Origin of the sequence: Mesorhizobium sp. B3-1-8 (assembly GCF_006439495.1) — a bacterium.
Classification (GTDB): domain Bacteria; phylum Pseudomonadota; class Alphaproteobacteria; order Rhizobiales; family Rhizobiaceae; genus Mesorhizobium.
The window spans coordinates 109,319-165,593 of record NZ_VFTK01000011.1; the positions used below are offsets into that span (position 1 = coordinate 109,319).

52 protein-coding genes and 1 tRNA gene (2 of these 53 cut by a window edge) are annotated in these 56,275 nt (G+C 64.9%); 26 read left to right on the top strand and 27 right to left on the bottom strand.

Annotated elements, in window-relative coordinates; translation table 11 throughout:
- From FJ424_RS12725 to FJ424_RS12735, 3 genes are all read right to left on the bottom strand, one after another.
- Window positions 1-9, bottom strand: partial view of an LON peptidase substrate-binding domain-containing protein gene (locus tag FJ424_RS12725; RefSeq protein WP_140659057.1) — the start only. It extends 663 nt beyond the left edge of the window; the window shows 9 of its 672 coding nt (coding positions 1-9); the start codon lies at window positions 7-9; its stop codon lies beyond the left edge, outside the window.
- Window positions 10-285: 276 nt separating this feature from the next.
- Window positions 286-1,278, bottom strand: a complete 993-nt coding sequence (trxA, locus tag FJ424_RS12730) for a thioredoxin (RefSeq protein WP_140659085.1) — start codon at window positions 1,276-1,278, stop codon at window positions 286-288.
- Window positions 1,279-1,398: 120 nt separating this feature from the next.
- Window positions 1,399-1,893: a prolyl-tRNA synthetase associated domain-containing protein gene (locus FJ424_RS12735; RefSeq protein WP_140659058.1), complete on the bottom strand. Its 495-nt coding sequence runs from the start codon at window positions 1,891-1,893 to the stop codon at window positions 1,399-1,401.
- Window positions 1,894-2,155: 262 nt separating this feature from the next.
- Here FJ424_RS12735 and FJ424_RS12740 point away from each other — a divergent pair.
- The 5 genes from FJ424_RS12740 (at window position 2,156) to FJ424_RS12760 (ending at window position 6,170) form a co-directional block, all read left to right on the top strand.
- Window positions 2,156-2,230, top strand: a tRNA-Gly gene (locus FJ424_RS12740).
- Window positions 2,231-2,518: 288 nt separating this feature from the next.
- Window positions 2,519-3,541: a hypothetical protein gene (locus tag FJ424_RS12745; protein WP_140659059.1), complete on the top strand. Its 1,023-nt coding sequence runs from the start codon at window positions 2,519-2,521 to the stop codon at window positions 3,539-3,541.
- 59 nt (window positions 3,542-3,600) lie between these two features.
- Entirely contained in the window at window positions 3,601-4,683 is a 1,083-nt protein-coding gene (locus FJ424_RS12750; protein WP_181182192.1) for a glycosyltransferase family 4 protein, read from the top strand.
- 697 nt (window positions 4,684-5,380) lie between these two features.
- On the top strand, window positions 5,381-5,578 hold the full coding sequence (locus FJ424_RS12755; RefSeq protein WP_140786359.1) for a hypothetical protein: 198 nt from the start codon (window positions 5,381-5,383) through the stop codon (window positions 5,576-5,578).
- 214 nt (window positions 5,579-5,792) lie between these two features.
- Window positions 5,793-6,170 carry a hypothetical protein gene (locus FJ424_RS12760; protein ID WP_140659062.1) on the top strand — a complete coding sequence of 126 codons (378 nt, stop codon included), beginning with the start codon at window positions 5,793-5,795 and terminating at the stop codon, window positions 6,168-6,170.
- Window positions 6,171-6,424: 254 nt separating this feature from the next.
- On the opposite strand, the gene FJ424_RS12765 is transcribed toward FJ424_RS12760, so the two are convergent.
- Entirely contained in the window at window positions 6,425-6,865 is a 441-nt protein-coding gene (locus FJ424_RS12765; protein ID WP_095769871.1) for an Lrp/AsnC family transcriptional regulator, read from the bottom strand.
- Between the two features lie 128 nt (window positions 6,866-6,993).
- On the opposite strand from FJ424_RS12765, the gene rocF reads away from it, so the two are divergent.
- A complete protein-coding gene (gene rocF, locus FJ424_RS12770) occupies window positions 6,994-7,926 on the top strand; it encodes an arginase (RefSeq protein WP_140659063.1) in 933 nt (310 codons plus the stop codon).
- Between the two features lie 2 nt (window positions 7,927-7,928).
- Window positions 7,929-8,987: an ornithine cyclodeaminase gene (locus FJ424_RS12775; RefSeq protein WP_140659064.1), complete on the top strand. Its 1,059-nt coding sequence runs from the start codon at window positions 7,929-7,931 to the stop codon at window positions 8,985-8,987.
- Window positions 8,988-9,303: 316 nt separating this feature from the next.
- On the opposite strand, the gene FJ424_RS12785 is transcribed toward FJ424_RS12775, so the two are convergent.
- The 5 genes from FJ424_RS12785 to FJ424_RS12805 form a co-directional block, all read right to left on the bottom strand.
- Window positions 9,304-10,302, bottom strand: a complete 999-nt coding sequence (locus FJ424_RS12785; RefSeq protein ID WP_140647219.1) for a substrate-binding domain-containing protein — start codon at window positions 10,300-10,302, stop codon at window positions 9,304-9,306.
- A gap of 12 nt (window positions 10,303-10,314) precedes the next feature.
- On the bottom strand, window positions 10,315-11,331 hold the full coding sequence (locus FJ424_RS12790) for an ABC transporter permease (protein ID WP_140659065.1): 1,017 nt from the start codon (window positions 11,329-11,331) through the stop codon (window positions 10,315-10,317).
- On the bottom strand, window positions 11,328-12,830 hold the full coding sequence (locus FJ424_RS12795; protein ID WP_140659066.1) for a sugar ABC transporter ATP-binding protein: 1,503 nt from the start codon (window positions 12,828-12,830) through the stop codon (window positions 11,328-11,330). Before FJ424_RS12795 ends, FJ424_RS12790 begins: the two co-directional genes overlap by 4 nt.
- A 129-nt stretch (window positions 12,831-12,959) precedes the next feature.
- The gene (locus FJ424_RS12800; RefSeq protein WP_140659067.1) at window positions 12,960-13,925 is read right to left on the bottom strand and encodes a sugar ABC transporter substrate-binding protein; all 966 of its coding nucleotides are present in this window, start codon (window positions 13,923-13,925) and stop codon (window positions 12,960-12,962) included.
- Window positions 13,926-14,100: 175 nt separating this feature from the next.
- Window positions 14,101-15,120 carry an LLM class flavin-dependent oxidoreductase gene (locus tag FJ424_RS12805; protein WP_140659068.1) on the bottom strand — a complete coding sequence of 340 codons (1,020 nt, stop codon included), beginning with the start codon at window positions 15,118-15,120 and terminating at the stop codon, window positions 14,101-14,103.
- A 245-nt stretch (window positions 15,121-15,365) separates the two neighbouring features.
- Between FJ424_RS12805 and FJ424_RS12810 the strand changes: the two genes are divergently transcribed.
- From FJ424_RS12810 to FJ424_RS12835, 6 genes are all read left to right on the top strand, one after another.
- On the top strand, window positions 15,366-16,268 hold the full coding sequence (locus tag FJ424_RS12810; protein WP_140659069.1) for a MurR/RpiR family transcriptional regulator: 903 nt from the start codon (window positions 15,366-15,368) through the stop codon (window positions 16,266-16,268).
- Window positions 16,269-16,353: 85 nt separating this feature from the next.
- Window positions 16,354-17,358: an extracellular solute-binding protein gene (locus FJ424_RS12815; protein ID WP_140659070.1), complete on the top strand. Its 1,005-nt coding sequence runs from the start codon at window positions 16,354-16,356 to the stop codon at window positions 17,356-17,358.
- 22 nt (window positions 17,359-17,380) lie between these two features.
- Complete coding sequence (locus FJ424_RS12820; protein ID WP_181182193.1) at window positions 17,381-19,177, top strand: iron ABC transporter permease; 1,797 nt, start codon at window positions 17,381-17,383, stop codon at window positions 19,175-19,177.
- On the top strand, window positions 19,174-20,217 hold the full coding sequence (locus FJ424_RS12825) for an ABC transporter ATP-binding protein (protein WP_181182194.1): 1,044 nt from the start codon (window positions 19,174-19,176) through the stop codon (window positions 20,215-20,217). Before FJ424_RS12820 ends, FJ424_RS12825 begins: the two co-directional genes overlap by 4 nt.
- 25 nt (window positions 20,218-20,242) lie before the next feature.
- Window positions 20,243-20,998: a COG4280 domain-containing protein gene (locus tag FJ424_RS12830; RefSeq protein ID WP_140647227.1), complete on the top strand. Its 756-nt coding sequence runs from the start codon at window positions 20,243-20,245 to the stop codon at window positions 20,996-20,998.
- Window positions 20,995-21,210, top strand: a complete 216-nt coding sequence (locus tag FJ424_RS12835; protein ID WP_140659072.1) for a hypothetical protein — start codon at window positions 20,995-20,997, stop codon at window positions 21,208-21,210. Before FJ424_RS12830 ends, FJ424_RS12835 begins: the two co-directional genes overlap by 4 nt.
- Before the next feature lie 325 nt (window positions 21,211-21,535).
- Here the strand turns inward: FJ424_RS12835 and FJ424_RS12840 are convergent, their stop codons facing one another.
- Window positions 21,536-22,168 (bottom strand): isoprenylcysteine carboxylmethyltransferase family protein, encoded by a 633-nt coding sequence (locus FJ424_RS12840; protein ID WP_140659073.1) that lies wholly within the window; start codon window positions 22,166-22,168, stop codon window positions 21,536-21,538.
- A 208-nt stretch (window positions 22,169-22,376) separates the two neighbouring features.
- Here FJ424_RS12840 and FJ424_RS12845 point away from each other — a divergent pair, with 208 nt between their 5' ends.
- The 5 genes from FJ424_RS12845 (at window position 22,377) to FJ424_RS12865 (ending at window position 26,159) form a co-directional block, all read left to right on the top strand.
- Complete coding sequence (locus FJ424_RS12845) at window positions 22,377-22,634, top strand: hypothetical protein (protein WP_140659074.1); 258 nt, start codon at window positions 22,377-22,379, stop codon at window positions 22,632-22,634.
- An 18-nt stretch (window positions 22,635-22,652) separates the two neighbouring features.
- Entirely contained in the window at window positions 22,653-23,450 is a 798-nt protein-coding gene (locus tag FJ424_RS12850; RefSeq protein WP_246677228.1) for a hypothetical protein, read from the top strand.
- A gap of 200 nt (window positions 23,451-23,650) precedes the next feature.
- Window positions 23,651-24,328, top strand: a complete 678-nt coding sequence (locus FJ424_RS12855) for a winged helix-turn-helix domain-containing protein (RefSeq protein ID WP_042645381.1) — start codon at window positions 23,651-23,653, stop codon at window positions 24,326-24,328.
- A 39-nt stretch (window positions 24,329-24,367) separates the two neighbouring features.
- Complete coding sequence (locus FJ424_RS12860) at window positions 24,368-25,747, top strand: ATP-binding protein (RefSeq protein WP_140659075.1); 1,380 nt, start codon at window positions 24,368-24,370, stop codon at window positions 25,745-25,747.
- A gap of 157 nt (window positions 25,748-25,904) precedes the next feature.
- A complete protein-coding gene (locus FJ424_RS12865) occupies window positions 25,905-26,159 on the top strand; it encodes a DUF1344 domain-containing protein (RefSeq protein WP_140659076.1) in 255 nt (84 codons plus the stop codon).
- 58 nt (window positions 26,160-26,217) lie between these two features.
- Here FJ424_RS12865 and FJ424_RS12870 read toward each other — a convergent pair whose 3' ends face one another.
- Window positions 26,218-27,087 carry a helix-turn-helix domain-containing protein gene (locus FJ424_RS12870; RefSeq protein WP_140659077.1) on the bottom strand — a complete coding sequence of 290 codons (870 nt, stop codon included), beginning with the start codon at window positions 27,085-27,087 and terminating at the stop codon, window positions 26,218-26,220.
- A gap of 106 nt (window positions 27,088-27,193) precedes the next feature.
- Between FJ424_RS12870 and FJ424_RS12875 the strand changes: the two genes are divergently transcribed.
- From FJ424_RS12875 to FJ424_RS12895, 5 genes are all read left to right on the top strand, one after another.
- Entirely contained in the window at window positions 27,194-28,462 is a 1,269-nt protein-coding gene (locus FJ424_RS12875) for an ABC transporter substrate-binding protein (RefSeq protein ID WP_140659078.1), read from the top strand.
- A gap of 174 nt (window positions 28,463-28,636) precedes the next feature.
- The gene (locus FJ424_RS12880) at window positions 28,637-29,497 is read left to right on the top strand and encodes a sugar ABC transporter permease (RefSeq protein WP_140659079.1); all 861 of its coding nucleotides are present in this window, start codon (window positions 28,637-28,639) and stop codon (window positions 29,495-29,497) included.
- Window positions 29,494-30,330 carry a carbohydrate ABC transporter permease gene (locus tag FJ424_RS12885; protein ID WP_140659080.1) on the top strand — a complete coding sequence of 279 codons (837 nt, stop codon included), beginning with the start codon at window positions 29,494-29,496 and terminating at the stop codon, window positions 30,328-30,330. Before FJ424_RS12880 ends, FJ424_RS12885 begins: the two co-directional genes overlap by 4 nt.
- 11 nt (window positions 30,331-30,341) lie before the next feature.
- The gene (gene ugpC, locus FJ424_RS12890) at window positions 30,342-31,427 is read left to right on the top strand and encodes a sn-glycerol-3-phosphate ABC transporter ATP-binding protein UgpC (protein WP_140659081.1); all 1,086 of its coding nucleotides are present in this window, start codon (window positions 30,342-30,344) and stop codon (window positions 31,425-31,427) included.
- Between the two features lie 58 nt (window positions 31,428-31,485).
- Window positions 31,486-33,519 (top strand): aldo/keto reductase, encoded by a 2,034-nt coding sequence (locus tag FJ424_RS12895; RefSeq protein ID WP_140659082.1) that lies wholly within the window; start codon window positions 31,486-31,488, stop codon window positions 33,517-33,519.
- A 311-nt stretch (window positions 33,520-33,830) separates the two neighbouring features.
- Here the strand turns inward: FJ424_RS12895 and FJ424_RS12905 are convergent, their stop codons facing one another.
- The gene (locus FJ424_RS12905; protein WP_246677230.1) at window positions 33,831-34,073 is read right to left on the bottom strand and encodes a GIY-YIG nuclease family protein; all 243 of its coding nucleotides are present in this window, start codon (window positions 34,071-34,073) and stop codon (window positions 33,831-33,833) included.
- Between the two features lie 257 nt (window positions 34,074-34,330).
- Complete coding sequence (locus FJ424_RS12910; RefSeq protein ID WP_140659585.1) at window positions 34,331-34,759, bottom strand: Lrp/AsnC family transcriptional regulator; 429 nt, start codon at window positions 34,757-34,759, stop codon at window positions 34,331-34,333.
- A 152-nt stretch (window positions 34,760-34,911) separates the two neighbouring features.
- On the opposite strand from FJ424_RS12910, the gene FJ424_RS12915 reads away from it, so the two are divergent.
- The gene (locus FJ424_RS12915; protein WP_140659583.1) at window positions 34,912-36,015 is read left to right on the top strand and encodes a saccharopine dehydrogenase family protein; all 1,104 of its coding nucleotides are present in this window, start codon (window positions 34,912-34,914) and stop codon (window positions 36,013-36,015) included.
- Between the two features lie 316 nt (window positions 36,016-36,331).
- On the opposite strand, the gene lpdA is transcribed toward FJ424_RS12915, so the two are convergent.
- The 4 genes from lpdA to FJ424_RS12940 form a co-directional block, all read right to left on the bottom strand.
- Window positions 36,332-37,729: a dihydrolipoyl dehydrogenase gene (lpdA, locus tag FJ424_RS12920; protein ID WP_140659582.1), complete on the bottom strand. Its 1,398-nt coding sequence runs from the start codon at window positions 37,727-37,729 to the stop codon at window positions 36,332-36,334.
- 236 nt (window positions 37,730-37,965) lie between these two features.
- Window positions 37,966-39,276: a dihydrolipoamide acetyltransferase family protein gene (locus FJ424_RS12930; protein WP_140659581.1), complete on the bottom strand. Its 1,311-nt coding sequence runs from the start codon at window positions 39,274-39,276 to the stop codon at window positions 37,966-37,968.
- A gap of 15 nt (window positions 39,277-39,291) precedes the next feature.
- Window positions 39,292-40,305: an alpha-ketoacid dehydrogenase subunit beta gene (locus tag FJ424_RS12935; protein ID WP_140659580.1), complete on the bottom strand. Its 1,014-nt coding sequence runs from the start codon at window positions 40,303-40,305 to the stop codon at window positions 39,292-39,294.
- A 2-nt stretch (window positions 40,306-40,307) separates the two neighbouring features.
- Complete coding sequence (locus FJ424_RS12940) at window positions 40,308-41,540, bottom strand: 3-methyl-2-oxobutanoate dehydrogenase (2-methylpropanoyl-transferring) subunit alpha (RefSeq protein ID WP_140659579.1); 1,233 nt, start codon at window positions 41,538-41,540, stop codon at window positions 40,308-40,310.
- 540 nt (window positions 41,541-42,080) lie between these two features.
- Between FJ424_RS12940 and holA the strand changes: the two genes are divergently transcribed.
- Window positions 42,081-43,124 (top strand): DNA polymerase III subunit delta, encoded by a 1,044-nt coding sequence (gene holA, locus FJ424_RS12945; protein WP_140659578.1) that lies wholly within the window; start codon window positions 42,081-42,083, stop codon window positions 43,122-43,124.
- 229 nt (window positions 43,125-43,353) lie between these two features.
- Here holA and FJ424_RS12950 read toward each other — a convergent pair whose 3' ends face one another.
- The 7 genes from FJ424_RS12950 to mnmE form a co-directional block, all read right to left on the bottom strand.
- Window positions 43,354-44,142, bottom strand: coding sequence for a DUF2182 domain-containing protein (locus FJ424_RS12950; RefSeq protein ID WP_140659577.1), 789 nt, complete (start codon window positions 44,140-44,142; stop codon window positions 43,354-43,356).
- Window positions 44,143-44,173: 31 nt separating this feature from the next.
- Window positions 44,174-44,800, bottom strand: coding sequence for a DUF1326 domain-containing protein (locus tag FJ424_RS12955; protein WP_140659576.1), 627 nt, complete (start codon window positions 44,798-44,800; stop codon window positions 44,174-44,176).
- A 791-nt stretch (window positions 44,801-45,591) separates the two neighbouring features.
- Entirely contained in the window at window positions 45,592-46,485 is an 894-nt protein-coding gene (locus FJ424_RS12960; RefSeq protein WP_140659575.1) for a ParB/RepB/Spo0J family partition protein, read from the bottom strand.
- A gap of 66 nt (window positions 46,486-46,551) precedes the next feature.
- Entirely contained in the window at window positions 46,552-47,349 is a 798-nt protein-coding gene (locus FJ424_RS12965) for a ParA family protein (RefSeq protein ID WP_140659574.1), read from the bottom strand.
- Window positions 47,350-47,366: 17 nt separating this feature from the next.
- Complete coding sequence (gene rsmG, locus FJ424_RS12970; protein ID WP_140659573.1) at window positions 47,367-48,002, bottom strand: 16S rRNA (guanine(527)-N(7))-methyltransferase RsmG; 636 nt, start codon at window positions 48,000-48,002, stop codon at window positions 47,367-47,369.
- The gene (gene mnmG / locus FJ424_RS12975; RefSeq protein WP_140659572.1) at window positions 47,999-49,873 is read right to left on the bottom strand and encodes a tRNA uridine-5-carboxymethylaminomethyl(34) synthesis enzyme MnmG; all 1,875 of its coding nucleotides are present in this window, start codon (window positions 49,871-49,873) and stop codon (window positions 47,999-48,001) included. The genes rsmG and mnmG overlap by 4 nt, the downstream gene beginning before the upstream one ends.
- A gap of 162 nt (window positions 49,874-50,035) precedes the next feature.
- Window positions 50,036-51,343, bottom strand: a complete 1,308-nt coding sequence (mnmE, locus tag FJ424_RS12980; RefSeq protein ID WP_140659571.1) for a tRNA uridine-5-carboxymethylaminomethyl(34) synthesis GTPase MnmE — start codon at window positions 51,341-51,343, stop codon at window positions 50,036-50,038.
- 110 nt (window positions 51,344-51,453) lie between these two features.
- Here mnmE and FJ424_RS12985 point away from each other — a divergent pair, with 110 nt between their 5' ends.
- Window positions 51,454-53,490 (top strand): thioredoxin domain-containing protein, encoded by a 2,037-nt coding sequence (locus tag FJ424_RS12985; protein ID WP_246677229.1) that lies wholly within the window; start codon window positions 51,454-51,456, stop codon window positions 53,488-53,490.
- Window positions 53,491-53,708: 218 nt separating this feature from the next.
- On the opposite strand, the gene rho is transcribed toward FJ424_RS12985, so the two are convergent.
- The 3 genes from rho to hemE form a co-directional block, all read right to left on the bottom strand.
- A complete protein-coding gene (gene rho, locus FJ424_RS12990; RefSeq protein WP_140645981.1) occupies window positions 53,709-54,974 on the bottom strand; it encodes a transcription termination factor Rho in 1,266 nt (421 codons plus the stop codon).
- Window positions 54,975-55,208: 234 nt separating this feature from the next.
- Entirely contained in the window at window positions 55,209-55,754 is a 546-nt protein-coding gene (gene hemJ / locus FJ424_RS12995) for a protoporphyrinogen oxidase HemJ (protein WP_140659570.1), read from the bottom strand.
- Window positions 55,751-56,275 carry the 3' portion of a uroporphyrinogen decarboxylase gene (gene hemE / locus FJ424_RS13000; protein ID WP_140659569.1) on the bottom strand. 504 nt of this gene lie beyond the right edge of the window, so only the last 525 of its 1,029 coding nucleotides appear in the window; its start codon lies off the right edge, out of view — the gene reads right to left on this strand; it ends in the stop codon at window positions 55,751-55,753. The genes hemJ and hemE overlap by 4 nt, the downstream gene beginning before the upstream one ends.

Sequence of the window (56,275 nt, forward strand, 5' to 3'; positions counted from 1 at the left end):
GACGCGCACCGCGACCCTCCCAAAGCAACGGCGGCAAGAGCATCAAGCTGCAATCTCCTCTCGCACCGGCAAACTCGCCTCAATCGGCATCCGGCCCCGCCCTTATCTGGCGCTGACGTCCCGCTGCGCAAGCCTGCCGGCCACGACAGCCGGCAAAAAATTCACGGCAATTCCGCGAAAAGTGCCTGGCGGTCAGGTTCGGCGACTTCGCCGTAGCCTCCCGTCCGGAATTGCGCAAAACCAAACTTAAAGCGGTTCGGCGATTCTGTGAAACGCCGAACCGCTCTAGGAAAACAGCAGCGACGAGAGCTTGCGGCGTGCCGCGAGCGTCGCCTCGTCGGTCATTCCCCAGGCCTCGAACAGTTTCAACAGCTGCGCCCTGGCGCCGTCGTCGTTCCAGGTCCGGTCGGCCTTGACGATCGCCAGCAGGTTGTCGGCGGCCGCGTTGCGCTCGCCGCGCGCGTTCTGGATCATCGCCAGGTCGAAGCGCGCCTGATGGTCGGCCGGGTCGGCGGCGAGCCGGCGCTCGAACTCGACCGGATTGCCGAGCGCGGCCGCTTCCGCGGCAAGCGTCATCTTGGCGCGCAGCGCCGCCAGCGCCGGCGCGTCCTTCTTGTCCTCGGGCGCCCGCGCCAGCACGGCTTCGGCGCCTTCCGCATCCCCGGCATCGAACAGGATCTCGCCCAGGCCCGCGACCGCCTCGATCGTCTCCGGCGCCTGCTCGAGGATCGCATCGTAGATGTCGGCCGCGGTCTGGACGTCGCCGGCCGTACGCGCCTCCGCCGCCGCGGCAAGCGCGTCCGCGATCTGCGGCGCGCCGCCGCCCTTGCCGCCCACCTTCTGGATGAACTGGGCGATCTGGCTTTCCGGGACCGCGCCCATGAAGCCGTCGATGGGCTGGCCGTCCTTGAAGGCGATGACCGCGGGGATCGACTGGATGCCGAGCTGGCCGGCGATCGAGGGATGGTCGTCGATGTTCATCTTGACCAGCTTGACCTTGCCGCCGGCGTCCTTCACCGCCTTTTCGAGCTGCGGCGTCAGCTGCTTGCAGGGCCCGCACCATGGCGCCCAGAAGTCGACCAGCACCGGCTGGCGGCGCGATTCCTGGATGACGTCGGCGGCGAAGGTGGCGGTCGTGGTGTCCTTGATCAGGTCGACCGCCGCCGGCGCGTCGCCGAGCGAAACCTTGGCGCGGTCGCCGCCGCCATATTGCACCGTCTGGGCGTACTGGCCGCCATTGCCGCCGAACGCGCCGCTATACGGATTGTCGTCACTCATATTCTCGCCCTTTCGGTCACGCTCTCGGGCGTCGGCGCCCGGCGCGTCATTGTCGGATTTCAAAACCGCCTTCCATGTGGCGATCAGCCCCTGAGTTTCAAGGTAGTGGGACTTTCAAGGTCATGAGACCTTCAGGATAACAGGATCGTGGCCGGTTGCCTCGACGAATCTGATCAGGTCGGCGGCGGCGATCGAGGTCGTCGCCTCATTGGTCAGCGGGTGGCCGTTGATGACGTCGTGGCTCATCAACGCCTGGTCGAGCACGATCTTGACCTTCCCTTCCGTGTCGTTGATCAGGCCGAAAACGGTGACCGCGCCGGGGATGACGCCGAGCAGCTCCATCAGCATTTCCGGCTTGCCGAAGGACACCCGGCTGGTGGCGCCGATCAGGTGGTGGATCTGTTTCAGGTCGACCACGGCGTCCTCGCCGACGGTGACGAGGAAGTAATTGTCCTTCTTGTCCTTGAGGAACAGGTTCTTGGTGTGGCCGCCGGGGATTTCGCCGCGCAGGCCTTGCGAATCGGCGACCGTGAACAGCGGCGGGTGCCGCACCGTCGTCACGGCAATGCCGAGGTCGGCAAGAAAGGCGTTGAGCTCGGCTTCGGTCTTCGGCATCGGTCCTCGCGCAATCAGAAAGGGGTCATGCCGTTTACGGCCAACGGCGCCCTCGGGGCAAGGCTGCCGCAGCGATTCCAGGCAAGGCGAACGGCGGCTTTGCCCGGGGACTCGCGACCGGCCCGGTTTTGGACACGCTTCGATGCTTTCCAAGCAAACTTCGCCGCGGGAGGAATTCACTCCAAGAAGACCGTCATTTCCCTGTTGCAATCGCCGCGCTCTTCGGCCATATAGGCCCGGCTTGCGGCCCAAGGCCGCGCGAGCGGGTGTAGCTCAGGGGTAGAGCACAACCTTGCCAAGGTTGGGGTCGAGCGTTCGAATCGCTTCACCCGCTCCAATTTCCTCAAGGAAGTTAAGCGCTATGAAAAAGGGCCGGATCGATCCGGCCCTTTCATTTTTGCCGCTGACATACGCTGTTGGACACTCATGGCTGCCACTTGGCGGAGCCTTTCGCGGATCATTTCGCGATTGCCCCTCGCACCGGAGATACGCTAACAACGGCAAGGCAGGCTTTGGCGGGGCGCTTGTCGCGTAACGCAGGCACGCTTGCCGCAGTATCTGGCCTGAACAGGCTCCATACCCATGACCTTTCCTCTCTCATCAACGATTACTCGGCGCGCCGCGATTGTCGATCCGGTCACCACGGGGGCGTGCGCTGCGCGGGTGCCGCGTGTACCAGCCTGATTGCTCACAGGCCGATTTGGAGGCCCGCAACGGGCTGGCGGAGGCGCTCTCGCCTCTATTGCAGGGTTTTGTTCGGGCTCCCTCTGGATCCGGGCCTGCCGAAGCGATTCAGGGCTTGTTCACACGTTTCAAGCGCCGTTTCGCCGAGCCGGTGGGGCACTGGGCGCAGGATAACCTTGCGGCGCACCGGACCGTGGTCGAGACCATTTTCTATCCTTTCGGCGGCCCGGACCTGCTGTTCCCCCTTCACCTTTTCCCGCAAGCTCGGGAATATATCCTGGTTGGCGCCGAACCATGCGGTCCCTGGCCGCTCGCGGAAAGACCGGACGACTTCGCGTTGGCCGGCATAGTGGACATCTTGCGGCACTATCTCGACTGCTCCTATTTCGTCACCAAGGACCTGCGATCACAGCTGACGGGCAGCAGCATAGGGGGCGTCCTGCCGCTCCTGATCGCGCAGATCGCCCATGCCGGGCTGCCGCTGCACCGGATCGATCCCGTCGACGGCACGGGGATCCATATCCTGTTCGGTGACCGGGCGGCGCCAACCCGCCTCACCTATTTCCAGCAGGACCTTCGCGACGAACACTGGGCGCGCGAGAGTCCGCTCAGCCGTCATCTCGGGGCCACGCGCCGCTTGGCGACCTTTGTGAAGAGCGCGAGCTATCTCCTGCACGAACCGCCCTTCGAGCGGCTTCGCGGTCTTCTGCGGGAACGGACCGATGTCCTGGTGCAGGATCCAAGCGGCATCCCCTACCGCCTGTTGCGCGACTGGGGATGGCATATCGAGCTGCATGGACGCTTTGTCGCCGATATTCCGGTGTTCGCGAAGTATGATCAGTCGGAGCTGGCCGCGGCCTATGGCGACAGGGGCGACGGTCCGGTCCTGCCCTTCGGGATCGGCTATCTCAACGACGCCGCAAGGGCCGGCCTTATCGTCGCCGTGCCTCCGTGCCGCTTATAAGGGCCGGCATGCGGCTCCTGATGACCCAACGCGCGCTTGTCGACTTCCACGGGTCGGAGATGGTCACCGTCGAGGTCGCCCGCGAAATGGCCGAGCGCGACCACGAAATCACGGTTTTCAGCCCTCGTCTCGGCGGTGTCGCCAAACTGCTCTGGCCAAGCGGCGTGCGTGTGGTATCGCGCCTGGACGACGTGCCGTGGACCCCGGACCTGATCCACGCCCACCATCATCTGCCGGCCATGGCGGCCATGGCGCGCTTCGAAACAACGCCTGCCGTCTACTATTGTCACGGCGCCATACCATGGGTGGAGCAGCCGCCCATGCACCAGCGCATCCACTGCTACGTGATGATGTGCGAATGGATGGTGCGACGCGCCATCGCCGAGTTCGATCTCGATCCCGGGCGTGTTTCCTGCGTGCCGAACTTTGTCAACACGACGCGCTTCTCCGAGGTGCGCGCGCCGCCTCGGGAGATGCGCCGGGCGCTGCTCTTCCAGAGCAGTGGCCTGCCCGAGATCGAGCTTTCGCAACTGGAATCCGGTTGTGCCGCGCTCGGTCTCCAACTCGACAAGATCGGCGCGGCCTATGGCAACAGCCAACCCCGGCCGGAGATGCTGCTGCAGCAATATGATCTCGTCTTCGCAAGCGGCAAATCCGCGCTGGAAGCAATGGCGACCGGTTGCGCGGTGATGACGCTGGCGCCGACCCAGGCCGGTGGACTGGTGACCGTGGAGAACTTCGACCGCGGCTCCTTCTTGAATTTCGGACCCCGCTACTACAGCGGCGCGACGCCGATCAACGAGGCATGGCTGCGCCGGGAGCTTGCTCTCTATTCGCCGGAGGACGCGGCCCAGGTGACGGCAAAGGTGCGGCGCGAACGAACCCTCCAGATTGCGGTCGACGGGCTGGAAGGCCTTTATCGAAAGGCGCTGGAATCCGGTGCGCCGGAGCCGGCGGTGGGTCCGTTCGCGCCCTATCTCGAACGCCTGGCAAGCGAGGTTGACGCGATGTGGCTGGAGAGGGAAAGCTTACCGGCGCTGCGCGGGCGCATCGCTTATCTGGAAAGGAAGCTCGCGCGGAGATGGCCGTCTCGTCTCAAAAAAATCATCAAATCCATCTCGCGCAAACGTGGGCATGAATAGGGCAGCGCGTCTTGGCGCCGTGCATGGCCCGAAAAACGTCCCCGCCTGAACCGATCGCCTGTGCGCCTTCCGTCACGGACTTCCCGCAAAATGGATCAAGCAGATGTAATCACGCGATATTTCTCCCGGGTAGTAGCATTCGCCACCCCGAAAATATCGGCAACCCATCAGACTTGGGTCGCATGCCGAAGGGACTGTAGAACCTCTTTTGCCGGGCGCCCGACAATTATATGTTGAGCGAAAGTGCCGGAATTGATCCGGCCGGGCAGTCTCGCGGGGAACCATTCCCGCAAGTCGTTACGTTGGGGCATAGCTAAACAAAACGGCCATGAGGTTCACAGCCTTACAGGATCCGTGCGGCCAATGGATGGTGTACGATCTGCGGTCCGGTTGCCCGGCGCAGATGCCGGACATGGTGCTGCTCGGTCTCACGCGCGAGCAAGCGGAGGAGTTCGCCAGCCAGGCGAATGAACTCCTCTCGACGCCGCGGCCGGCGGTACTTTCCCGATATTCCAGCCTTTTGTCGATACTTTACTGGCCTGCGCCGGAACAATCGGACTCTGTCTCAACTGCCATGCGTGTCGTGGGAGCGCGCTACGGTTCCAGGGCAAACACGTGGGCCAAACAAAGACTTAGGCCGGTCAGCGATTCTGTGAACACCGAGCCCGCTTTAGCTACGCTGAAACAAGGAGCGTCAATGCGGTTCGCAGCGATGCGGGATCCGTGCGACGACTGGCTTGTGTGTGATCTGGCTTTCGACATCCCGGCGGAGATGGTCGGCCGGCCGCTGATCGGCCTGACGCGCGGCGAAGCCGAGCAGCTTGCCGACCTGGCCAATGCCGGGCTTGGCGGACAGACTGCCAGTTCGCCGATCCCGTTCGCCAGCGTCGCCTGAAGACCCCGGCCCGCGCATCGGCGATTCAACGCCCGTTCACATCGGATAACGTTTGCGTTCCACCCTCGTTTCAACGCCGGGGCGGCTTCTATATGTCTGCTTTGGGCCGAGAAACGCCGGCGGTGAATGGCCAGCACCGCGACACGACGCGACAGGACGGCCCGTTTCGGAAAAAGCGGTTTTGCCGCTTCTTCCATCGCAGGGAGATGTCATCATGCGTTCTTTCATCCCAAAACTCATTGCGGCCGCCTCGATCTTCGCGGCTATGCCGCTTTCCAGCGCCTATGCCGTGCACCGCCACCATAGAGCCGCGGTCGACACGACAACCACGGCGTCAGTGCCGATGGATCCGGAGGCGAGAGCCGCAACGGAGCAGCTGCTTGGCGTCAAGCAAGGTATCCGCAACGCCAGGGAGCTCGGCAAGATCTCTGAAGGCAAGGCCCGCGAGCTGATGCAGCAGGCCGACAGCATCCAGCGCGGCGGATCGGCGATCGGGCAGATCAATGAGCTGGATCAGCGGCTTCAGGACGCCACCGGCCAGGGAACCTATATGGGCGACGGCTCGGACGGCGGCTATTATCCGAACGGCTGACGAACCTGCCTTCCTCGCAAGGCGGCTGCCGGTGTGATCGGGCCTTTCCAGGCTTCACACCGGCGCTGCCGTACAATGCCGCGCGGCGACGGCGCCGGTTCCGTCATACCAGGCTACGCTCTTTGGCGGTCTTCGCTTTCTCCGCCATGCGCAATCCCGTCGCCTGACACGTCGCATAACGCTCTTTGGGCCGCCGGTCGTCCCGGCCCTCGCGAATCTGTGATGTGACGGAGGGGCCGGCCCGCCCCGCTCGACTACGCCAGCCGCGCCCGCGTCGTCCTCGGCGTCGCCAAGAGCAGGCTTGTCTCGCTTCCCGTTATGCCGGGGATCAGCCTTATGCGCCGCAGCACAGCGTCGAAATCGGTCAGTGTGGCGGTGCCGAGCTCCACCACCAGGTCCCAGCGGCCGTTGGTGGTATGAATGGTCGAGACCTCGGCGAGGCCGCCGAGCGCCTTGACGACGCGGTCGGCGGCATGGCCCTCGATCTCGATCGTCATCACACCGCGTATCTTCTGATCGACCGCGTCGGCGCGCAGCACCACCGTGTAGCCGATGATCTCGCCGGACTTTTCCAGCCGTTCCATGCGCGACCTGACCGTGGCGCGTGACACGCCGAGATCAATGGCGAGGTCGGATACGCTGCGCCGAGCATCATGCCTCAGCAGCGTCACCAGCTTCTCGTCTAGAGCGTCCATGGCTTCCCATTTCGATCAAATCATTTGACCAATATGATAGATTAGTCTTCTCGAAATGCCAATTTTCGCTATTCAAACCGCCAGCGGGTGATGGTTCACTCCTTCGATCAATCGCAAGGTGAGAAAAAATGCGCTGCAGGATCGTCGGCGCGCCGGTGCAGGACGGCGCGGGCAGGATGGGATGCGAAATGGGGCCGAGCGCGCTGCGCACGGCGGGGCTGGTCTCGGTGCTGGCCGAGCTCGGCCACGAGGTCGAGGACTGGGGCGCGGTCGAGAAGGCCGCGGCGCGGCCCGTGGTCCACGGCAACCTGGCGCTGAAGGCGCTGCCGGAGATCTCCGCCTGGACGGCGGCGATCGCCGAGACCGCCTACGCCGCTTCCAGGGATGCCATGCCGATCTTCCTCGGCGGCGACCATTCGATCTCCGCCGGCACCGTTTCCGGCGTGGCGCGCCGCGCTGCCGAGCGCGGCCGGCCGCTCTTCGTGCTGTGGCTCGACGCGCATCCCGATTTCCACACGCTCGACACCACCACCAGTGGCAATCTGCATGGGGTGCCGCTCGCCTATGCCAGCGGCCAGGCGGGTTTCAAGGGTTATTTCCCGGATCTGCCGCAAGCGGTCGACCCGGCCCGCATCTGCGCCATCGGCCTGCGCAGCGTCGACCCGGCCGAGCGCCGCGCGCTCACTGAAGCCGGCGTCACCGTGCATGACATGCGCGCCATAGACGAGCACGGCATCGCGCCCTTGCTGCGCGCCTTCCTGGCCCGCGTCGAGAAGGAGAACGGGCTCTTGCATGTCAGTCTCGACGTCGATTTCCTCGACCCCTCGATCGCGCCGGCCGTCGGCACCACGGTGCCGGGCGGCGCCACGTTCCGCGAGGCGCATCTGGTGATGGAGATGCTGTCCGACAGCGGCCTGGTTTCGAGCCTCGACCTGGTCGAATTGAACCCGTTCCTCGACGAGCGCGGCCGCACCGCGACCCTGATGGTCGACCTCACCGCCAGCCTGATGGGCCGCCGCATCATGGACCGCCCGACCCGCAGCCACTCCGGAAGCCTCTGACCATGACCCAGCCTTCGCGCCTTGCCATCGTCCCCTTCGTCAGCGTCGACCGCATGATGAAGCTTGTGCTCGCCATCGGCGTCGAGCGCTTCCTGACCGAGCTCGCCGCCTATATCGAGGAGGATTTCCGCCGCTGGGAGCTGTTCGACAAGACCCCGCGCATCGCCTCGCACAGCCATGACGGCGTCATCGAGCTGATGCCGACCAGCGACGGCAAGATGTACGGCTTCAAATATGTCAACGGCCATCCGAAGAACATGCGCGAGGGCCGCCAGACGGTCACCGCCTTCGGCGTGCTCGCCGATGTCGGTTCCGGCTATCCGATGCTGCTCACCGAGATGACCATCCTGACGGCGCTGCGCACCGCCGCCACCTCGGCCGTCGCGGCCAAATACCTGGCGCCGAAGGGCAGCCAAGCCATGGCCATCATCGGCAACGGCGCCCAGTCGGAGTTCCAGGCCATCGCCTTCAAGGCGCTGCTCGGTATCGATAGGCTGCGGCTCTATGACATCGACCGCCAGGCTTCCGAGAAATGCGCCCGCAACCTCGCCGGCAAGGGTTTCGACATCACCATCTGCGCGACAGGACAGGATGCCGTGGAAGGCGTCGACATCATCACCACGGTGACCGCCGACAAGCAGTACGCCACCATCCTAACCGACAACATGGTCGGCTCCGGCGTCCACATCAATGCCGTCGGCGGCGACTGCCCCGGCAAGACCGAGCTGCACCGCGACATTCTGCTGCGCTCCGACATCTTCGTCGAGTTCCCGCCGCAGACCCGCATCGAGGGCGAGATCCAGCAGCTCGACGCCGATCATCCGGTGACCGAGCTGTGGCAGGTGATGACCGGCCAGGCTGAGGGCCGCAAATCGGCCAAGCAGATCACGCTGTTCGATTCCGTCGGCTTCGCCACGGAAGATTTTTCCGCGCTGCGCTACGTCCGCGACCAGCTCCAGGCCACCGGCCTCTACGAGGAGCTCGACCTGCTCGCCGACCCCGACGAGCCGCGCGACCTGTTCGGGATGCTGTTGCGGGCCGCCATGCAGCCGGCGGCTTGAAGTCTTTCCCTTCTCCCCGTTTCACGGGGAGAAGGTGCCCGAAGGGCGGATGAGGGGCAGCGCAGCGGTCGAAGATGAGCACTTTGCGGCCTCCTTGGATGGTTTTGAAAGCAATCCTCGCAGCCTCGGCGCTGCCCCTCATTGCCCTGCCGGGCATTTCTCCCCGTATAGTGACGGGGAGAAAGACGCTGGCATCGGCGATTTCGCCAATGGCCAGCGTTGCGTGATGAGCGCCGAGCCCGCGGCCAGCCCCGTTGACGGGGAGAAGATGCCGGCAGACAGATGAGGGGCAGCGCCGGCGACGACAATTGCCAGACTACCGCCGCGCCGCGCAGCTTTCCCTTTCGACCAGCACCGGCGCCAGCACCTCGCGGCGCGAGGGCGCGGCCGGATCGCCGAGCCGTTCCAGCAGCAGGCTCACCGCCCGCGTGCCGATCTTTTCGACCGGCTGCGCGATCGTCGTCAGCGGCGGCCAGGTGGTGACGGCATAGGGGATGTCGTCGAAGCCGACCATCGACATGTCGTCGGGAACCCGCAATCCGCGCGAGCGCAGCACCGTCAGCGCGCCCATCGCCATCAAATCGTTGCAGGCAAACAACGCCGTGATGTCGGGCGCCTGCGCCATCAACTGCTCCATCGCCAGGCGGCCGCCGGCGAAATGATAGTCGGAATCGACGATCGAGGACGGCGGCAGCTCGAGGCCTGCCTCCTCGAGCGCGCGGACAAAGCCGCGCAGGCGGGCGGGGCTGGAGCTCGAATCGCGCGGCCCGCCGATGACGCCGATCTTCCGGTGCCCGAGCCCGGCCAGGTATCTGCCGGCGAGATAGCCGCCATGGTCGTGGTCGACCAGCACGGAATCGACATTGACCGACTGGATCTCGCGGTCGAGCAGCACCGCCGGCACGCTGGGCAGGAGGCGGGCGAAGACCCGCGCGTGGTCGGACGAACCGGCGAAGATCAGCCCGTCGATCTGCTTGGCCATCAGCACCGAGAGATAGCGCTCCTCCTTCTCGGCATTGCCGTCGGAGTTGCACAGGATCACCGTGTAGCCGGAGACGAAGCCGGCATCCTCGATCTGCCGCGCGACGCTGGCGAAGAACGGATTGGAATTGTCCGGAAGCAGCAGGCCGATGGTCTTGGTCTCGCCGCGCCGCAGGCTCCGCGCCACCGAGTTCGGGCTGTAGCGCAGCGCCGCGATCGCGGCGCGCACGCGCTCTGCCGTTTCCGGCTCGACATGACGGGTATGGTTCATCACATGCGAGACGGTAGCGACGGATACCCCCGCATGGCGCGCGACATCGGCGATCGTCGTCATGGCCCGTTCCCCTCAGCGGATCCTCCGCAACAGCCTCTCCCGGTACGCGTCTAGGATGACCGCGAGCACGATGACAAGGCCGATTACGATGGGTTTGAAATTGTCGCCGACGCCGAGCAGCTGCAATCCGGTGGAGAGCACCTGCAGGATGCAGGCGCCGACCAGCGTGCCGATGATCGAGCCCTTGCCGCCGCTGAGGCTGGTGCCGCCGATGATGACGGCGGCGATCGCATTGAGCTCGTAGCCGACGCCGGCGATCGGACTGCCGATGTTGAGGCGCAGAAGATAGACCATGGCCGCGATGCCGGCGGTGAGCCCGCTGATGGTGAAGGCGGCGACCTTGTAGAAATCCGGATTGTGGCCCGACAGCCGCACCGCCTCGTCATTGGTGCCGACGGCGAAGATCATGCGGCCGAAGACGGTGAAGCGCAGCACGAACCAGCCGGCCGCGATCACCAGCACCGCCACCAGGAAGATCGACGGCAGGAAGCCGCCGATGATCAGATTGCCGAAATCGACGAAACTCTGCGGCAGGCCGGTGATGGTGGAATTGTCGCTGACGACGCGGGCGGCGCCCGCCGCCATGTTGAGCATGCCGAGCGTGACGATGAAGGAAGGGATCTTCCAGCGCGTCGAGATCCAGCCATTGAGGAAGCCGCAGACGGCGCCCGTCGCCATGCAGGCGAGCAGCGCCAGCGTGATTGCGACGGCCGGCGACAGGTTCTCGTCGATCATCACGGTGGCGCCGACGACCGTGCACAGCGCCAGCACCGAGCCGACCGAAAGATCGATGCCGCCGGTCAGGATGACGAAGGTCATGCCGGCCGCCAGCACCGTGTTGATGGCGATCTGCACGAAGATCTTCAGCGCGTTGCCGGAGGTGGCGAAATAAGGCGCGGTCGCCGAGAAGAACAGTGTGATCAGCACCAGCGCCAGCAACACGCCGGCATCGCGCACGAGGAAGCGCAGGAATTTTGCCCTTGCGGGAGAAACCGGCGCCGCCACGGCTATCTCGGACGTCTCGCTCATGGTCGCACATACTCCTGATAGGCGAGCGACAGGATGCGCTCCTGGTCGAATTCGGATCGCGGCACTTCGCCGACGATCCTGTTCCTGGAAAAGACGACGATGCGGTGGCACATGCCCATCAGCTCGGGCAGGTCGGACGACACCATGATGATGCCCTTCTGCTGCGCCGCCAGCATCCAGAGCAGCTGGTAGATCTCGCGCCGCGCGCCGATATCGACGCCGCGCGTCGGCTCGTCGAGGATCAGCGTCGAGGTGCCGCGGAACAGCCATTTGGCCAGAACCACCTTCTGCTGGTTGCCGCCGGAAAGGTTGCGCACCGCCTGCTCGATCGAGCTTGCCTTGACGCGCAGCTGGCCGACGAGATCGCTGGCGGCCGCGCTCTCCGCCCGGCGGTTGAGCAGCCCGTTGCGCGAGACCTTGCCCAGATCGGTGATGGTGATGTTCCTGTCGACGGCCATGTCGAGCAGCAGGCCCTGGCCCTTGCGGTCCTCGGTGAGCAGGCTCAAGCCATGCCGCACCGCGTCCTTGGGCGCGGCGATCGCCACCGGCTTGCCGTCGATCTCGACGACGCCGTCAAGCTTGGGATCGGCGCCGAACAAGGCGCGCATGGCCTCGGTGCGGCCGCTGCCGACCAGGCCGGCGACGCCGAGGATCTCGCCGTGGCGCACGGCGAAGGAGATGTCCGGCGTCGCGGCGTCGCGCTTCAGATTGGCGACGCTGAGCGCGACCTTGCCGGGCACGATCGAAGCGTCGAAACCGTATTCGTCGGCGATGTCGCGGCCGATCATCATGCGCACAAGGTCGGGCACGGTGAGGCCCTCGAGATCGCGGGTCGCGACCAGCCTGCCATTGCGCAGCACCGTCACCCGGTTGCCGATCTCGAACACCTCGTGCAGCCGGTGCGAGATATAGATGATGGTGACGCCCTTGGCCTTCAGCCGCTTGATGATGGAAAACAGCCGTCCGATCTCCGGCGGCGTCAGCGTCGCCGTCGGCTCGTCCAGCACCAAGAGCTTCGAGTCGTAGCTCAGCGCCTTGGCGATCTCGACCAGCTGCATCTGCGCGACGCCGAGCGCCTCAACGCGTATGCGCGGATCGATGTCGAGGCCGACTTCCTTCAGCAGCGCCACCGCGCGGCTGTTGAGCGCCCTGCGGTCGACGATGCCGAAGGCGCGGCGCGGCAGGCTTTCCAGCATCAGGTTCTCGGCGATGCTGAGATAGGGCAGGAGGTTCAGCTCCTGATGCACGACGCGGATGCCGCTCTGTTGCGCGTCATGCGGTGTCTTCGGCTGGTAGGGCTGGCCATTGAAGGCGATCTTGCCCGAGTCCGGCTGGTAGATGCCGGCCAGGAGCTTGATCAGCGTCGACTTGCCGGCGCCGTTCTCGCCCAGGATGATATGGGTCTCGCCACGCGCGATCGACAGCGACACATCGCTCAGCGCGACGGCGCCGGGAAAGATCTTTCCGACCCCTTCAAGGGAAAGAATCACGTCGTTCATGCGGCAATCCTGAACAGCGCTCTTCTACCGCAACGGCGGTACGAGCGCGCGGTCATCGTCGCCGGCAGGTGGCCGGCGACGATGACGAGACAAGCAGAACACCGGAGGGAGTCCCGGCGGCGGCTCGCCTCAGGCGGTGATCAGCTTGATGTCGGTCTTGACCCAGCCGGAGAATTTCTCGCCGGCAAGCTCGCGCAGGCCGTAGTCGATGCCCATGGCCGCCATCTGCGCGCCATACTGCTCGACGGTGGCGAGCATCTTGCCGTCCTTCAGCAGCGGGCCGACGGCCGGGATGTTGTCGAAGCCGACGACCTTGATCTGGCCGGACTTGCCGGCCGCGTCGATCGCCTTGACGACGCCGAGCGCCATGGAGTCGTTGGCCGCCATCACGCCCTGGATATCCGGATGCTGGGTGAGGAAGTTGGTCATCAGCGTGTTGGCTTCCTCGGTCTCCCAATGCGCGGTCTTGGAATCGAGCAGGTCGAGGCCGTTTTCCTTCACCGCGTCGTCGAAGCCGAGCTTGCGTTCCTTGGCGTTGTCGGCCTCGGGATTGCCTTCGAGGATGACGACCTTGCCGCCCTTGCCCAGCGCTTTGCCGAGCGCGTCGCCGGCGAGTTTGGCGCCGGCGCGGTTGTCCGGCCCGAAGAAGGCGAGGTCGATGCCGGCCTTCTTCTTGGCCTCGGTGTCGAGCGAGACGTCGATGTTGATCACCTTGATGCCGGCCTTCAGCGCCTTGGCGATCGGCGTGACCATGGCCTTCGAATCGGCCGGCGCCACGACGATGATGTTGTAGTTCTGGGTGATGAAGTTCTCGATCGCGTCGACCTGCGCGGCGAAGTCGCGCTCGTCCTTCATGCCGACAGCGGCGAAATCGAACTTGTCCTTGTTCTTCGCCGCATACTCCTCGGCGCCGGCCTGCATCTGCTTGAAGAACTCGTTGGCGAGCGACTTCATGACCAGGCCGACCTTCGGCTTGTCGGCAGCAAGAGCCGGGCCGAGCGGCAGAGCGAGCGCGCCGGCAGCCAAGGCGCTGGTCTTCAGGAACTGGCGGCGCGAGAACGGGCCAAACCCGTGCGTGTTCGAAATCTTGCTCATTAGTCTCCTCCACTTGATTGAGCCGTAATCGGTTACGTAACCGATTACGCGACAAAGTAGATTGTTATTTTATCAGATGTCAACGTCGAGGGTAAGGACGGGAGGAGCGCCGGCGCCGAAGCTGCCGATCTCCCCACTTGCGGGGGAGATTACGCCTTTTGCGGTTTTCGCGACCTCACCGCCACCCCAGCGCCGGCGAGACGTGCTTCAGGATCGACTCGATGACATGGGCGTTGTAGTCGACGCCGAGCTGGTTGGGCACGGTGAGCAGCAGCGTGTCGGCCTCGGCGATCGCCTCGTCCGCCTTGAGCTGTTCCACCAGCTTGTCCGGCTCGTCGGCATAGGTGCGGCCGAACACGGCGCGCTTCTCCGGCTCGATATAGCCGAAATGGTCCTCGCCCTCGCTGCCGCCGAAATAGGCGCGGTCCATGTCGTTGACCAAGGCAAAAATGCTGCGGCTGACCGAGACGCGCGGCTCCCGCCTATGGCCGGCCTCCTTCCAGGCGGCGCGATAGGCTCTTATCTGCTTGGCCTGCTGGACATGCAGCGGCTCGCCGCTCTCGTCGAATTTCAGCGTCGAGCTTTGCAGGTTCATGCCGAGCTTGGCCGCCCATACCGCGGTGGCGTCGGTGGCGGCGCCCCACCAGATGCGGTCGCGCAGGCCGGCCGAGAAGGGTTCCAGCCTAAGCAGGCCGGGCGGGTTGGGGAACATCGGTCGCGGATTGGGCTGGGCAAAGCCTTCGCCGCGCAACAGGTCGAGGAAGATTTCCGAATGCCGGCGCGCCATGTCGGCGTCGCTCTTGCCCTCTTCCGGCACATAGCCGAAATGGCGCCAGCCATCGATCACCTGCTCGGGCGAGCCGCGGCTTATGCCCAACTGCAGACGCCCGCCGGCGATGAGGTCGGCCGCGCCCGCGTCCTCGGCCATGTAGAGCGGGTTCTCGTAGCGCATGTCGATGACGGCGGTGCCGAGCTCGATACGGCGGGTTTTGGCGCCCGCCGCGGCAAGCAACGGAAACGGCGAGGCGAGCTGCCGGGCAAAATGGTGGACGCGGTAATAGGCGCCGTCGGCGCCGAGCTCCTCGGCCGCGACCGCGAGGTCGATCGACTGCAGCAGCGCGTCGGCGCCCGAGCGCGTGCCCGATTGCGGCGAGGGCGACCAATGCCCGAACGACAGAAATCCGATCTTCTTCATGGTTCCATTCCTGCTGGAGCGGCACATCGACCGCTCGAACTCCCTGTTGCTCCAGCACATAGCCAGGGCAGTGGCGCGATACAACGGACACCGAACGGATACAGACCGTCAACGGGTAAGGCCCTCCAGCGCGCCGATCGGTCCCGTGATCCACGGCCGGCGTTGTCACACGGATGTAATGAACATTTCGGAGGGTCGGTGCCGTAGCGATTGCTACGAACCTTCCTGACGAATGGCCGACCATCATGACATCCGACGATTCCGCCGACCGGCAAAGCGCTTTCGACGATCGCGTCGAGGCAGCCTTCGAAACCCTGCCGCCGGCCGAGCAGCGCATGGCGCGTTTCTTCGTCGGCCAGAAGCAGGCGGTGCTGCTGGGATCGGCGGCCGAGATCGCCGCCCTTGCCGGCGCCAGCGACGCAACCGTGGTGCGCACCGCCCGCTCGCTCGGCTTCGACAGCCTGTCGGCGCTGCGCCAGATGCTGCTCGCGGACCTGACCGGCACGGCCTCACCCGGCAGGCGGCTGGCCCGCACCTTGCAAGAGACCGGCGGCGACAGCGCCGCGGCGCTGCGCCATGTCGTCGGCCTCCATGAAAGCGCGCTCGAGGCGCTGAAGCGGCCGGAGATGGAAGCGGCCTTCGCCAACGCCGTCGATCTCCTGGCCGCCGCCCGTCGCCGCCACATCTTCGGCATCGGCCCCTCGGGCGCCATGGCCGAATACGCGGCCCTGCAATTCAACAGGATCGGCCTGCCGAGCAGCGCGCTTTCCGTGTCGGGCGTAGCGCTTGCCGACCGCCTGCTGTGGCTGGAAAGCGGCGATGCCGTGTTGATGATGGCCTACGCACCGCTTTACCGCGAGGTCGAGATCGTCCTCGAGCAGGCCGGCCTGCATGACGTGCCGGTGGTGCTGATCAGCGACAATCTGGGGCCGCTCGTCTCCGACAAGGTGGCTGCCACGCTCCCGGTCCCGCGCGGCAAGGCCGACCACCTCGCCACCCATGGCGGCACCATGGTGCTCATCGAGGCAATGATCATCGCCCTGGCCGCCAAGGCCGGCGAGACCGCGTTCGACAGCCTGGACCGGTTGAGCGGCCTGCGCGGCGCGATCGACAAGGCATGGATAAAACGCGGGACGCGCAAGAAGTAAATGCCACTGACATAAAAATGTCAGCCAAAGAGGTATAATATACAATTGGCATTACTTTGCCTTCTCGAAACAACAGGAGAGCGAGATGACTATAAAGACAACGCTTGGACTTGCGTTGAGTTTGACGGTTCTATCCATCGCCGCGCCGGCCTGCGCCGCGGATCTGGTGCTCTATGACGCGCTCGACTTTGCCGGTCCAGTCGCCAAGGCCTTCCAGGCCAAGACCGGGCTGACCGTCGACATCGTCGAGCCCGGCAGCACCGGCGAGACGCTGGGCAAGATCGCCGCCGAGGGCAATAACCCGCAATTCGACATCGTCTGGCTCGACGGCTCCGCCGTGATGGAGCGCATGGCGGCCGACCACGTGCTGCAGCCGGTGCCGGCCGATGAATTCGACAAGATCGCCTGGACCGATCTCGGCAAGTCGCTGATCCCGCAGAGCCACGCCTTCCTGCCGACCGGCACCAGCACCACCGCGATCGAGGTCAACATCAAGAAGGTCAAGGCCGACAAGATGCCGAAATCCTGGGCCGACCTGCAGGGCTTCGCCGGCAGCGTCGCCGCCAAGGACCCGAACCTCTCCGGCCCGGCCTATCAGTGGCTTGCCGGCCTGTTCCAGACCAACGGCGTCGATGCCGGCAAGGAGCTGCTCGCCAAGACGCTGACCAACAAGTCGCTCTCGGGGCTCTCCAGCGGCGGCAAGGTCAACAAGGCGGTGCTGACCGGCGACGCCTCGGTCGGCATCAACCAGGACAGCGCCATCTTCTCCAAGATCGCCGCCGGCGAGCCTGTCGTCGCCGTCTATCCGAGCGAGGGTTCGGTCTCGCTGCCGCAGGGCCTCGGCATCAGCGCCAGGACGCAGCATATGGATGCTGCGCGCAAGTTCATCGAATTCGTCACCAGCGCCGATGGCCAGGCCGCGATGCAGAACGGCGACGACACCGACTTCTTCTACATTCCGATCATCAAGGGCGTGAACCCCAAGCCCGGCCGCGAGACCAGCATCGCCTACACTCATCTCGACGACGCGACGGCCTCGGCGCACGAGACGGAGTGGAAGCAGTGGTACAAGGAAAAGTTCGTCCAGTGACCGCGCTCGCCTGGCAATGACGATGGTGCAGAAATTCGATGCCGCCGGCGGCGGCATCGGCTCGAGCGGGTGGGCGCGCGGACGCCTGCCCGCGCTGGCGCGCCTTGGCGGGCCGCTGGCGGTCTATGCCGTCTTCGCTCTGTTGATCGGCCTGCCGCTGGCGCTCGTGCTGCTGCAGGCCGTGGTGCCTGGGCTGTTCGCGGTCGACGGCGCGCAAGGCCTCTTCAGCGCCGAGCCGCTCGCGCGCGTCTTCTCCTCACCCTATATCGCCGGCTCGATCCTGCATTCGCTGGAGCTCGGCCTGCTTGCGGCCCTGACGACAACCATGCTCGGCGGCGCCTTCGCCGTGCTGGTGCAGCGTTGCGATATCCCGCTGCGCGGCCCGCTTTCGCTGGTGCCCTGGCTGGTGTTCCTGACGCCGTCCTATCTGAAGGCGCTGGCCTGGGTGCTCTTGATGTCGTCCGGCGGCTACCTGGCGCAGCTTGGCCTTTTGCCGCCTTGGCTCGGCGCTTCCTTCTTCGGGCTGGCCGGCCTGGTCTTCGTGCACACGCTGAGCCTCTTCCCGCTCGCGGCTTTCATCATCGGCAGCGCGCTGGCGGGGCTAGGCAGCGAGCTGGAGGACGCCGCGCGCCTGTCGGGCGCCGGGCCGCTCAGGATCTGGCTGCGCGTCAACGGCCCATTGCTGGCGCCGGCGATTGTGCTCAGCTTCATCGCCACCTTCGCCGAAGTGCTCTCCGATTTCGGCCTGGCCTCGACGATTGCCAGGATGTCGAGCTTCGGCGTGCTGACCTATGGCATCTATGCCGCGGCGAGCGACTATCCCGTCGACTTCCCGGCCGCCGGCGCGCAGGCCCTGGTGCTGCTGGCGCTGGTTCTGCTCGTCGTCGTGGCCGACAGGCTGCTGCGCCGCCGCGCCGATCCGCGGTTGATTTCCGGACGAGCCAGGCCGGCCCGGCGCTATCGGCTCGGCGCCTGGCGCTGGCTCGCTTTTGCGATGGCACTGCTGGTCGCCTTCCTCGCGCTCATATTGCCGCTCGGCGCCATCGCGGTGCGGGCGCTCACCAGCACGCTCGGCCACGGTCTGGCGCCGGACAATTTCACCCTCGCCAATCTCGGCGCGGCGCTTAGCCCGCACACGGCGGCCAATGAAGGGCTGATGCGCAGCCTCTTTTATGCCGGCTTTGCGGCGGTCATCGCCAGCACGCTGGCCTTGCTGCTTTCGGCCCAGCTCGATCGTTCGAGCCCGGTCATGCGCACCGCGGTGCTTGGCCTGTCGCTCGGCGCGGTCGCGATCCCCGGCATCGTGCTCGGCTTCGGCTACATCCTGGTCTGGAACCGGCTGCCCGGTTTCCGCGACTGGCCGTTCCCGCATTACGGCGACGGCTCGCTGCTGGTCATGGGCTATGTCGCGGCGGCGCTGCCCTATTGCCTGGTCGTCATCCTCTCGGCCGTCGGCCAATTGGCGCCGAGCCTGACCGACGCCGCGCGGATCTCCGGCGTCGGCGCGGTCCGGCGTCTCATCTCGGTGACCTTGCCGCTGATCCTGCTCAGCGTCGTCACGGCCTTCCTGCTTACCTTCATCCGCACCGTGTTCGAATTGCCGATGTCGCAGATGCTGATCCCGCAAAGCGGTCCGCCGGCGCCGACGCTCATCCTGAAATTGTTCAGCCATGACCGCGACGGGCTGGCCTGCGCCATCGCGCTCGCCGCCATGGCCGCCGCCGGCGGCGCCGCGGCGTTGATCTGGTATCCGCTCAAGCGCTTCATTGCATTTGGCCGGCCGCAAGGCACTCCGGCCGCGTCGGGAGAGCCTGCATGACCGCTTCGCTCCATTGCGCCGGCATCTCGAAGTCGCTCGGCGGGCGCGCCGTGCTCAGCAACCTCGACCTCGCCATCAGGGCCGGTGAGGTGGTCTCGCTGCTCGGCCCGAGCGGTTCCGGCAAGACCACGCTGCTGCGCAGCATTGCCGGGCTGGTCGACCCCGACAGCGGCACGATCGCGCTCGGCGACCGTGTCGTCTGGAGCGAAACATCCGTCCTGCCCGCCGAAAAGCGCAGGATCGGCATGGTGTTCCAGGATTACGCGCTGTGGCCGCATATGACGGTGGCAGGCAACCTGTCGTTCGGGCTGCGCGCGCAACGGCTCGCCGAAGCGGAGATCGCCGTCCGTGTCGGCCATGCGCTGGAGGTCGCGCGGCTCGCACCCTATCGCGATCGCTACCCCTCGGAACTGTCGGGTGGACAGCAGCAGCGCGTCGCCATCGCCCGCTGCCTTGCCGCGCGGCCGGCGCTGATGCTGTTCGATGAGCCGCTCAGCAATCTCGACGCAGCGCTTCGCGAGGACATGCGCATCGAGATGATGGAGCTGGTGCGGCGCGAAGCGGCGACCGTCATCTATGTGACGCATGACCAGGCCGAAGCCATGGCCGTTTCGGATCGCATCGCGGTGATGCGCGACGGCCGCATCGCCCAGTTCGACACGCCGCGCGCGATCTACGAGCGGCCGGCCGATTCCTTCGTCGCCGGTTTCATCGGCGGCTTTTCGGTGGTGCCCGGCACCGTGCGCGATGGGCTGTTCAGCGTGCGGGGCGCCGCCGCCGACAGCCTGCGCACGCCCGGGGCGAAATCAGGCGACGGCATGCTTGTGGTCCGGCCGGAAGACGCGCGGCCGGCCGAGGCGCATCCCGGCAACCGGCTGCAGGGCAAAGTGCTGTCGAGCGCCTTCCAGGGGCGCTGCTGGCGGCTGGCGGTGGAACTCGGCCCGCAACGCGTCCGCCTCGACTGGCCGGAAGCGCCGCCGGTCGGCTCCTCACTGGCATTCTCGCTGCCGCCCGAACGCTGTATCGTTCTCGCCAACTGATGATTCCGAACTATAGGACGCCTGCATGCATGGCCTGACACCCATACTTTCCACCGTGACGGCCTCTTTCCTGGCCTCCTTCGTCGAGGTGGTCGAAGCCTTCACGATCGTGCTCGCCGTCGGCGTGACGCGCAGCTGGCGCCCGGCGCTGACCGGCGCGGCGCTGGCGCTTGCCGTGCTGGCGGCGCTGGTGCTGGCGTTCGGACCGCTGCTGGCGCTCGTTCCCATCACCGTCCTGCAATTCGTGGTCGGCGTGCTTTTGATCCTGTTCGGCATGCGCTGGCTGAGGAAAGCGATCCTGCGCAGCGTCGGTGTCATCGCGCTGCATGACGAGGAGCAGGCCTTTTCCAAGGAGACGGCGGCGCTGCAGCGGCAGGCCGACGACCGCCGCGCCGACTATCTGGCGGCCGTCGCGTCGTTCAAGGCGGTGCTGCTCGAAGGCGTCGAAGTGGTGTTCATCGTCATCGCCGTCGGCGCCGCGCATGGCCAGACGCTCTATGCCGGCCTCGGCGCGCTTGCCGCCTTCGTGCTGGTGATGCTGATCGGCCTCGCCGTGCACCGGCCTTTGGCGCGCGTGCCGGAAAACGCCCTGAAATTCGTCGTCGGGCTGATGCTGACCAGCTTCGGCGTGTTCTGGACCGGCGAAGGCCTCGGCGCCGAGTGGCCGGGCGCCGACCTCGCTCTGCTCGCCATCTTCGCCATTATTGCCGCCGCATCCTTCGCCATCGTGCGCTGGCTGCGCGGCGCCTATCCGACGCCCGCCGAAGGAGTCGCCCGATGACCATGATCCGTCTTGTCTTCAAGGAGCTCGTCGGCATGTTCGTCGACGACGGCAGCCTGGCGCTGCTGGCGCTGATCCTCATTGCACTGATCGCCGCCGCGGTGAAGTTTTTGGCGCTGCCGCCGCTCGCCGGCGGCTGGCTGCTTCTCGCCGGCTGCCTGGCAATTCTTCTGCAGAGCACGCGCCGCGCCGCGCGCGGCAAGGCGCGCTGATCGCCGTTCATTTCGGTGAAGCAGCGCGAACGCTGGAGGTTGGCGGAAGCCTCCCAACCTCGTCATTCCAGGGCGGAGCAGCCGCGAAGCGGCGTCGCGGAGACCCTGGAATCCATGCCGTGCCCTCAGCCGTGGAATGCAGCGAGGCAGAATTCTGCACCGTTGTGACGCTTCAAAGTAATGGCATGGATCCTATGGTCTGCGCGCGTCGCTTCGCTCCTTGCTCCGCCATAGGATGACGATCGCGATGGGCGCTTCAGACAATCTCAAAGCATGCCGCCTGCCAAGGCAAAGCATAGCCGCCGGCCAAATCCGCGCCGGAGACCTAATAAACGGTGAAAAGCGTCGGCAGGTCGCCGCTGAGGCGGAAATACTCGACCGCCTCGATGACCGGGAACAGCGCCAGGAAATAGAGCCCGTCGCGGAACGTGTTCCGCAGCGCGCGCGTCGAAAACAGCCACTGGGCCTCGTCGCGGTAAAGCAGCGGATTCGGCCAGAAGCGCGGCGTGCGGTCGGCATAGGCCGCGTAAGCCGCACCGAACTTGCCGGCGAGGTATTCGGCCTCCTTGCGCGCGGTGAAGCGGAAGACGAGGAAGCTCGCCAGCCCGAGCATCGCGGCGGCCAACACCGAGCCGAACATCAGGCCGATGCCGGCAGCGCCGACGGTCGAGAAGAAATAGAGCGGGTTGCGGGTCATCGAGAACGGACCGGACATAATCAGCTCGTCATTCTTCCTGCCGCCGACGAATAGGATGCTCCACAGCCGGCCAAGGAAACAGATCAGCACCATCGCGAACCCGATCGTCTCGACGATTTCGTGCCCGTCCGACCCTTCGGCCAGCGCCGGCTTGCTGAACAGGAGCAGGATGACGGCAAGCACGGCGGCCGCCTGCACGACGATCAGACGCTTGTGCTGGTCGAACGCCTTCGGCGCCGATTTGAGGGACGTATAGGCCATTCTTCTCACCGCTCCGGCGCCGACAGGGGCCCCGAGGCTTCTCTAGCTGTTCCGCCGCGGGAAGACGAGGCCCGATGGAGGTTTTCGGCCGACCTTACGAATTTGTAAGCGCGCGGACAGGCCGCGGTGAATTCGCCCGTCTAGCCTGACGATCGCCGCCAAACGCGATTTCGGGCGGCGAATGGATCATCAACCTCGGGATAATGTCATGAACAAATTTGCCGCTGCTTTCGCCTTTGCCGCTACCGCGATCATCGTTCCCTTGGCTTCGGCCGTTGCCGCTCCGACGCCTTGCGAGACCGCGTTGAAGGACCTGCGCGCCGCCGAGGCCAAGGCGACACCTAACGATGCCGACAAGAACAAGGTTTCCGAACTGGAGACGAAGGGCATCGAGCGTTGCAACGCCGACGACGACAAGCGCGCCGACGACTTCTTCGCCCAGGCCATTAAGATTCTTGGCAAGTAAGCGGCGGAGGAACCGGAAATGGATATCGCCATGACCGTGGCAAGCCACGCACACGAGTCCGAATTGAACCGCGTCCCGGACGTCGCCATCGATTTCTGGCTGATCAAGGTCATGGCGGTGACCATGGGCGAGACGGCGGCCGACTATCTCGCCGTCAATCTCGGCCTCGGCCTTACCGCGACATCCTTGATCATGAGCGGCATCCTGGTGGTCGCGCTTGTCCTGCAGTTCGCGCGGAAGCGCTACGTGCCCTGGGCCTATTGGCTCGCGGTCGTGCTGATCAGCGTCGTCGGCACCTTGGTCACCGACAACCTCGTCGACAATTTCGGCGTGCGGCTGGAGACGACGACGATCGTCTTCTCGGTCGCCCTCGCACTGACTTTCGCGGCCTGGTACGCCAGCGAAAAGACGCTCTCGATCCACACCATCTTCACCACCAGGCGCGAGATCTTCTACTGGCTGGCGATCCTGTTCACCTTCTCGCTCGGCACGGCCGCCGGCGATCTGGTGGCCGAGCGTTTCGACATGGGTTATCTCACCACCGGCGTGATCTTCGGCGGTGTCATCGCGGCGATCGCGCTCGCCTGGTTTTTCCTCGGCCTGAACTCTATCCTGGCCTTCTGGCTCGCCTATATCCTGACCCGGCCGTTCGGCGCCTCCTTCGGCGACCTGCTGTCGCAACCGGTCGAATATGGCGGCATGGGCTTCGGCACCACCGCCACCAGCCTGACCTTTCTCGGCTGCATCGTGGTCATCGTTCTCTATATGACGCTGAGGAACCTGATCGACGAAGACGAACAGGCCCTGCTCGACTAAAACGCTTCTCGCAAAAATGTGTTGCGGCCTTCGCTCCGGCAGCGCGTAAAAACAGATGGTTAGAGCAATTCCAGCAACGGGTGGCGCGGGATTTTCCGTCAGGAACCGCGTCAAACGAAGAGATAGAGACCGGCCAAGAAAAAGCCGCAGCCGGCGCTACCATGCCGGTGAGGTTGAGGCGGCAAGGACAGCACGGGGCGATGCGACTTCTGCTTGTTGAAGACGATCCGAGAACCGCCGATTACATCGTCAGGGGACTGACCGAGGCCGGCCATGTCTGCGATTTGCTGCGCGACGGCCATGACGGCCTCTTCGCCGCGACCCGCAACGCCTATGACGTGATCGTCGCCGACCGCATGGTTCCCGGCCTCGACGGCCTGTCGATGATCAAGGCGGTGCGCGCCGCCGGTATCCGCACGCCAGCCATTTTCCTGACCTCCATCGGCGGCGTCGACGACCGCGTCGAGGGCCTCGAAGCGGGTGGCGACGACTATCTGGTCAAGCCCTTCGCCTTTTCCGAGCTGCTCGCCCGCATTCATGCGCTCGGCCGCCGGCCGGCGGCGCAGGAGCAGAAGACGGCGCTGCGCGTCGCCGACCTCGAAATGGACCTGATCCTGCGCCGCGTGACCAGGCAGGGCCAGCCGATCGACCTGCAGCCGCGCGAGTTCAGCCTGCTCGAAGTGCTGATGCGCGGCGAGGGCCGCGTCATCACCCGCACCATGCTTCTGGAGCGCGTCTGGGATTTTCATTTCGACCCCAAGACCAGCGTCGTCGAGACGCATATCAGCCGGCTGCGGGCCAAGGTCGACAGGCCCTTCGACGTGCCGCTGATCCACACCGTGCGCAACACCGGCTACAGCCTGCATGTCCCGGCCTGATCTCACGGCCGCACGTGCGGGGCGACCCACCGCGATCGCATGAACGAGACACGCTCCAGCCTGCTGCGCAGCACGCCGTTCAGGCTGGCGCTGACCTTCGCCTTTCTGTTCCTGCTGGCCTTCATCCTGTCCGGCGCGATCGTCTATCAATTGATGAGCGCCTCGCTCGCCAGGCAGCTCGATCAATCGATCAAGGAGACCTATTCGCTGATCGCCGCGACCTATGCCGAGAGCGACGAGGAGGATCTCGTCTCCACGGTCAGGGACCATGCCCAGTTCAGCCAGGACAAGGACGAGATCTTTTCCCTCACCGACAAGGACGGCAACCGCCTTGCCGGGGATTTCACAGCCTCCGCGCTGCCGGACGGCTTTTCCATGTTCGCCGCCAATTTGCCGGGCGTGCCGCCCGACACCGAGTATCGCGCCTATTCGGGCGTGGTCGGCGACAACAATTTGACGGTCGCCTTCTCGCTTTCGGAAACCGAGGATCTGGAAAGGATCGTGCTGATGAGCTTCGGCTGGGCCACGCTCTTCATCACCGTCCTGGCGATCGTCGGCGGCGCCGTGCTTGCCTCGCGCGTCCAGCGGCGCCTCGACGGCATTGCCAGCACCATGGTCGACGTCTCGCATGGTCGCCTCGATGCGCGCATTCCGCTGATCGGCAGCGGCGACGACATCGACGCCGTCTCGGCCCAGGTGAATGCGGCGCTCGAGCGCCTGTCGGCGCTGGTCGACGGCATGCGCGAAGTGAGCGCCAACATCGCCCATGACCTCAAGACGCCGCTCAACCGGCTGCAGATGATCCTGGAATCGGCCGCCGACAAGACGGTGTCGGGCGAGGACGTCTCGACCGAGCTGACCGACGCCCGCGCTGAGAGCCAGCAGATCAACAGCACCTTCGACGCTTTGCTTCGCATCGCCCAAATCGAAGCCGGCGCCCGCAAGGCGCGCTTCGTCGATCTCGATGTCGGCCCGATCGTCGAGACCATCGGCGAAGTCTATGCCGACGTTGCCGAGGATGACGGCAAATCCTTATCCACTGGGATTATTCCGGGTACGAAATGGTATATTCACGGTGACCGCGACCTGCTGATGCAGATGCTCGCCAATCTGGTCGAGAACGCGCTCAGGCATTGCCCGCCGGGCACCGCGATCGAGCTCTCGGTGACCAGGGAAGGCAGCCACGTCCTCGTCCATGTCCGCGACAATGGTCCGGGCATCCCCGCCGAAGAGCGCGAAAAGGTGTTCCGCCGGCTCTACCGGCTGGATGCGAGCCGCACGACGCCGGGCAGCGGCCTGGGCTTGAGCCTGGTCAAGGCGGTGGCCGACCTGCATGGTGCGGCAATAACGCTCGAGGACCGCAACCCGGGTCTCGGCGTGACAATCAGCCTTCCGGCCGTGCGAGTTCCAGATGCCTGAGGCAGGCGGAGCCCGCGTCCCGGCCGCCTTACGCATTTGTATAGCCCCCGCCAGCCGCACGAAAACTCCGGTCTCTAGGCTTGTGCCGTTCCCGCCGGATCGGGAGCGCGGCCCGGCGAGGTTCGGGCCAGCAACCTCAGAGAAGAAAGGAAAGAAGATGAAAAAATCCGTCATCGCAGCCGCAGCGATCGTGGCTCTCGCCTCCGCGACCGGGGCCTATGCCAAGGCGGCCAGCGGCACCATCGCCAGCGTCGACAAGAAGGGCGATTCCTTCACGCTGAGCGACGGCAAGACCTTTGCCCTGCCCGAAAACATCGAGGTTGAGACCCTGAAGGTCGGCGAAAAGGTCACCGTCACTTATTCCGCCAAGGGCGGCAAGCTCTTGGTTTCGGCCGTCCAACCGGCCAACTGAGCCGACAAGCACGACACGCCGGCAGGGTTCTCCCTGCCGGCGACGCCATTCGGCGATGCTACCGCGCGGCGCCCGCCCGGCGGAAATCGGAAGGCGACATGCCGGCGAGCTTGCGGAAGGATTTGTTGAAGGCGCTGAGCGAGCCGAAGCCCGATTCCATGGCGACCCTCAGCACATTGGCGTCCTCATGCATCAACAGCGCCTGCGCGTAGCTCAGGCGCAGCAGATTGACATATTCGTTGAGCGTCATGCCGGTCGATTTCTTGAACAGGCTCATGGCGTATTTGGGATGGATGTCGGCGGCCGCCGCAATGGTCACGCAGTCGATGTCGTAGAGGAAATTCTCGGCGATGTAATCGCACATGCGCCCGACATTGCGCGAGGATTGCTGGTCGAAGGGATTGCCTGTGCCTTGCCCGGCGGCGCTTCCCGGCACCAGGCGGTAGGGCTCGAAGCGCACCCGCTCGAGCCTCAAGAGCAACTCGTTGACGGCGTGCTCGGCTCTGGCCGGATCGCCCGAGCGCGCATATTCGTTCCAGCGCCTGAAATTGTCGTTGTCCGACTGGTCGGTGGCGTTGGTCACCAGGGTCGCGCCGGTCATCAGCCGATGGCGTATGTCGGCCGGCAGATGCAGGCGGAAGAAATGCACCAGCGGCAGATGCGCGCCGGCATAGACGGCGTCGTCGGAGAGGTCGTCCATCTGGTGCGGCAGGCCGCCCCAGAACAGGCACATCTCGCCGGCCGACAGCGCAATCTCGTGCTCGGCCATGCGGTAATGCACGCTGCCTTGAACGATGAAATTCACCTCGACCTGGGCGTGCCAGTGCGGCTTCAGCATCACCAACGGGTGGTTGTGGAACATCTGCAAAACAAGCGGCAGTCCTTCGACGCTGCTCGCGCCAGGCTGGTAGAATGGACGCCCCGGCATCTTACTTTCCGCCAACTTCTTATTCCCTTCGTCGGGGACAAGCCTTCCGCGCCGCATAGTCTAGCCACGCTCACAGTGAGAGAGCAAATGAAATGGGAGGATTTCAATGCGCACTACACTGACCTGCGCCGCGCTTATGCTTGCCCTGGGCTCCGGCCCGGCCCTGGCGCAGTCCGGCGAGATCACCATCTGGAGCTGGAATATCGCCGCCTCGTCGTTGAAGGCGACGGTCGAGGGCTTCAACAAGAAATACCCCGACATCAAGGTCACGGTTCAGGACCTCGGCAACCAGCCCACCTATGACAAATCGATCGCCGGCTGCGCCGCCGGCGGCGTCGGCCTGCCCGATATCGTCTCGATCGAGAACGGCGAGGCGGAGAATTACTGGAGCCAGTTCCCGGACTGCTTCGTCGACCTGCACACGCTGGGTTACAGCGCCGAGGACCAGAAGAAATTCCCCGACTTCAAGCGCACCGAGCTCGAAGTCGGCGACAAGGCCTATGCGATGCCTTGGGATTCCGGCCCGGTGGCCGTCTTCTACCGCCGCGACTTCTACGAGAAGGGGGGCGTCGACCCGGCCTCGATCAAGACCTGGGACGATTTCATCGCCGCCGGCAAGAAGATCCAGGCCGCCAATCCGGGCGTGTCGATGACCAATGCCGATTTCAACGGCGACACCGAATTCTTCCGCATGATCTCCAACGAGCAGGGCTGCGGTTACTTTGCCGAGGACGGCCAGTCGATCACCGTGGCCGAGCCGAAATGCGTCGACGCCCTGACCAAGGTCAAGGAGATGAAGGACGCCGGCATCGTGTCGTCGGCCGACTGGTCGACCAAGATCACCAACAACGCCGCCGGCACCGTCGCCAGCCAGGTCTATGGCGGCTGGTATGAAGGCACGATCCGCACCGAATCACCGAAGGAGAGCGGCAAATGGGGCGTCTATCTGATGCCGAGCCTGACCGCCGACGGCCCGCGCGCCGCCAATCTTGGCGGCTCGTCGCTGGCCATCACCTCGGCCTCCAAGAACAAGGAGGCGGCTTACGCCTACCTGAAATATACGCTGGAGACCAATGAGGGCCAGATCACCATGCTGAAGGATTTCGGCCTGGTGCCCTCGCTGATCTCGGCGCTCGACGACCCTTATGTCGCGCAAGGGCAGCCCTATTGGGGCGACCAGGCGGTCTGGAAGGATATCCTGGCGACGCTGCCCAAGGTGGTGCCGAGCCGCGGCACGCAGTTCCAGAGCGACGCCGAGATCATCATGCGCGCCGTGCAGACCAAATATCTGGCCAGCGGCTACCCCGACGCCAAGGCCGCGCTCGACGACGCCGCCAAGCAGATCGCCGCCGCGACTGGTTTGCCGGTGAAGTAGGCGATTAGCACCTTCTCCCCTTGGGGGAGAAGGTGGATTGGCGCGCACCGCCAAGACGGGGTGCTCCAGCGGAGTGAGACGTCGGCTTTCCCTGGAACACCCCTCATCCGGCCGCTGCGCGGCCACGTTCTCCCACAAGGGGAGAAGGAAAAGACAAGAGAAAGGAGGAAGACGATGCGCACGCAGAACGCCACCGCGTACCGCTTCCTCACGCCTTACCTCTTGATCTTCGCCATCTTCTGGATCTGGCCGATCATCTCTTCCTTCATCATCTCCTTCCAGGCGACGCGCACCGTGCCGTGGCGCTTCGCGCCCGCCTTCAACTGGGGCCGCCTGATCGGCGACCCCGCCTTCTACAATGCGCTGAAGAACACGCTACTGATCCTGGTCATCCAGGTGCCGGTGATGATTGCGCTGGCGATCGTCATGGCGGTGCTGCTGAACTCGCCGCTGCTCAAGGCGCGCGGCCTCTACCGCTTCGCCTTCTTCGCCCCGGTGGTGGTCGGCGAGGTCGCCTATTCGGCCGTCTTCCGGCTGATGTTCAGCCTCGATTTCGGCATCGTCAACAAGCTCTTGAACAGCGTCGGCCTGCCCAAGATCGACTGGTTCTCCAACGTCACGCCGGCCATGGCGCTGATCATGATCGCCGTGACCTGGCGCTGGGCCGGCTACAACGCCATCATCATCCTGGCCGGCCTGCAGTCTATCCCCGAGGACGTCTACGAGGCGGCGACACTCGACCGCGTCAGCCGGCTGAAGCAATTCTTCTACATCACCTTGCCATTGCTGAAGCCGGTCATCGTCTTTTGCGCCGTGCTGTCGATCATCGGCACCATGCAGCTCTTCACCGAGCCGTTCCTGATCACCGAGCGCGGCGGACCGGGCGGCGGCACCGAGACGCTCGGCCTGCTGCTTTATCGCCAGGGCTTCCGCTCGCTCAATTTCGGCTACGCTTCCGCCGTCGCCTACACCATGGCCGGACTCGCCATCGCCATCACCCTGGTGCAGCTCTGGCTGATGAGGGAGCCGAAATGACCTCGCGCTCGCAGGCAAGGCTCGGGCGCGTCATTGCGCTGCATCTTTTCCTGACGCCGCTGGCGCTGGTCTGGCTGTTTCCGCTGTGGATGATGGTGGTGTTTTCCACCATGCCCGACAACGGCATCTTCAGCCCCGGCATCGAGCTTCTGCCGCACGACAATTTCCTCGACAATGTCGCCAACCTGCAGCGCGACACCAATTTCATCGGCGCCATCGGCATCTCGGTCTCGGTCGCGGTGACCTACACGATCCTGTCGGTGCTGCTCACCTCGATGGCCGGCTGGGCGCTGGCGCGCTACGAATTCCACGGCAAGGGCGCGGTCGTGGCGATCATCTTCGGCACCATCACGCTGCCCTACGCGGTGGTGCTCATCCCGCAATTCATCATGGTGGCGCGCGACTTCGCTCTGGCCAACACCTGGATCGCGCTGATCGTGCCGCCGCTGTTCAATTCGCTGGGCGTCCTCTTCATGCGCCAGGCCTTCTCGATGATGCCGGCGGAGCTGTTCGACGCGGCGCGCGTCGAGGGCGTCAAGGAATGGCGCATCTTCCTGTTCGTGGCGCTGCCGCTGGCCCGCCCGATGCTGGCGGCCTTGGCCATCATCCTCTTCCTCGCCTCGTGGAACAACTATCTCTGGCCGCTGCTGATCAACAGCCAGCCGGGCGCGATGACGGCGCCGGTGGCGCTCGGCACGCTGATCGGCCTGACCAAGGTCTCGTGGGGCGGCATCATGGCCGGCGCCGTGATGCTGACAGTGCCGATGCTCATCGTCTTCGTGCTGTTGCAGCGCCATTTCATCGCCGGCATCGCCGCCGGCGCGGTCAAGTAGGAAGGAGCGCAATGGCGGCCGTCACCCTCACCAATGTCGTCAAACGCTTCGGCGTCTTCGAAGTCGTCCACGGCGCCAACATCGACATCGCCGACGGCGAGTTCGTCGTCTTCGTCGGCCCCTCCGGCTGCGGCAAGTCCACGCTTCTGAGGATGATCGCCGGGCTGGAGGACATTAGCGGCGGCGACATCGCCATCGGCGGCAAGGTGATCAACGATGTCGAGCCGGCCGATCGCGGCATCGCCATGGTGTTCCAGTCCTATGCGCTCTACCCGCATATGACGGTCGAGCAGAACCTTTCCTTCGGGCTCAGGATGAACGGCAACCCGAAGGCCGACACCGATCGCCGGGTTAGCCGAGCGGCGGAAATCCTGCGCATCGACGAATTGATGCAACGCCGGCCGAAGCAACTCTCCGGCGGCCAACGCCAGCGCGTCGCCATCGGCCGCGCCATCGTGCGCGAGCCGCAGGTTTTTCTCTTCGACGAACCGCTCTCCAATCTCGACGCCGAGCTCCGGGTCCAGATGCGCGTCGAGATCTCGCGCCTGCACAAGGAGCTCGGCGTCACCATGATCTATGTGACGCATGACCAGACCGAGGCGATGACGCTGGCCGACCGTATCGTCGTGCTGAAGGCCGGCAATGTCGAGCAGATCGGCGCACCGCTCGATCTTTATGACGACCCGGCAAACCGTTTCGTAGCCGGCTTCATCGGCTCGCCGAAGATGAATTTCCTCAGCGCCAAGGTCGTGGAGATCTCCAACAGCGCCGCGACCATCGAGCTCGTCCATCATGGCGGCGCGCGGTTGCGCAAGCCACTCGCCGAAGCTTTTCCCGCCCTTGACGCCGAGGTCGTGCTCGGCGTCAGGCCGGAGCATTTCTTCGAGGCCGGCGAGGGCGATTGCGACATCCCGGTCAAGGCCGACGTCGCCGAGCATCTCGGCTCGGTGAGCTATGTCTACGCCAATGCCGGGCCGGAGGAGCTGATCGTCGAGCGCGAGGCCTCGCGCCAGCGCGCCAGCGGCGACCATTTCACCGTCTCGATCAAGGCGGAACGCGCGCTGCTCTTCGACAAGAAGGGCGCAAGGATCCGTTGACCCGCAAGTTTTCTTTGCCGGCATGCCAGGCGTGGCGGCGACCCATGGAGTATTTGATATGACATCCTCATCCACGAAAATCCGCTGGGGCATCCTCGGGCCCGGCAGCATCGCCAAATCCTTTGCCGGCGGCGTGGCGCAGTCGCGCACCGGCGAGCTGGTCGCGCTCGGCGCCCGCAATCCCGCCAAGCCGGGCCTCTCCGAGACCTTTCCGGGCGCCCGCATCCTCGACGGCTATGACGCGCTGCTTGCCGACGATGGAGTCGACGCCGTCTACATTTCGATTCCGCATCCCGGCCATGCCGAATGGGCGATCAAGGCTGCCGAGGCCGGCAAGCATGTCTTATGCGAAAAGCCGCTGGCCCTGACCGCCTTCGAAGCCGACGCCATGATGCATGCGGCGCGCAAGGCCGGCACCTTCCTCGGCGAAGCCTTCATGTACCGGCTGCATCCGCAGACGCTGCAGCTGGTCGAGCTGATCAAGTCGGGCGCCATCGGCGAGGTGCGCATGATCAAGTCGAGCTTCGGCTTCGCCATGCCGGGCTTCATGCCGGAGCACCGGCTTTACGCCAACGAGCTCGCCGGCGGCGGCATCCTCGATGTCGGCGGTTATCCGGTGTCGATGGCGCGGCTGATCGCGGGCGCTGCGATCGGCCAGCCTTTCGCCGAGCCCGACAAGGTGACGGGCGCCGCCCATCTTGGCCAGTCCGGCGTCGACGAGTGGGCTTCCGCGCTGCTGCATTTCCCCGGCGGCATCGTCGCCGAAATCTCCGGCAGCATCTCGCTCGACCAGGACAATGTGCTGCGCATCCTCGGCACCAAGGGCCGCATCGAGGTGCCCGATTTCTGGTTCGCCGGTGGCAACCGCGATGTCGGACCGGGCCGGATCGAGGTGATCCGGTCCGGGGCCGCTCGCGAGGTGATCAGCCTCGGCGAGACCCGCCACCTCTATTCCTTCGAGGTCGACGCCGCCGGCGAGGCGATCTTCGCCGGACGGCAGGAATTCGCCTGGCCCGGCATGTCCTGGGCCGACAGCCTCGGCACGCTGCGCGTCCTGGACAGATGGCGCGCCGCTGTCGGGCTCGAATACGAGATCGAGAAGCCCGCTAAGCGTGTCAACACCATTTCCGGCCGACCGCTCAGCACCAACGGCGCCGCCATCGGCAAGCGTGACATTCCCGGCCTGTCGATGCCCGTCTCGCGGCTGGCGCTCGGCTTCGAGGATTTCCGCACCTTCTCCTCCGGCTCGATCCTGCTCGACGCCTATTTCGAGGCCGGCGGCAATCTGTTCGACACCGGCTTTGTCTATGGCGCCGGCTACACCGAGACGCTGCTTGGCCAATGGCTCGCCAATCGCGGCGTGCGTGCGCGATCGGCGATCATCGCCAAGGGCGCGCATTCGCCGCTCTGTTATCCCGACGTCATCGGCAAGCAGCTGGCACAGTCGCTCGACCGGCTGCAGACCGACCATGTCGACATCTATTTCATGCATCGCGACAACCCGGACGTGCCGGTCGGCGAGTTCGTCGACGCGATGGATGCCGAGGCCAAGGCCGGCCGCATCCGCGGCCTGGTCGGCGGCTCCAACTGGACGATGCAGCGCATGGATGAAGCGATTGCCTATGCCGAAAAGCACGACAGGCAGAAGCCCGGCGCGCTGTCCAACAATTTCTCGCTGGCCGAGATGCTGGAGCCGATCTGGGCCGGCTGCGTCACCTCGTCGACCGACGCCTGGAAAGCCTGGCTGGCGGCGCGGCAGATGCCCAACTTCGCCTGGTCGAGCCAGGGCCGCGGCTTCTTCACCGACCGCGCCGGCCGCGACCGGACCGACAATGAGGAGCTGGTGCGCGTCTGGTATTCTGAAAAGAATTTCGGCCGCCGCGACCGCGCCATCGAACTGGCCCGAAAGCTCGGCAAGAGCCCGATCCATGTCGCGCTGGCTTACGTGCTGGCGCAGCCCTTTCCGTCCGTGCCGCTGATCGGCCCGCGCACGCTGGACGAGTTGGAAGACAGCCTCAAGGCGCTGGATATTGTGCTGACGCCGGAGGATGTGGCGTGGCTGGACGAGGGGCCGGAAAGGCGCAGGGCTTAGGGGATAGACCACGAGCAAGATGACGGGCGCTGCGTTCCTTCGCCCCCCTCTCTGCCCTGCCGGGCATCTTCCCCTCAAGGGGGGAGATCAGATGTCACGCCGGCTTTCGCCAATCACCAATGTTGCAGAAAAGACGCCGGCATCGAAGCTGCCAATCTCCCCCGTTGAGGGGGAGATGTCCGGCAGGACAGAGAGGGGGCCTCGCGCCGGCGCCTCCTTCGTCATTCTAGGGCGGAGCAAGGAGCGAAGCGACGCGCGCAGACCCTAGAATCCATGCCGTGACGGTTGAGCGCCGCCACGGTCCAGAACGCTCACCAGCCAATTCCGCGAAACAGCTCGAACCATTCCGGGTTGCTCTTCTCGATCAATTCCACCTTCCATTGGCGCGGCCAGCGCTTCAATGACGTCTCACGCTGGATGGCGTCAGTGACGTCGAAATGCTCTTCGTACCAGACGAGGCGCTGCACACCGTAATGGCCGGTGAAACTAGAGCCTTGGCCGGTCTTGTGCTCGGGCATACGGCGAGCAAGGTCATTGGTGACACCAATATAGATCGTGCCGCCTTTCTGTCATGTGGCGAGCTTACCTGGCGCTACTACCAACGGCTATTCTGGGTCGTTGCATTCTACGGCCAATGTCACGGCATGGATTCTAGGGTCTGCGCGCGTCGCTTCGCTCCTTGCTCCGCCCTAGAATGACGAAGGAGGCGTCGGCGCTCTACGGGAGGCGAACCCCCTCTGGCCTGCCGGCCATCTCCCCCGCAAGGGGGGAGATCGGCAGCTTCACCGCCCCGGGAACATCTGAGGCGTTGCTACCGATCCACCCTTGTCGACAAAATAATCGACGACGAGGTCCGCTCCACCCCGTCCATCGCGCCGATCTTGTCGAGCAGCGCGTCGAGATCCCGGATCGACGGCGCGTCGACGATGACGATCATGTCGAAATTGCCGCTCACCGAATGCACCGTGCGGACCGGCGCCATCGCTTCCAGGCTGCGCACCACCTTGTCGGCGAGCTTCGGCGTCACGGTGAGCAGCACATGCGCCTTGACCAGCCCTTGCTCATAGTCGGGCGACAGCCTCACCCCATAGCCGGCGATGATGCCGCGCTGCTCCAGCCGCTCGATGCGGCTCTGCACCGTCGTGCGCGACACGCCGAGCTGTCTGGCCAGCTCAGCCGTCGAGGCGCGGGCGTTGGCGCGCAGCAGGGTGAGCAGGGCTTGTTCGGCTTCACTGATCATTTCGACGAAACCTTTCGGCAGATCGCTCAAACTTCAGCTTCACATTGCCAGATTCCACGCTTCCTTTCGACAGGCAAGTTGCGAAGATTCTCGCCAATCGAATTGGCCAAATCAGGATTGGCCCAAATCAGGATAGGCAGGGGATATTGATCATGAAGAACATCGTTGTCGTCGGCGCCGGTAAGATCGGCTCGACCATCGCCGAAATGCTGAGCGCCACGGGCGACTATCGCGTCACGCTCGTCGACCGCTCGGCCGCCCAGCTTGCCGCCGCCGAACTGCCGGCCGGCGTCGAGACGCAGGAGCTCGACATCGCCGCCGCGGGCGAGCTGGAAAAGGTGCTTGCCGGCAAATTCGCCGTGCTGAGCGCCGCGCCCTTCCACCTCACCACCCGCATCGCCGAGGCGGCCGCCGCCACCGGCGTGCATTATCTCGACCTAACCGAGGATGTCGTTTCGACCCGCCGTGTGAAGGAGCTGGCGCGTGACGCCGACAGCGCCTTCATTCCGCAATGCGGCCTGGCGCCGGGCTTCATCTCGATCGTCGCCAACGACCTCGCCAGCCGCTTCGACACGCTGGAAAGCGTGCGCATGCGCGTCGGCGCGCTGCCGCAATATCCGTCCAACGCGCTCAACTACAACCTCACCTGGAGCACCGACGGCGTCATCAACGAATATTGCGAGCCCTGCGAGGCGATCGTCGAGGGCGAGCTGATCGAAGTGCCGCCGCTGGAGGAGCGCGAGGAATTCTCGCTCGACGGCGTTACCTACGAGGCCTTCAACACCTCCGGCGGCCTCGGCACGCTCGCCGAGACGCTGAAGGGCAAGGTGCGCACGCTGAACTACCGCACCATCCGCTACCCCGGCCACGCCGCGATCATGAAGGCGCTGCTCAATGATCTGGGGCTGCGCCATCGCCGTGATGTGCTGAAGGACATCTTTGAAAGCGCCCTGCCGGCGACGATGCAGGACGTGGTCATCGTCTTCGTCACCGTCTCGGGCCGCCGCAACGGCCGCCTGCTGCAGGAGACCTACGCCAACAAGATCTATTCCAAGCGCGTCGGCAACATCGTGCGCAGCGCCATCCAGATCACCACCGCTTCCGGCATCTGCGCCGTGCTCGACATGCTGGCCGACGGCTCGCTGCCGGCGAAGGGTTTCGTGCGCCAGGAAGACATCGCCCTCGACGCCTTCCTCGCCAACCGCTTCGGCCGCGCCTACGCCCAGCACGAGATGGCGAGCCGGCTCGCGAGCTGAGGGCGCCTTTCCTCTCTCCCGTCGATCGGGGGAGAGGTGTCGAGCGAAGCTCGACGGAGTGGGGGTCGACCTGCGCCGGCCGTTGTTATTTCAGCCGGGGCGATACCTCGCCTTGATTAGGCGTCGTAGCGAGTTGTCAGCGGCAGCGCATCTGAGCAGCGCCTTCCCCCACTCCATTCGCGGCGCCACCTCTCCCCCCTCCGGAGGGAGAGGAAAGGAGCTTGGCAGACTAAGTTCGCGCCTTTCCTCTCCCCCGTCGATCGGGGGAGAGGTGTCGAGCGAAGCTCGACGGAGTGGGGGTCGGCCTGCGCCGGACTCAAACATGCAGCGCGTGGCCGAGCGCCTTCAGCGCCGCTTCCTGGAAACCTTCGCCCTGCGTCGGATGCGCATGGATCGTGCCGGCGATGTCCTCCAGCCGCGCGCCCATCTCGAGCGCGAGACCAAAGGCTGCCGCCAGTTCCGACACGCCTTGCCCGACCGCCTGGATGCCCAGCACCAAATGGTTGTCCGCGCGCGCCACCACCCGCACAAAACCGTCTTCGCCCTGTTTGGTCATGGCGCGGCCGTTGGCGGCGAAGGGGAACTGGCCGATCTTGATCTCGCCGGCGAGCGCCTTCGCTTCTTCGGACGACAGCCCGGCGGTGATCAGCTCCGGATCGGTGAAGCAGATCGCGGGAATGGCGCGTTTGTCCCAGCTTCTTTTGTGGCCGGCGACGATCTCGGCCACCATCTCGCCCTGCGCCATGGCGCGATGCGCCAGCATCGGCTCGCCGGTGACGTCGCCGATGGCAAAAATGCCGCGCATCGAGGTGCGGCACTGGTCATCGATGCGGATGAATTTTCCCGCCCTGTCGAGGTCGATCTGCTCCAGGCCCCAGCCCTCGGTCAGCGGCTTGCGCCCGACCGTCACCAGGATCCTGTCGGCGGCGAGTTTGGCGTTCTTGCCGTCTGATGCCTCGACCAGCAGCGCGTCGCCCTTGGTCGACAATCCCTTCGCCTTTGCTCCTGTCATCACCTCGACGCCGAGTTCGCCGAGCCGCTTCAGCACCGGCCGGGTCAACTCGGCATCATATTGCGCCAGCACGCGCGGCAAGGCCTCGACCACGGTGACCTTGGCGCCCATCTTGGCGAAAGCCATGCCGAGCTCGAGCCCGATATAGCCGCCGCCGACGACCGCGAGCTTCTTCGGCACGTCGGTCAGCGCCAGCGCTTCGGTGGACGAGATGACCGGCCCGCCAAAGGGCAGGAACGGCAATTCGACCGGCGCCGAGCCGGTGGCGATCACCACCGTTTCGGCGCGGATCACCTGCGTGCCCGTCTCGGTCTCGACCTCGACGGTCTTGCCGTCCCGGAACGTCGCCCAGCCTTGCACGGTCTTGACCTTGGCCTTCTTGAGCAATCCGGCAACGCCGCTATTCAGCCGGCTAACGATCCCGTCCTTCCAGGCGACGGTTTTTGCGAGTTCCAGCGTCGGCGCGGCGACCTTGATGCCCAGCGGATCCTTGCCGCTGGCCATATGCGCGACCTTCTCGAACTCTTCCGCCGCATGGATCAGCGCCTTGGACGGGATGCAGCCGACATTGAGGCAGGTGCCGCCCGGCTTGCCTGCCTCGACGATGACCGTGTCGACGCCGAGCTGTCCGGCGCGGATGGCGCAGACATAGCCGCCCGGACCGGCGCCGATGACCAGCAGCTTGCAGGAGATTTCTTTCATGGTGTGGCCCTTCGATCCAAGGGAACGTTCCGTCGAGATCCTTCGCGCCCCCCTCTGTCCTGCCGGACATCTCCCCCACGAGGGGGGAGATTGGCAGCTTTGGTGCCTCGCTCATTCCCGCGGCGCTGGTGATTGGCGAAAGCCGGCGTGACGTCCGATCTCCCCCCTTGTGGGGGAGATGCCTGGCAAGGCAGAGGGGGGCGCTGTCCCGCCGGCATCTCGATCGTTCCGCCCCCTCAATCCACGAAGATCAGCGCCGGCGTCTCGAGCAGCGCCTTGATCCGCTGCACGAACACCGCGGCATCCCAGCCGTCGATGACGCGATGGTCGAAGCTGGACGACAGGTTCATCATCTTGCGCGGGATGAACTGCGTGCCGTCCCATACCGGCCGCACCATGATCTTGTTGACGCCGATGATCGCCACTTCCGGATAGTTGATGACCGGCGTGGTCGCGACGCCACCCATGGCGCCGAGCGAGGTGATGGTGATGGTCGAGCCTGAAAGCTCCTCGCGCGTCGCCGTGCCGGACTTCGCCGCGTCGGCCAGCCGGTTGACTTCGACAGCGCAGTCCCACAGGTCGCGCGCCTCGGCATGCTTGACCACCGGCACCACAAGCCCGTTGGGCGTCTGGGCGGCGATGCCGATATGGATGCCTTCGTGCTGATGGATGATGCCGGCATCGTCGTCGAACAGCGCGTTGAGATTGGGCTGCTCGGCGATCGCTTTGACCATCGCCCGCATCAGGAAAGGCAGCAGCGTCAGCTTGGGCCTTTCCGCCCCCTTGGCCCCGCGCTTCTCCTTGTTCAGCGTCGCGCGCAATTCTTCCAAGGCCGTGACGTCGATCTCCTCGACATAGGTGATGTGCGGGATGCGCGACTTCGCCAGCGACATCCTTTCGGCGATCTTGCGCCGCAGGCCGACGACCTTGATGTCCTCGACGCCGTCCTTCCGGGCAAGCCTGGTCGCGCGGGCCAGTTGCGGGCCGCGCGCGACGAACGCATCGATGTCCTCATGGCTGATGCGCCCGGCCGGACCACTGCCCGCGACCTGGCGCAGATCGATGCCGGCCTCCCTGGCGCGCAGCCGGACGGCCGGCGAGGCCAAGGGCTTTTCGCCTTCCACGCGCGGCGCGGCGGAAACGGAGGCAGGGCGCGTGGCCTTCGGCGCGGGGGCGGTCGTCTTCGGCGCCTCTGTCGGCTTTGGTGCCGCCTTCGGCGCGGCCGGCGCCGGCTTTGCCTCGGCCGGCTCAGCCGGCGCTTTCTCCTCGGATGCAGGCGCGGCGGCGGCCTTCACATTGCCTTCGCCGGCCACCTTCAGCCGCACGATCGGCGAGCCGATCGCCACCGTGTCGCCGATCTCGGCGCCGAGCCAAAGGATTTCGCCATCGACCGGCGACGGAATCTCGACGGTCGCCTTGTCGGTCATGACGGCGGCGAGGACCGTGTCCTCGCGCACGAGGTCGCCGACCTTGACATGCCATTCGACGAGCTCGGCCTCGGCGACGCCTTCGCCGACATCGGGCAGCTTGATGATATGTTCGCCCAACCAGGCCTCCCCGCTCTAAGCTTCCAATGTTTCGATAAGCGCGCGCCCGACCCGCGCCGGGCCGGGGAAATAGTCCCATTCCTGCGCATGCGGATAGGGCGTGTCCCAGCCGGCGACCCGCGCCACCGGTGCTTCCAGATGGTAGAAGCAGTTTTCCTGCACCAGCGAGACCAGCTCGGCGCCGAAGCCGGAGGTGAGCGTCGCCTCGTGCACGACGACGCAGCGGCCGGTCTTCTTCACCGAGGCGACGATCGTGTCGAGGTCGAGCGGCAAAAGCGTTCTCAGATCGATGATCTCGGCGTCGATGCCGGTCTCCTCGGCCGCGGCCTGCGCGACATAGACCATGGTGCCGTAGGCAAGCACTGTGATCGCGCCTCCTTGCCTGCGTATCGCCGCCTTGCCGAGCGGGATCGTGTAATGGCCGTCGGCGACTTCGCCGAGCTCGTGTTTCGACCACGGCGTCACCGGCCGGTCGTGATGGCCGTCGAACGGTCCGTTGTAGAGCCGCTTCGGCTCAAGGAAGATCACCGGATCCGGATCCTCGATCGCCGCAATCAGCAGCCCCTTGGCGTCGTGCGGATTGGACGGCACCACCGTCTTCAGGCCGGAGACATGGGTGAACAGGGCTTCCGGGCTCTGGCTGTGCGTCTGGCCGCCAAAAATGCCGCCGCCGGTCGGCATGCGCACCACGATCGGGCAGGTGAAATCGCCGTTCGAGCGGTAGCGCAGCCGCGCCGCTTCCTGCGTCAGCTGGTCGTAGGCCGGGTACATGTAGTCGGCAAACTGGATCTCGACACAGGGCTTCAGCCCGTAGGCGGCCATGCCGATGGCCGAGCCGACGATGCCGGATTCGTTGATCGGCGCGTCGAAGCATCGGCTGCGGCCATACTTCGCCTGCAGGCCCTGCGTGGCGCGGAAGACGCCGCCGAAGAAGCCGACATCCTCGCCATAGACGATGACTTTGTTGTCGCGCCCCATCGAGACGTCGAGCCCGTCGCGGATCGCCTCGATCATGGTCTTCCTGGGCATGGTCAGACCCCCGCCTGCTGGCGCTGGCGCCTCAGATGCGGCGGCATCTCTTCGTAGAGCCCTTCGAACATGTCGCGGGTCGATGGTTTGCCACCGGCATGCAGCGTGCCGTGGCCCTCGGCCTCCTTCTGCGCGGCGATCACCGTTTCGAGGATCTCGGCTTCGGCCTGGGTGTGGCGATCCTCCGACCAGACGCCCTTGTGGATAAGATGGTTCTTCAGCCGGATGACCGGATCGCCGAGCGGCCAGGCATCCGATTCCGCCTTCGGCCGGTAGGCCGACGGATCGTCCGACGTCGAATGCGCGCCGGTGCGGTAGGTGACATGTTCGACCAGCGTCGGCCCGAGATTGGCGCGCGCCCGCTCCGCCGCCCATTTCGCCACGGCGTGCACCGCGAGATAGTCATTGCCGTCGACGCGCAACGCCGGAATGCCGAAGCCAAGGCCGCGCGCTGCAAACGTGCCGGAGCCGCCGCGCGCGATGCCCTGGAAGGTCGAGATCGCCCACTGGTTGTTGACGACGTTGAGGATGACCGGCGCCTTGTAGGTCGAAGCGAAGACCAGCGCGGAATGGAAATCGGACTCGGCGGTCGAGCCGTCGCCGATCCAGGCGGCGGCGATGCGCGAATCGTTGGAGATCGCCGAGGCCATCGCCCAGCCGACCGCCTGGATATATTGCGTCGCCAGATTGCCGGAGATCGAGAAGAAGCCGTGCTCCTTCGAGGAATACATGATCGGCAGCTGCCGGCCCTTCAGCGGATCGGCCTCGTTGGAATAGATCTGGTTCATCATCGTGACCATCGGATAGCCGTCGGCGATCAAAAGGCCGGCCTGCCGGTAGGTCGGGAAGTTCATGTCGCCGGGCTTCAGCGCCTTGCGGAAAGCGCAGCTCACTGCCTCCTCGCCCAGATGCTGCATGTAGAAGGAGGTCTTGCCCTGGCGCTGCGCCATCTGCATGCGCGCATCGAAGGTCCTGAGCGTCATCATATGGCGCAGGCCTTCGAGCAGTTCCTGGTCGCTGAGCAGCCTGGCCCAGGGTCCGACCGCCTCGCCGGCGCGGTTCAGCACGCGGATGATGGAGAAAGCCATGTCGCGGATGGTGCGCGGATCGACGTCGATCTCCGGACGCGGCACCGAGCCCGCCTTGGGAATGGTCACATTCGAGAAATCGGGCGTGCCGCCGGGCCGAACCTCGGGCTCGGGCACATGGAAGCGCAACATTCCAGCATCGGCCATGAGCTCACATCCTCCAATGTTGCCGGTGCGATCTTTGCACATCCGCGCCGCCAGACCAGTGCCAATTCGCCGGGTCTGGGCACGGCCTTCCCCTTCGGCCGTCGGCTCGTGGAACCGATGCGGCACGCAAGCGCCAAGATGCAGATATGGCGGCGAAATTTCTTGTCGATGTTTTCGCGCCGCGCGCAATTTGGCGGAAGTTTATGGGGCGATTGCTGTCAGAAAAAGTAAGCGGGATATGCGCGGCGGCCGTAGCAGCTAATCTCCCCCCTTGTGGGGGAGATGCCCGGCAGGGCAGAGGGGGGCGTGACAGAACGCCAACTCTCCGTAGTCATTCGTCGTCATAAGGCAACGGAGGGCGCGCAAACCCGGCTTCCGAAAGTCGACATTCGGTCAAGGCCAAGGATCAAACATCAAGACGCCGGCGGGACAGCGCCCCCCTCTGGCCTGCCGGCCATCTCCCCCACAAGGGGGGAGATCACGCTCTCTGCCCGCCGCTTCTCCGTTCACTCGGCCCCCGCCCCGTGCTAACCCACCTGCATGGCACAGAAGAAAGGATACGAGGTCGATTCGTGGCTGGCGAGGCCGGATCCAGCCATGGCGATCGTCCTGCTTTACGGCCCCGACCGCGGCCTCGTCGCCGAGCGGGCGAAGACTTTCGCCGCGAAAACCGGCCTGCCGCTCGACGATCCATTCTCCGTGGTCAGGCTGGACGGCGCGGAAGTCGACCGCGACGAGGGCCGGCTGCTCGACGAAGCCCGCACCGTGCCGATGTTTTCCGACCGGCGGCTGCTTTGGGTGCGCAATGCCAGCGGCCAGAAGGCGCTGGCCGACGACATCAAGGCGCTGACCGCCGAGCCCGCGCGCGACGCCATCATCCTCATCGAAGCCGGCGACCTGAAGAAAGGCACCGGCCTCAGGGCCATCGTCGAGGCCGCCGGCAACGCCATCGCACTGCCCTGCTATGCCGACGAGGCCCGCGACCTCGATACGGTGATCGACGACGAACTGCGCAAGGCCGGCATGTCGATGACGCTCGACGCCCGCCAGGCGCTGCGCCGCAATCTCGGCGGCGACCGGCTCGCCTCGCGCGGCGAGATCGAGAAACTGGTGCTTTATGCGCACGGCCAAAAGGAGATCGACGTCGGCGACGTCAACGCCCTGTCCGGCGATGTCTCCGGCGCGTCTTTCGACGCCGCGGTCGACGCCATGCTGGACGGCAAGGTCGGCGACTTCGACATCGCCTTCAACCGCCATTGCCAGTCGGGCGGCCATCCCTTCCTGGTCCTGTCCTCGGCGATGCGGCAACTGCAGGCGATCCAGGCGATGCGCGGCCAGATGGAGACCGGCGGCCGCAACGCCGCCTCGGTCGTCGCCGGCGCCCGTCCGCCCGTCTTCTTCTCGCGCCGCAAGCTGGTGGAAAAGACGCTGGAGCGCTGGACCGTCGGGGCGCTCGGTCGCGCGCTCGGCCGGCTGCAGACGGCGGTGCTGCAGACGCGCAAGCGGCCGGATCTGTCGGAAGCGCTGGCGCGCCAGGCGCTGCTCGGGATCGCGATCGAGAGTGCGAGACTGGGGCAAAGGTAAACGCCGGCGATTGGCGACGGCCGGGCGACAGCTAATTCCCTCCTTGTAGGGGAGATGGCCGGCCCACCCTCCGGAGCTGCTGCGCAGCTGCTGCGAAGGACGGGCAGGCCAAAGGAGTGCTGTCCCACCAGCGTATCCTTCGTCATTCTAGGGCGGAGCAAGGAGCGAAGCGACGCGCGCAGACCCTAGAATGACGAAGGATACGTCCTGCAATATCGTTGCTCAATTCTCAATTCATCATCATCGCGTCCATCGGCTGGAAGGTCGGCAGCGCCTGTGGAAAGACCAGCACCGCCGCGCCGTAAAGGAGCAGAGCGATTCCCGACACCTTGGCTATCCGCTCTCCCGACGGGAGGGTCTTTTCCGCAAAGATCAGCAAGGTGACCACGGCCATTGCGGCGACATTCATGATCCCGAGCGGAAAGAGGGCGAGAAACAGGAGCCAGCAGCAGCCAAGACAAAACGCCCCATGCTCGATGCCCATGCGTGCCGCGCCCCAACGACCGTCGCGCCATGAGGTCAGGATGAAACCGATGGGCGTGCGGCATTTGGCCAGGCAAATATCCTTCAATGGGGAGAGCTGATAGGCACCCGCAACGATCAGCAGCACGCCGCCGATGCGCGCGGCCGTCGCGGCGGATATTCCCATCTGCCCGCCAAGCATCTCCGCGCCGGCCGCGCCGGCAAAGGCGAGAACGCCAATCGCGCACCAAACCAGCATGTAGCCGGCCACGAACACCCAGGTGGAGACGAAGGTTTCGCCGCGCCCCCGCTTGGCCGCTTGAACCTGGTGAAACGTCAGGATCATCGGGGCGGCCGTCGGAAACATCATGGCAATCATCATGACGATCCAGACGGCAAGAAAGAGCGGCGCTGTCATGCCCATGGTGGGCGAGTAGATTTCCATGCGCATGTCCGCGTCCATGCCGATCTGCTGTCGGATGAGCACAGTCCACGACGCCGCAGCGCTCGCAATCAGCAGCGCGAGAACGATGTTTCGCTGCAGTGTCAGCGTCATGGGCGAGCCCGTCCGGCCATGCGGTCAAGGACTATTGCTGGCCGGACCAATTGATCGGAGCGTAGTGCGCGTTTCGCCGCGAATTATCCCAACTCATGCCATGGTCGCTGAACGTATTGCCTTCCGCGCCCATCGCCAGGCCTAGCCAGTCTGGATTGACGGGATGGCCGGTGGCCGCCCACATCTCGCCGTCCTCGCGCATTGTCGGCAACGGTTCGACAGCCAGTTGCATCACGCCGGCAACCTCCACCGACCGCTTCTTGCCGTCGACCTGGTATTTGATCGGCGCCTTCTTCGCTCCGAGATTGGTGCTGATCATCGGCGCGAAGGCAGCCATCGGCCCACCCGCGGCGCCGGTGAAGATGGCGCCCAGCGCCTCTGTTTGCCGGTCATCCGCACGTTCGTCGATATAGGCCGCCGCCGTCCAATTGCCCTCCGCCATCGGACCTGGCGTGTGAGCAACCATCGCGACATTGAGCCCGTCCAGTCGAACGTCGCCGAAACTGCCCTTGTCGATATGAAAGACCAGGGCGACGTCGCAAACGCCTTTCGTCGGCTTCGACGTCAGCTGCGCCTGGGTGGACAGCAGACAGGGACATACGACATCGCAGCTGCAGTTCTCGAAGTAACTTCCAGACAATTGCCAACTGACCGCCATTTGCACCTCCCATTTGCGTCAGGCGCGTCGGGCATATCGCTTTGGCGAGGCGGTGCCGTTTCACGAACACGATCGGAACGGCAGAGAGCCCTCATCGCGACTGATCGGCACGCCGGGGCATAACTTAAGTTCGAGCTAATAGAAGGTACGCCGTTGCCCCGGACTGTCAAGCGGAGGGCGCCGGCGCTGGAACGTCGGGTCGCTCGGCCGCGTGCGGCTGCAGACAGCGGTGCTGCCGACGCGCAAACGGCAGAACTTGTCCGATGCACTGGCGCGACAGGCTGTGTTTCGCGATTGTGCTGCAAAACGCTTGTGATTGGCGAAAACCGACGCGCCGGCTGATCTCCCCGTGGGCTTTTGTGAGGGAGGATGTCCGGGAGGACAGAGGGGGCGCGAAGGAACGCCAACCATCTCCGTCGTCATTCTAGGGCAGAACAAGGAGCGGAGCGACGCGCGCAGACCCTGGAATCCATTCCGTGACGCTAAGGCATTGCAACGTTTACAGAATTTTGTACCGCTGAGCCCTTCGGCGTCGGTCACGGAATGGATCCTCGGGTCAAGCCCGAGGATAACGACGCGTCGGTTGCGGCTAGAGAAGCGCTGGTGCGCTAACCGGACAGCGTCCCTGCTGTCCTGCCGGGCAACTCCCACCGCCTTCGCCAATGAGTGGCGCGCAACAAAAAGGGCCCGGCATATCGCCCAAAGCCTTCTGTCTATCACCAATATATCAGACATATCCAGCCTTAAGCCAAAACCTCAGGTTCCGGCAAATACCGTTGTACCGCAGCGGCCTACCGCTCGTCCTTCAGCCGCCGGCACAACTCGTCGAGCTGGTCCAGCGAGCGATAGTTGACCCTGAGCGTGCCGCCCTTGCCCTTGTGCTCGATGCTGACGATCATGCCAATCGTATCGGTCATCAGCTTCTCGAGCGCCAGCGTGTCGGGGTCCTTGTCCGGCGCGCCCGCCGTGGACTTGGTCTTGGCCGGCGTCGGGCCGGCGGGCATCTGCGCCAGCGCTTCCGCCTGGCGCACCGAAAGCCCTTCCTTGACGATGCGCTTGGCGAGCCCGGCCGGGTCCGCCGCGGTTACCAGCGTGCGGGCATGACCGGCCGAGAGATCGCCGTCGACCAGCATGCTATGGATGACGGGGGGCAGCTTCAGAAGCCGCAGTGTGTTGGCGACATGGCTGCGGCTCTTGCCGATCACCTGGCCGAGATCGGCCTGGGTGTAGCCGTGCTCGTCGATCAGTTGCTGATAGCCTTGCGCCTCCTCGACCGGATTGAGGTCGGCGCGCTGCACGTTCTCGATGATCGCCAGCTCCAGCGCGGTGCGGTCGTTGACGTCGCGCACGATCAGCGGAATCTCGGTCAGGCCGGCGCGCTGCGCCGCTCGCCAGCGCCGCTCGCCGGCGATGATCTCGTAGCGGCCGGGCTGCGAAGGCGAGGGGCGCGCCACCACCGGCTGCACCACGCCATGCTCGCGGATCGATTGCGCGAGGTCGGTGAGCTCGGCATCGCCGAAATGCCGGCGCGGATTCTTCGGGTTCGGGCTGACGAATTCGATCGGCACCTTGCCGTCCGCCGCGACCGCCGCGCTCGGCTTTTCCGGCGCCGCCGGACGGTCGATTTCGCCGATCAGCGCCGCGAGGCCACGGCCCAGTCTTTTTCTTGATTGGTCTTCGCTCATTGGTTTGTCCAGATCGTTTCGGAATCGAATTGGCTAATTAACCAAAGCTGCTGCCGCGCCTACGGCTCAGGCGGCGCGCAGCTTGCGCTCGCGGCGGATCACCTCGGAGGCGAGCTGCAGATAGGCCTGGCTGCCCGAGCATTTCAGGTCATAGAGGATCGCCGGCTTGCCATAGGACGGCGCTTCGGAAACGCGAACATTGCGCGGGATGATCGTCTCATAGACCTTGTCGCCCATATGGGTGCGCACATCCTGCACCACCTGGTTGGCGAGGTTGTTGCGCCCGTCATACATGGTGAGCACGATGCCCTGGATGGTGAGATCCGGGTTGATGCTGCTGCGCACCTGCTCGACCGTCTCCAGCAATTGGCTCAGACCTTCGAGCGCGAAGAACTCGCATTGCAGCGGCACGAGAACGGAATCGGCCGCGGCCATTGAATTCAAAGTCAAAAGATTGAGCGAGGGCGGGCAGTCGATCAGCACATAGCCGAACGGCGCCGCGCGCTCGGCGGCGGCGCGCAGCGCGTTGCGCAGCCTGAGCACACGGTCGGGCGCCGAGGCGATCTCCATCTCGATGCCGAGCAGGTCGAGCGTCGAGGGCACGATGGACAGACCCGGCACCGCCGTCGGCACCGCAGCCGCTTCCAGATCGAGTTCGCCGGTTAGCACGTCATAGGACGAGACGGTGCGGTCCTTGCGGTCGATGCCGAGGCCGGTGCTGGCATTGCCCTGCGGGTCAAGATCGACGATCAGCACGCGCTCGCCGATCGCGGCCAGCGCCGTGGCCAGATTGATGGCCGTCGTCGTCTTGCCGACGCCGCCTTTCTGGTTGGCAACAGTGATGATACGCGGTGCTGTGCTCATGGGCCTATGCCAGTAATTCATTGCTGTTTCGCCGGGCGCAATTCGGTGATTTCAAGGATGACGCCGTGTGGGTCGGTCATGCTCGAATGTTCTACCAGATCGAAGCCCCAGCGGTGAGTGCTTTCTTCCACCTCGGCACGGTAATCCCGGCCTTTATGGAAAAGCGCGCGTGACCCTTTGGTCAGCCATGGCGCAGCCAGGTCCAGCAGATCCGGAAGGGCGGCCAGCGCTCTGGCGGTTACGATTTCCGGTGCGGAAACAAGCGCATAGCTGTCATCGATGCGCTTGGCCAGGACCCGTGCCGGCAAATTGAACTGACCGATGACTGATTGCAGAAACGAAGCCTTCTTGCGGTTGCTCTCGACCAGGTCGATCGATGCGCCGGCATGCTCGGCCAGCAGAAAGCCGAGCACCAATCCCGGAAACCCGCCGCCCGAACCAAGGTCGACCCAGCGCGTGGCAGTGGGTGCGATTCGCGCGAGTTGGGCGCTATCCAGGATGTGGCGGCGCCAGACATCGTCCAGTGTCGATGGCGCCGCCAGATTGATGCTGCGGTTCCATTTCAGGAACAGCTCCTCGAAGGCCCGAAGCCGCTCGAATGTTTCACGTGAAACCGGACCCGCCGCCTTTTGCAGATCGTCCCAGGCGCTCACGCCACGTCCCTTCGCGCGGCGAGCTCGGCGTTGCGGACATGAGCCACGATGATGGCTAGCGCAGCGGGCGTCATGCCTTCCATCCGCTGAGCATCGGCGATCGAACGCGGCTGGCGCGTCTTCATCTTCTGCTTCAACTCGTTTGAAAGTCCGGGAACATCAGAGAAATCGATCGCCTCGGGGATGAGCCGCGATTCCTCATGCCTGATCTGGGCGACATCGGCCTGCTGCCGATCAAGGTAAACCGAGTATTTCGCTTCCGTTTCGAGTCGCTCCGCCGTCTTGGCGTCAAGCGCGGCAAAGCGCGGCTCGACGCCACCCAGCCACGCCAAGTCGACGCCCGGATGCGCCAAAAGCTCATAGGCCGAGCGGCGTACGCCGTCCTTGTTGATCTCCAGCCCATGCCGCGCCGCTTCGTTCGGCGTCAGCGTCACCGACTTTGCCAGCGCGCGGGCCCGATCGAGTTTCAGCGCGATCTCGCCGAACCGCTGCATCCGCGGCGAGGCCACGATCTCGAGCTTGTCGGCCAGCGGCGTCAGCCGCTCATCGGCATTGTCGGCGCGCAGCGACAGCCGGAACTCCGCCCGCGAGGTGAACATCCGGTAAGGCTCGGCGATGCCGCGGCTGGTCAGGTCATCGACCATCACGCCGATATAGGCCTCGGTGCGGCTGAGCACGACCGGCTCGCTTGCCGAAGCCTTGCGCGCCGCGTTGATGCCGGCGAGCAGACCTTGCGCGCCGGCCTCTTCGTAACCCGTCGTGCCGTTGATCTGCCCGGCCAGGAACAGGCCGGCCACGCGCTTCGTCTCCAGCGTCGTCTTCAGTTCGCGCGGATCGACATGGTCGTATTCGATGGCATAGCCCGGCTGCAGCATCGTCGCCTTTTCCAACCCGGGAATGGTCTTCAGGATGTCGAGCTGCACATCCTCCGGCAGCGAGGTCGAGATCCCGTTCGGGTAGACGGTGTCGTCGTCGAGGCCTTCCGGCTCGAGGAAGATCTGATGGCCCTCGCGGTCGCCGAACTTGACGATTTTGTCCTCGATCGAGGGACAGTAGCGCGGCCCGACGCCTTCGATCGAGCCGGAGTACATCGCCGAGCGGCCGAGATTGGCCCGGATCAGGTCATGCGTCGCCGGCATGGTCCGCGTGATGCCGCAATGGATCTGCGGATTGACGATTGCGTCCGTCATCAGCGAGAACGGCACCGGATCTTCGTCCGCCGCCTGGCTTTGCAGCGACGCCCAATCGATGGTGCGGCCGTCGAGGCGAGGGGGCGTGCCGGTCTTCAGGCGCCCGAGCTTGAAGCCCGCACGCGCCATGGTGGACGAAAGCCCATGGCTTGCCTGTTCGTTCATGCGGCCGGCGACGATCTTCCGCTCGCCGATATGGATCAGCCCGCGCAGGAACGTGCCGGTGGTCAGTACGACCGCGCCGCAGGCCAAGCGCCGATCGCCCGAAACCAGCACGGCCGCCACGTGCCCGTCTTCGATTGCGAGATCGAGAACCTCGCCCTCGACCACGTCGAGATTGGTCTGTTCGCCGATCGCGGCCTGCATGGCAAGTCGATAGAGCTTGCGGTCGGCCTGGGTGCGCGGACCGCGCACGGCCGGCCCCTTGCGGCGGTTGAGCAGGCGGAACTGGATGCCGGCGGCATCCGCGATGCGGCCCATCAGCCCGTCCATGGCGTCGATCTCGCGCACGAGATGGCCCTTGCCGAGGCCGCCGATCGCCGGATTGCAGGACATGACGCCGATCGTATCGAAGCGCAGCGTCACCAGCGCGGTCCTGGCGCCGGCGCGCGCGGCAGCGCTCGCCGCCTCGCAGCCGGCATGGCCGCCGCCCACCACCACCACATCATAGTGATCGGTCATTTTTCCAAGAATCCGCTTTCAGAGATTGCCCGACACATGTCCCCGTCATCACGCGCTGTCAAGGACGAAGGCCCGACTCGTTTCACGTGAAACACATATCCGAAGCCGGAATGTTTCACGTGAGTCATCGCCGCACGGGTCCCGCGTCATGTTTCACGTGAATCATTTACCGATGCAGAACTGCGAAAAGATGACGTCGAGCAGATCCTCGACATCGACCGCGCCGATGATCCGGCCGAGCCGATCGGCCGCCAGCCGCAACTCCTCGGCCCGCAATTCCTGGCTGTGTCCGGCCAACGCCGCTCGCAAGAAGCCCGTAGTCTCCTTGAGCAGCTCGACATGCCGCAGCCTCGACGGGAGGACTTCACTCGCGTCCCCGGCTGCCTTGGCGGCACGGGCTCCGATCTCGTCGAGAAGAGCGCCGAGCCCTGTGCCGTCCCTGGAAGAGATCGCCAGATCATATGCGCCAGCGCCGGCACCGGCGATATCGGACTTCGTCCCGACACGCAGCAGTGGAGCCCCGCTCGCAACGTCGCCGACGGAAACAGGGTCAGCCATGTCCTCCAACAGCAGGATCAGGTCTGTCTCCCCGGCCCTGGCCCTGGCACGCTCGATGCCGATTGATTCGACCTTGCCCGCGGCGTCCCGCAGGCCGGCCGTGTCGACAATCCGCACCTTCAGCCCGTTGAGGTCCATGGCGACCTCGAGCAAATCGCGAGTCGTACCCGGTTCGTCGGTGACGATCGCTGCGTCGCGCCTGGCCAGCGCGTTGAACAGGCTGGACTTGCCGGCATTCGGCGCACCGAGGATCACAACCTCGAACCCGTCGCGGATGATCTCGGCTGCCTTGAAGCCTTCAACATGCCGATCGATCTCACCGATCATTGCCGACACGTCGGACCAGACCGCATCCGAAACGGAACCCGGCACGTCTTCTTCGTCGGCGAAGTCTATTTCCGCCTCGATCATGGCGCGCGCATGGATCAGCCGGCGGCGCCAGCTCGAATAGAGCTCGCTCTGCGTGCCTTCCGCGTTGCGCAAGGCGAAGCGGCGCTGCGCTTCCGTCTCGGCATTGACCAGATCGGCGAGCGCCTCGGTCTCGACCAGGTCGAACTTGCCGTTGAGAAAAGCGCGCCGGGTGAATTCGCCAGGCTCGGCATGCCTCACGCCTTCGAAGCCCGTGATCGTCTCCAGCATCCTGGCCGTGACGGCGCGGCTACCATGGACCTGGAACTCGGCGACATCCTCGCCGGTGAAGCTGCCGGGCCCTGGAAAGAACAGGACGAGCCCGTGATCGATGACCGAGCCGTCCGCGGCCTTGAGCTTGCGCAACGTGGTAAACCGGTCCTTAACGGCGCCCGCAATCGTTTCGACCACGAATCGAGTCTTCGGGCCAGAGACGCGGATGACGGCAAGCCCGGCAGGCAGGCGGCCGCTGGACAGCGCTACGATCGAATCCTTCGAAGCCATTGGGGAAACCATTTGCCGGACCTGCCGAACCGCCTAGATTAAAGGTAGAGCATGTCGGCCGAAGACCGCCTCACGGTTTTCGGCATCATGCTTTGCCGCATCAAACCCAAATGCCGAGCCCGCCCATCGTGACCTTGCCCGCGCGAAACCTGCTTGCCGAAGAGGCCAGCCCCTATCTGCAGCAGCACAGCGACAATCCCGTGCATTGGCGCGGCTGGTCGCCCGCTGCCCTTGCCGAAGCCAAGGAACTCGGGCGGCCGATCCTGCTCTCCATCGGCTACGCCGCCTGCCACTGGTGCCATGTCATGGCGCATGAAAGCTTCGAGAACGACGCCGTGGCGGCCGTCATGAACCGGCTCTACGTGAATATCAAGGTCGATCGCGAGGAACGGCCGGACATCGACCAGATCTATATGGCCGCCCTCCATGCCATGGGCGAGCAGGGCGGCTGGCCGCTGACCATGTTCCTGACGCCCGATGGCAAGCCTTTCTGGGGCGGCACCTATTTCCCGCGCGAGGCGCGTTACGGAAGGCCGGGCTTCATCCAGGTGCTGGAGGCGGTCGACAAGGCCTGGCGCGAAAAACGGCAGAGCCTCGCCGAAAGCGCCGACGGGCTGACCGCCCATGTCGAGCAGCGCCTTGCCGGCGCAACGGGCAAGGCCGTGCTCGACCGCGATACGCTGGCCGACCTCGCCGGCCGCATCGACGGCATGATCGACCGCGAACTCGGCGGCTTGAAGGGCGCGCCAAAGTTCCCCAACGCCCCGTTCATGCACGCGCTTTGGCTGTCCTGGCTGCGGGACGGCCAGGCGGAACATCGCGATGCCGTGCAGCTGAGCCTCGAAAAAATGCTCGCCGGCGGCATCTACGATCATGTCGGCGGCGGCCTCAGCCGTTATTCGACCGACGCCGAATGGCTGGTGCCGCATTTCGAGAAGATGCTTTACGACAACGCCCAGCTCATCCGCTTGTGCAACTGGGCCCATGCCGCCACCGGGAACGACTTGTTCCGCGTACGAATCGAAGAAACCGTCAGCTGGCTGCTGCGCGAGATGTTGGTCGAAGGCGGTGCCTTCGCGGCCAGCCTCGATGCCGACAGCGACGGCGAGGAGGGGCTTTTTTACACATGGAACCGCGAGGAGGTCGAAGCCGCGCTCGGCGACGATGCGTCGACCTTCTTGCGGTATTTCGAGCTGGCCGCCCCGCATGGCTGGGAAGGCAAGCCGATCATTCGCCAGACCGAAACACAGCAAAGTCAGGGCATCGCCGACTACGCTCAACTTACTCCTCTGAAAGCGAAGCTGCTGGCTGTCCGCGAACAGCGGATCAGGCCTGGCCGAGACGGCAAGGCGCTCACCGACTGGAACGGGCTGATGATCGCGGCCCTCGCCGAGGCGGGCCGCTCACTTGGGCGCCGTGAGTGGATCGATGCCGCAGCCAAGGCTTTCGCCCATATCGTCGAGGCCAGCCAGGATGGCCGCCTGCCGCATTCCATGCTCGGCGCGAAGAAGCTTTTCCCGGCGCTGTCCAGCGACTATGCCGCCATGACCAACGCGGCGATCGCGCTGTTCGAGGCGACCGGCGACCCGGCCTATTCGGATCGCGCCAGGCAGTTCATCGGCGAGCTCGACCGCTGGCACCTGGACGACGAAAAGACCGGCTACTGGCTGACGGCGTCGGACAGCGGCGACGTTCCGATCCGCATCCGCGGCGATGTCGACGAGGCGATACCTTCCGCCACCAGCCAGATCGTCGAGGCGCTGGTGCGGCTGTCGTCGCTCACCGGCGACCTCGATATCTGGGAGAAGGCCTGGACCGCCGCCGAGCACGCCATGGGCCGCGCGTCCCAGCTGGCCTATGGCCAAGCCGGCATCGTCAACGCCTGCGCGCTGGCGCTCGAGCCATTGAAGCTCGTGATCATAGATAGGCAAGATTCCCCAAACCTCGTTCCGGTTGCGAATCGGAATCCCGATCCGCGCCGGGTGGACATCGTCCTGCCGATCGGTACGGAAGCGAATCGACCGCTATTGCCGGGCGGGGTGCTGCCGCCGACGGACAAGGCAGGCGTCTGGTTCTGTAGCGGGCAGGTGTGTCTGCCGGTGGTCACGGATGCGGGTGAGTTGGAGAAGTTGCTGCGGCGAAGCTGAGAGACCCGCGAGGCCGAGACCGGTTTCTTCGTCATCCTCGGGCTTGACCCGAGGATCCATGCCGTGACGCTCGCCGAAGAACGCAGCGGAACAGAATTCTGCACCGCTGCAAAGCTCAAAAGGAACGGCATGGATTCTAGGTTCTGCGCGCGTCGCTCCGCTCCTTGCTCCGCCCTAGAATGACGAAGAAAAGGGGCGGACTACCGCGCTCACCCCAATCACGTATTCATCGAATCGAAGAAGTCGGCGTTGGTCTTGGTCTGCTTGAGCTTGTCGATGAGGAACTCGATCGCGTCGGTCGTGCCCATCGGCGCGAGGATGCGGCGCAGCACGAAGATCTTCTGCAGGTCCGCGCGCGGCACCAGCAGGTCCTCCTTGCGGGTGCCCGACTTGAGGATGTCCATCGCCGGATAGATGCGCTTGTCGGCCACCTTGCGGTCGAGCTGGATTTCGCAGTTGCCGGTGCCCTTGAACTCTTCGAAGATGACTTCGTCCATGCGGCTGCCCGTATCGATCAGCGCGGTGGCGATGATGGTCAGCGAGCCGCCTTCCTCGATGTTGCGGGCGGCACCGAAGAAGCGCTTTGGGCGCTGCAGCGCGTTGGCGTCGACACCGCCGGTCAGCACCTTGCCGGATGACGGCACGACGGTGTTGTAGGCGCGGCCGAGACGCGTGATCGAATCGAGCAGAATGACCACGTCGCGGCCGTGCTCGACCAGGCGCTTGGCCTTCTCGATCACCATTTCGGCGACCTGCACGTGGCGCGCCGCCGGCTCGTCGAAGGTCGAGGAGATCACCTCGCCCTTAACCGAGCGCTGCATGTCGGTCACTTCCTCCGGACGCTCATCGATCAAAAGCACGATCAGATAGCATTCCGGATGGTTGGCGGTGATCGAATGGGCGATGTTCTGCATCAGCACCGTCTTGCCGGTGCGCGGCTGCGCGTTGATCAGCGCGCGCTGGCCCTTGCCGATCGGCGCGACCAGGTCGATCACGCGCGGCGAGATGTCCTTGGAGGTCGAATTGTCGATCTCCATCTTCAGCCGCTTGGTCGGATAGAGCGGCGTCAGATTGTCGAAGTGGATCTTGTGACGGATCTTTTCGGGATCGTCGAAATTGATGGTGTTGACCTTGAGCAGCGCGAAATAGCGCTCGCCCTCTTTCGGGCTGCGGATCGGTCCCTCGACCGTGTCGCCGGTCTTGAGCGAAAAGCGCCTGATCTGCGACGGCGAGATGTAGATGTCGTCGGGACCCGGCAGGTAGTTTGCGTTGGCGGAGCGCAGGAAGCCGAAACCGTCCTGCAGCACCTCGACCACGCCGTCGCCGATGATCTCGATGTCCTGGGCGGCGAGCTTCTTCAGGATCGCGAACATCAGCTCCTGCTTGCGCATGACGCTGGCGTTCTCCACCTCGAGCGATTCGGCATAGGCGATCAGCTCTGGCGGCTTCTTGTTCTTGAACTCTGCGAGTTTCATTTCTTGCATTAGATAGACTCTGGGTAGGCTTTGGGGAGGAAAATCGGCTGAATACGACAAATGCCGGGCGCGGCCGAAAGCGAGTGAAAGGGGCGGCGCATGACGGGAAGGAAGACCCGTCTTTTATCGTCGGTCGCCTGAAAGAGCAAGCCGCCTTTTGCTGGGCTTCTGCTGGATTGAAGGAAGCGTGGAGCATGATCACGAAAAGTGAAAACCGGTTTTCGGAAAGATCATGCTCCCGATCTAAAACGGCTTCACGACGACCAGGATGACGATGACGATCATCAGCAATGTGGGGATCTCGTTGACGATCCGCCAGTGCCGCGCCGGTTTTTCGTTCTTGTCCTCGGCGAATTTCCGGACCGCGGCGGCGAGATAGCCATGCAGACCCGACAGGACGAGCACCAGCGCGATCTTGGCGTGCAGCCATCCGCCCTGGAAGCCAAAGCCCTTCCAGGCGAGCCAAAGCCCGAACACCCAGGTCACGATCATCGCCGGGTTGATGATCCCCCGCAGCAGCCGGCGTTCCATCACCTTGAAGGTCTCGGACTGCACCGAGCCCTTCTCGGCATCGACGTGATAGACAAAGAGCCGCGGCAGATAGAGCATGCCGGCCATCCAGGCGATGACGGCAATCACATGGATCGCCTTTACCCAGGGGTAGAAGCCGTCGCCCGCCACGAAATAGAGCAGCGCGCTCAGCACGACGAGCACGGCAATACCGATCGCCATGCGCTTCATCGCCTGGCCAGTGCTGTTCCCACTGCTCTCGCTGTTCTCGTTGCTCATCGGCGGCCCCTCACCATTTTCACCATCGCCTCGACATGCGACACCGGCGTCTCCGGCGTGATGCCGTGGCCGAGATTGAAGATCAGCGGTCCACCACCCAACGTTCTTAGAATCGCATCGACGCCGTCGGCCAGCGCCTTGCCGCCGGCGACCAGGCGCAGCGGATCGAGATTGCCTTGCACCGCTCCGTCGCGTTGCAAGTCCTTCGCCATCGACAGCGGCACGGTCCAGTCGAGGCCGAGACCGGTGATGCCGGTCTTCCTCCTGTAGTCGCGATAGCGCTCGCCGGCGCCCTTCGGAAAACCGATCACCGGCACGTTCGGGTGAGCCGCCTTAACCTGCCGGACGATCCCGGCCACCGGTTCGACGCAGAAGGCCTCGAAGGACGCTTCGTCCAGCACGCCCGACCACGAATCGAAAATCTGCACCGCATCGGCGCCGGCTTCGATCTGGCGAATGAGATAGGCGGCCGAGTGGTCGGCCAGAATCTTCAGAAGCCGTGCGAAGGCCTCGGGCTCGCG

Excerpts from the sequence above, each read along its gene's own strand:
- trxA (WP_140659085.1), bottom strand. The coding sequence starts at position 1,278 with ATGAGTGACGACAATCCGTATAGCGGCGCGTTCGGCGGCAATGGCGGC.
- FJ424_RS12735 (WP_140659058.1), bottom strand. The coding sequence starts at position 1,893 with ATGCCGAAGACCGAAGCCGAGCTCAACGCCTTTCTTGCCGACCTCGGC.
- FJ424_RS12750 (WP_181182192.1), top strand. The coding sequence starts at position 3,601 with ATGGTCACCGTCGAGGTCGCCCGCGAAATGGCCGAGCGCGACCACGAA.
- FJ424_RS12755 (WP_140786359.1), top strand. The coding sequence starts at position 5,381 with ATGCGGTTCGCAGCGATGCGGGATCCGTGCGACGACTGGCTTGTGTGT.
- FJ424_RS12760 (WP_140659062.1), top strand. The coding sequence starts at position 5,793 with ATGCGTTCTTTCATCCCAAAACTCATTGCGGCCGCCTCGATCTTCGCG.
- FJ424_RS12765 (WP_095769871.1), bottom strand. The coding sequence starts at position 6,865 with ATGGACGCTCTAGACGAGAAGCTGGTGACGCTGCTGAGGCATGATGCT.
- rocF (WP_140659063.1), top strand. The coding sequence starts at position 6,994 with ATGCGCTGCAGGATCGTCGGCGCGCCGGTGCAGGACGGCGCGGGCAGG.
- FJ424_RS12775 (WP_140659064.1), top strand. The coding sequence starts at position 7,929 with ATGACCCAGCCTTCGCGCCTTGCCATCGTCCCCTTCGTCAGCGTCGAC.
- FJ424_RS12785 (WP_140647219.1), bottom strand. The coding sequence starts at position 10,302 with ATGACGACGATCGCCGATGTCGCGCGCCATGCGGGGGTATCCGTCGCT.
- FJ424_RS12790 (WP_140659065.1), bottom strand. The coding sequence starts at position 11,331 with ATGAGCGAGACGTCCGAGATAGCCGTGGCGGCGCCGGTTTCTCCCGCA.
- FJ424_RS12795 (WP_140659066.1), bottom strand. The coding sequence starts at position 12,830 with ATGAACGACGTGATTCTTTCCCTTGAAGGGGTCGGAAAGATCTTTCCC.
- FJ424_RS12800 (WP_140659067.1), bottom strand. The coding sequence starts at position 13,925 with ATGAGCAAGATTTCGAACACGCACGGGTTTGGCCCGTTCTCGCGCCGC.
- FJ424_RS12805 (WP_140659068.1), bottom strand. The coding sequence starts at position 15,120 with ATGAAGAAGATCGGATTTCTGTCGTTCGGGCATTGGTCGCCCTCGCCG.
- FJ424_RS12810 (WP_140659069.1), top strand. The coding sequence starts at position 15,366 with ATGACATCCGACGATTCCGCCGACCGGCAAAGCGCTTTCGACGATCGC.
- FJ424_RS12815 (WP_140659070.1), top strand. The coding sequence starts at position 16,354 with ATGACTATAAAGACAACGCTTGGACTTGCGTTGAGTTTGACGGTTCTA.
- FJ424_RS12820 (WP_181182193.1), top strand. The coding sequence starts at position 17,381 with ATGGTGCAGAAATTCGATGCCGCCGGCGGCGGCATCGGCTCGAGCGGG.
- FJ424_RS12825 (WP_181182194.1), top strand. The coding sequence starts at position 19,174 with ATGACCGCTTCGCTCCATTGCGCCGGCATCTCGAAGTCGCTCGGCGGG.
- FJ424_RS12830 (WP_140647227.1), top strand. The coding sequence starts at position 20,243 with ATGCATGGCCTGACACCCATACTTTCCACCGTGACGGCCTCTTTCCTG.
- FJ424_RS12835 (WP_140659072.1), top strand. The coding sequence starts at position 20,995 with ATGACCATGATCCGTCTTGTCTTCAAGGAGCTCGTCGGCATGTTCGTC.
- FJ424_RS12840 (WP_140659073.1), bottom strand. The coding sequence starts at position 22,168 with ATGGCCTATACGTCCCTCAAATCGGCGCCGAAGGCGTTCGACCAGCAC.
- FJ424_RS12845 (WP_140659074.1), top strand. The coding sequence starts at position 22,377 with ATGAACAAATTTGCCGCTGCTTTCGCCTTTGCCGCTACCGCGATCATC.
- FJ424_RS12850 (WP_246677228.1), top strand. The coding sequence starts at position 22,653 with ATGGATATCGCCATGACCGTGGCAAGCCACGCACACGAGTCCGAATTG.
- FJ424_RS12855 (WP_042645381.1), top strand. The coding sequence starts at position 23,651 with ATGCGACTTCTGCTTGTTGAAGACGATCCGAGAACCGCCGATTACATC.
- FJ424_RS12860 (WP_140659075.1), top strand. The coding sequence starts at position 24,368 with ATGAACGAGACACGCTCCAGCCTGCTGCGCAGCACGCCGTTCAGGCTG.
- FJ424_RS12865 (WP_140659076.1), top strand. The coding sequence starts at position 25,905 with ATGAAAAAATCCGTCATCGCAGCCGCAGCGATCGTGGCTCTCGCCTCC.
- FJ424_RS12870 (WP_140659077.1), bottom strand. The coding sequence starts at position 27,087 with ATGCCGGGGCGTCCATTCTACCAGCCTGGCGCGAGCAGCGTCGAAGGA.
- FJ424_RS12875 (WP_140659078.1), top strand. The coding sequence starts at position 27,194 with ATGCGCACTACACTGACCTGCGCCGCGCTTATGCTTGCCCTGGGCTCC.
- FJ424_RS12880 (WP_140659079.1), top strand. The coding sequence starts at position 28,637 with ATGCGCACGCAGAACGCCACCGCGTACCGCTTCCTCACGCCTTACCTC.
- FJ424_RS12885 (WP_140659080.1), top strand. The coding sequence starts at position 29,494 with ATGACCTCGCGCTCGCAGGCAAGGCTCGGGCGCGTCATTGCGCTGCAT.
- ugpC (WP_140659081.1), top strand. The coding sequence starts at position 30,342 with ATGGCGGCCGTCACCCTCACCAATGTCGTCAAACGCTTCGGCGTCTTC.
- FJ424_RS12895 (WP_140659082.1), top strand. The coding sequence starts at position 31,486 with ATGACATCCTCATCCACGAAAATCCGCTGGGGCATCCTCGGGCCCGGC.
- FJ424_RS12910 (WP_140659585.1), bottom strand. The coding sequence starts at position 34,759 with ATGATCAGTGAAGCCGAACAAGCCCTGCTCACCCTGCTGCGCGCCAAC.
- FJ424_RS12915 (WP_140659583.1), top strand. The coding sequence starts at position 34,912 with ATGAAGAACATCGTTGTCGTCGGCGCCGGTAAGATCGGCTCGACCATC.
- lpdA (WP_140659582.1), bottom strand. The coding sequence starts at position 37,729 with ATGAAAGAAATCTCCTGCAAGCTGCTGGTCATCGGCGCCGGTCCGGGC.
- FJ424_RS12935 (WP_140659580.1), bottom strand. The coding sequence starts at position 40,305 with ATGCCCAGGAAGACCATGATCGAGGCGATCCGCGACGGGCTCGACGTC.
- FJ424_RS12940 (WP_140659579.1), bottom strand. The coding sequence starts at position 41,540 with ATGGCCGATGCTGGAATGTTGCGCTTCCATGTGCCCGAGCCCGAGGTT.
- holA (WP_140659578.1), top strand. The coding sequence starts at position 42,081 with ATGGCACAGAAGAAAGGATACGAGGTCGATTCGTGGCTGGCGAGGCCG.
- FJ424_RS12950 (WP_140659577.1), bottom strand. The coding sequence starts at position 44,142 with ATGACGCTGACACTGCAGCGAAACATCGTTCTCGCGCTGCTGATTGCG.
- FJ424_RS12955 (WP_140659576.1), bottom strand. The coding sequence starts at position 44,800 with ATGGCGGTCAGTTGGCAATTGTCTGGAAGTTACTTCGAGAACTGCAGC.
- FJ424_RS12960 (WP_140659575.1), bottom strand. The coding sequence starts at position 46,485 with ATGAGCGAAGACCAATCAAGAAAAAGACTGGGCCGTGGCCTCGCGGCG.
- FJ424_RS12965 (WP_140659574.1), bottom strand. The coding sequence starts at position 47,349 with ATGAGCACAGCACCGCGTATCATCACTGTTGCCAACCAGAAAGGCGGC.
- mnmG (WP_140659572.1), bottom strand. The coding sequence starts at position 49,873 with ATGACCGATCACTATGATGTGGTGGTGGTGGGCGGCGGCCATGCCGGC.
- mnmE (WP_140659571.1), bottom strand. The coding sequence starts at position 51,343 with ATGGCTTCGAAGGATTCGATCGTAGCGCTGTCCAGCGGCCGCCTGCCT.
- FJ424_RS12985 (WP_246677229.1), top strand. The coding sequence starts at position 51,454 with ATGCCGAGCCCGCCCATCGTGACCTTGCCCGCGCGAAACCTGCTTGCC.
- rho (WP_140645981.1), bottom strand. The coding sequence starts at position 54,974 with ATGCAAGAAATGAAACTCGCAGAGTTCAAGAACAAGAAGCCGCCAGAG.
- hemJ (WP_140659570.1), bottom strand. The coding sequence starts at position 55,754 with ATGAGCAACGAGAACAGCGAGAGCAGTGGGAACAGCACTGGCCAGGCG.